Source organism: Janthinobacterium sp. NKUCC08_JDC, from assembly GCF_019345575.1.
GTDB lineage: Bacteria > Pseudomonadota > Gammaproteobacteria > Burkholderiales > Burkholderiaceae_D > Janthinobacterium > Janthinobacterium aestuarii.
Genome location: NZ_JAHKQW010000013.1, coordinates 57,672 through 114,136, shown reverse-complemented (window position 1 = coordinate 114,136; position 56,465 = coordinate 57,672). Strand labels below are relative to the sequence as shown.

The 56,465-nt window shown below is 63.8% G+C and carries 50 protein-coding genes and 10 tRNA genes (2 of these 60 cut by a window edge); 35 read left to right on the top strand and 25 right to left on the bottom strand.

What is annotated here, in order from left to right; all coding sequences use genetic code 11:
- From KO538_RS23785 to cheY, 4 genes are all read left to right on the top strand, one after another.
- Positions 1-182 carry the 3' portion of a CheR family methyltransferase gene (locus tag KO538_RS23785; RefSeq protein ID WP_034758347.1) on the top strand. It extends 691 nt beyond the left edge of the window, so only the last 182 of its 873 coding nucleotides appear in the window; the start codon falls outside the window, past its left edge; it ends in the stop codon at positions 180-182.
- 9 nt (positions 183-191) lie between these two features.
- Positions 192-800 (top strand): chemoreceptor glutamine deamidase CheD, encoded by a 609-nt coding sequence (gene cheD, locus KO538_RS23780; protein WP_034758343.1) that lies wholly within the window; start codon positions 192-194, stop codon positions 798-800.
- Positions 801-907: 107 nt separating this feature from the next.
- Positions 908-1,978, top strand: a complete 1,071-nt coding sequence (locus KO538_RS23775; protein ID WP_035826603.1) for a chemotaxis response regulator protein-glutamate methylesterase — start codon at positions 908-910, stop codon at positions 1,976-1,978.
- A 147-nt stretch (positions 1,979-2,125) separates the two neighbouring features.
- Positions 2,126-2,524: a chemotaxis response regulator CheY gene (gene cheY / locus KO538_RS23770; protein WP_026132837.1), complete on the top strand. Its 399-nt coding sequence runs from the start codon at positions 2,126-2,128 to the stop codon at positions 2,522-2,524.
- 75 nt (positions 2,525-2,599) lie between these two features.
- On the opposite strand, the gene KO538_RS23765 is transcribed toward cheY, so the two are convergent.
- Positions 2,600-3,352 (bottom strand): SDR family oxidoreductase, encoded by a 753-nt coding sequence (locus KO538_RS23765; protein ID WP_257620538.1) that lies wholly within the window; start codon positions 3,350-3,352, stop codon positions 2,600-2,602.
- Between the two features lie 15 nt (positions 3,353-3,367).
- Here KO538_RS23765 and KO538_RS23760 point away from each other — a divergent pair, with 15 nt between their 5' ends.
- Both KO538_RS23760 and KO538_RS23755 read left to right on the top strand, forming a co-directional pair.
- Positions 3,368-3,547: a hypothetical protein gene (locus tag KO538_RS23760; RefSeq protein WP_219329880.1), complete on the top strand. Its 180-nt coding sequence runs from the start codon at positions 3,368-3,370 to the stop codon at positions 3,545-3,547.
- A 98-nt stretch (positions 3,548-3,645) separates the two neighbouring features.
- Positions 3,646-4,098, top strand: coding sequence for a hypothetical protein (locus KO538_RS23755; RefSeq protein ID WP_139143545.1), 453 nt, complete (start codon positions 3,646-3,648; stop codon positions 4,096-4,098).
- A 39-nt stretch (positions 4,099-4,137) separates the two neighbouring features.
- Here KO538_RS23755 and panC read toward each other — a convergent pair whose 3' ends face one another.
- From panC to metG, 5 genes are all read right to left on the bottom strand, one after another.
- Positions 4,138-4,977, bottom strand: coding sequence for a pantoate--beta-alanine ligase (gene panC / locus KO538_RS23750; protein ID WP_219329834.1), 840 nt, complete (start codon positions 4,975-4,977; stop codon positions 4,138-4,140).
- A 54-nt stretch (positions 4,978-5,031) separates the two neighbouring features.
- Complete coding sequence (locus tag KO538_RS23745; RefSeq protein WP_219329833.1) at positions 5,032-5,964, bottom strand: ScpA family protein; 933 nt, start codon at positions 5,962-5,964, stop codon at positions 5,032-5,034.
- Positions 5,965-5,981: 17 nt separating this feature from the next.
- Positions 5,982-6,191 carry a DUF3460 family protein gene (locus tag KO538_RS23740; protein ID WP_035826611.1) on the bottom strand — a complete coding sequence of 70 codons (210 nt, stop codon included), beginning with the start codon at positions 6,189-6,191 and terminating at the stop codon, positions 5,982-5,984.
- Positions 6,192-6,298: 107 nt separating this feature from the next.
- The gene (locus tag KO538_RS23735) at positions 6,299-6,778 is read right to left on the bottom strand and encodes a GNAT family N-acetyltransferase (RefSeq protein ID WP_034758490.1); all 480 of its coding nucleotides are present in this window, start codon (positions 6,776-6,778) and stop codon (positions 6,299-6,301) included.
- Positions 6,779-6,797: 19 nt separating this feature from the next.
- Positions 6,798-8,954, bottom strand: a complete 2,157-nt coding sequence (metG, locus tag KO538_RS23730; protein ID WP_219329832.1) for a methionine--tRNA ligase — start codon at positions 8,952-8,954, stop codon at positions 6,798-6,800.
- 160 nt (positions 8,955-9,114) lie between these two features.
- Between metG and apbC the strand changes: the two genes are divergently transcribed.
- The 3 genes from apbC to KO538_RS23715 all read left to right on the top strand — a co-directional run bounded on the left by apbC (position 9,115) and on the right by KO538_RS23715 (position 12,514).
- The gene (apbC, locus tag KO538_RS23725; protein ID WP_034758315.1) at positions 9,115-10,203 is read left to right on the top strand and encodes an iron-sulfur cluster carrier protein ApbC; all 1,089 of its coding nucleotides are present in this window, start codon (positions 9,115-9,117) and stop codon (positions 10,201-10,203) included.
- 87 nt (positions 10,204-10,290) lie between these two features.
- The gene (locus KO538_RS23720; RefSeq protein ID WP_034758310.1) at positions 10,291-10,698 is read left to right on the top strand and encodes a DUF4399 domain-containing protein; all 408 of its coding nucleotides are present in this window, start codon (positions 10,291-10,293) and stop codon (positions 10,696-10,698) included.
- A gap of 139 nt (positions 10,699-10,837) precedes the next feature.
- A complete protein-coding gene (locus KO538_RS23715; protein WP_257620537.1) occupies positions 10,838-12,514 on the top strand; it encodes an alkaline phosphatase family protein in 1,677 nt (558 codons plus the stop codon).
- A 208-nt stretch (positions 12,515-12,722) separates the two neighbouring features.
- Here KO538_RS23715 and KO538_RS23710 read toward each other — a convergent pair whose 3' ends face one another.
- Both KO538_RS23710 and lysA read right to left on the bottom strand, forming a co-directional pair.
- Positions 12,723-14,297, bottom strand: a complete 1,575-nt coding sequence (locus tag KO538_RS23710; protein ID WP_219329831.1) for a phospholipase D family protein — start codon at positions 14,295-14,297, stop codon at positions 12,723-12,725.
- 63 nt (positions 14,298-14,360) lie between these two features.
- A complete protein-coding gene (gene lysA / locus KO538_RS23705) occupies positions 14,361-15,605 on the bottom strand; it encodes a diaminopimelate decarboxylase (RefSeq protein ID WP_034758299.1) in 1,245 nt (414 codons plus the stop codon).
- Between the two features lie 148 nt (positions 15,606-15,753).
- On the opposite strand from lysA, the gene KO538_RS23700 reads away from it, so the two are divergent.
- The 17 genes from KO538_RS23700 (at position 15,754) to aqpZ (ending at position 25,252) form a co-directional block, all read left to right on the top strand.
- Positions 15,754-16,665 (top strand): LysR family transcriptional regulator, encoded by a 912-nt coding sequence (locus KO538_RS23700; RefSeq protein WP_219329830.1) that lies wholly within the window; start codon positions 15,754-15,756, stop codon positions 16,663-16,665.
- Between the two features lie 70 nt (positions 16,666-16,735).
- Positions 16,736-18,142 (top strand): glutamate--tRNA ligase, encoded by a 1,407-nt coding sequence (gene gltX / locus KO538_RS23695; RefSeq protein ID WP_219329829.1) that lies wholly within the window; start codon positions 16,736-16,738, stop codon positions 18,140-18,142.
- Between the two features lie 124 nt (positions 18,143-18,266).
- A tRNA-Ala gene (locus tag KO538_RS23690) sits at positions 18,267-18,342 on the top strand.
- Positions 18,343-18,409: 67 nt separating this feature from the next.
- A tRNA-Glu gene (locus tag KO538_RS23685) sits at positions 18,410-18,485 on the top strand.
- A 134-nt stretch (positions 18,486-18,619) separates the two neighbouring features.
- Positions 18,620-18,695: transfer RNA gene (locus tag KO538_RS23680), tRNA-Ala, on the top strand.
- Between the two features lie 36 nt (positions 18,696-18,731).
- Positions 18,732-18,807 (top strand) — tRNA-Glu (locus KO538_RS23675).
- A 47-nt stretch (positions 18,808-18,854) separates the two neighbouring features.
- Positions 18,855-18,930 (top strand) — tRNA-Ala (locus KO538_RS23670).
- Between the two features lie 329 nt (positions 18,931-19,259).
- Positions 19,260-19,335 (top strand) — tRNA-Glu (locus KO538_RS23665).
- A 124-nt stretch (positions 19,336-19,459) separates the two neighbouring features.
- Positions 19,460-19,535, top strand: a tRNA-Glu gene (locus tag KO538_RS23660).
- Between the two features lie 66 nt (positions 19,536-19,601).
- Positions 19,602-19,677 (top strand) — tRNA-Glu (locus tag KO538_RS23655).
- 95 nt (positions 19,678-19,772) lie between these two features.
- Positions 19,773-20,942: an elongation factor P maturation arginine rhamnosyltransferase EarP gene (earP, locus tag KO538_RS23650; RefSeq protein WP_219329828.1), complete on the top strand. Its 1,170-nt coding sequence runs from the start codon at positions 19,773-19,775 to the stop codon at positions 20,940-20,942.
- 135 nt (positions 20,943-21,077) lie between these two features.
- Positions 21,078-21,653 (top strand): elongation factor P, encoded by a 576-nt coding sequence (locus KO538_RS23645; protein WP_034758247.1) that lies wholly within the window; start codon positions 21,078-21,080, stop codon positions 21,651-21,653.
- A gap of 199 nt (positions 21,654-21,852) precedes the next feature.
- Positions 21,853-22,959 (top strand): amidase family protein, encoded by a 1,107-nt coding sequence (locus tag KO538_RS23640; protein WP_219329827.1) that lies wholly within the window; start codon positions 21,853-21,855, stop codon positions 22,957-22,959.
- Between the two features lie 29 nt (positions 22,960-22,988).
- Positions 22,989-23,399, top strand: a complete 411-nt coding sequence (locus tag KO538_RS23635; protein ID WP_219329826.1) for a hypothetical protein — start codon at positions 22,989-22,991, stop codon at positions 23,397-23,399.
- Positions 23,400-23,464: 65 nt separating this feature from the next.
- Positions 23,465-23,923, top strand: coding sequence for an Ivy family c-type lysozyme inhibitor (locus KO538_RS23630; protein ID WP_219329825.1), 459 nt, complete (start codon positions 23,465-23,467; stop codon positions 23,921-23,923).
- The gene (locus tag KO538_RS23625; protein ID WP_219329824.1) at positions 23,923-24,351 is read left to right on the top strand and encodes a GNAT family N-acetyltransferase; all 429 of its coding nucleotides are present in this window, start codon (positions 23,923-23,925) and stop codon (positions 24,349-24,351) included. Before KO538_RS23630 ends, KO538_RS23625 begins: the two co-directional genes overlap by 1 nt.
- 211 nt (positions 24,352-24,562) lie before the next feature.
- Positions 24,563-25,252 carry an aquaporin Z gene (gene aqpZ, locus KO538_RS23620; protein WP_034758233.1) on the top strand — a complete coding sequence of 230 codons (690 nt, stop codon included), beginning with the start codon at positions 24,563-24,565 and terminating at the stop codon, positions 25,250-25,252.
- A 212-nt stretch (positions 25,253-25,464) separates the two neighbouring features.
- Here aqpZ and KO538_RS23615 read toward each other — a convergent pair whose 3' ends face one another.
- Positions 25,465-26,295: a helix-turn-helix domain-containing protein gene (locus KO538_RS23615; protein WP_070301578.1), complete on the bottom strand. Its 831-nt coding sequence runs from the start codon at positions 26,293-26,295 to the stop codon at positions 25,465-25,467.
- 138 nt (positions 26,296-26,433) lie between these two features.
- Here KO538_RS23615 and KO538_RS23610 point away from each other — a divergent pair, with 138 nt between their 5' ends.
- From KO538_RS23610 to KO538_RS23595, 4 genes are all read left to right on the top strand, one after another.
- Positions 26,434-27,675, top strand: coding sequence for an MFS transporter (locus KO538_RS23610; protein WP_072454775.1), 1,242 nt, complete (start codon positions 26,434-26,436; stop codon positions 27,673-27,675).
- A 238-nt stretch (positions 27,676-27,913) separates the two neighbouring features.
- Positions 27,914-29,296: a cysteine--tRNA ligase gene (gene cysS, locus KO538_RS23605; RefSeq protein WP_219329823.1), complete on the top strand. Its 1,383-nt coding sequence runs from the start codon at positions 27,914-27,916 to the stop codon at positions 29,294-29,296.
- Positions 29,297-29,338: 42 nt separating this feature from the next.
- On the top strand, positions 29,339-29,908 hold the full coding sequence (locus KO538_RS23600) for a hypothetical protein (protein WP_219329822.1): 570 nt from the start codon (positions 29,339-29,341) through the stop codon (positions 29,906-29,908).
- Positions 29,901-30,443: a hypothetical protein gene (locus tag KO538_RS23595; protein WP_051991948.1), complete on the top strand. Its 543-nt coding sequence runs from the start codon at positions 29,901-29,903 to the stop codon at positions 30,441-30,443. Before KO538_RS23600 ends, KO538_RS23595 begins: the two co-directional genes overlap by 8 nt.
- Here the strand turns inward: KO538_RS23595 and dbpA are convergent.
- The 6 genes from dbpA to KO538_RS23565 all read right to left on the bottom strand — a co-directional run bounded on the left by dbpA (position 30,430) and on the right by KO538_RS23565 (position 38,305).
- Complete coding sequence (gene dbpA, locus KO538_RS23590) at positions 30,430-31,854, bottom strand: ATP-dependent RNA helicase DbpA (protein WP_219329821.1); 1,425 nt, start codon at positions 31,852-31,854, stop codon at positions 30,430-30,432. The two genes, KO538_RS23595 and dbpA, sit on opposite strands and share 14 nt — an antisense overlap.
- A 110-nt stretch (positions 31,855-31,964) precedes the next feature.
- Positions 31,965-32,201: a hypothetical protein gene (locus KO538_RS23585; protein ID WP_219329820.1), complete on the bottom strand. Its 237-nt coding sequence runs from the start codon at positions 32,199-32,201 to the stop codon at positions 31,965-31,967.
- Positions 32,202-32,406: 205 nt separating this feature from the next.
- Complete coding sequence (locus tag KO538_RS23580; protein WP_219329819.1) at positions 32,407-34,071, bottom strand: acid phosphatase; 1,665 nt, start codon at positions 34,069-34,071, stop codon at positions 32,407-32,409.
- 105 nt (positions 34,072-34,176) lie between these two features.
- On the bottom strand, positions 34,177-36,672 hold the full coding sequence (locus tag KO538_RS23575) for a TonB-dependent receptor (protein ID WP_219329818.1): 2,496 nt from the start codon (positions 36,670-36,672) through the stop codon (positions 34,177-34,179).
- A 102-nt stretch (positions 36,673-36,774) separates the two neighbouring features.
- Positions 36,775-37,785, bottom strand: coding sequence for a FecR domain-containing protein (locus KO538_RS23570; protein ID WP_219329817.1), 1,011 nt, complete (start codon positions 37,783-37,785; stop codon positions 36,775-36,777).
- Position 37,786: 1 nt separating this feature from the next.
- Entirely contained in the window at positions 37,787-38,305 is a 519-nt protein-coding gene (locus tag KO538_RS23565; protein ID WP_219329816.1) for a sigma-70 family RNA polymerase sigma factor, read from the bottom strand.
- 228 nt (positions 38,306-38,533) lie between these two features.
- Between KO538_RS23565 and KO538_RS23560 the strand changes: the two genes are divergently transcribed.
- Positions 38,534-39,202 (top strand): hypothetical protein, encoded by a 669-nt coding sequence (locus KO538_RS23560; RefSeq protein WP_219329815.1) that lies wholly within the window; start codon positions 38,534-38,536, stop codon positions 39,200-39,202.
- Between the two features lie 68 nt (positions 39,203-39,270).
- Here the strand turns inward: KO538_RS23560 and KO538_RS23555 are convergent.
- The 5 genes from KO538_RS23555 to KO538_RS23535 form a co-directional block, all read right to left on the bottom strand.
- Positions 39,271-39,347: transfer RNA gene (locus tag KO538_RS23555), tRNA-Met, on the bottom strand.
- Positions 39,348-39,492: 145 nt separating this feature from the next.
- Positions 39,493-39,569 (bottom strand) — tRNA-Met (locus tag KO538_RS23550).
- Positions 39,570-39,625: 56 nt separating this feature from the next.
- Positions 39,626-40,837 carry a class I SAM-dependent methyltransferase gene (locus KO538_RS23545; RefSeq protein WP_257620536.1) on the bottom strand — a complete coding sequence of 404 codons (1,212 nt, stop codon included), beginning with the start codon at positions 40,835-40,837 and terminating at the stop codon, positions 39,626-39,628.
- A 25-nt stretch (positions 40,838-40,862) separates the two neighbouring features.
- Complete coding sequence (locus KO538_RS23540; protein WP_219329814.1) at positions 40,863-41,720, bottom strand: hypothetical protein; 858 nt, start codon at positions 41,718-41,720, stop codon at positions 40,863-40,865.
- A 61-nt stretch (positions 41,721-41,781) separates the two neighbouring features.
- Positions 41,782-41,991: a hypothetical protein gene (locus KO538_RS23535; protein ID WP_034755039.1), complete on the bottom strand. Its 210-nt coding sequence runs from the start codon at positions 41,989-41,991 to the stop codon at positions 41,782-41,784.
- Between the two features lie 177 nt (positions 41,992-42,168).
- Between KO538_RS23535 and KO538_RS23530 the strand changes: the two genes are divergently transcribed.
- The gene (locus KO538_RS23530) at positions 42,169-42,336 is read left to right on the top strand and encodes a hypothetical protein (protein WP_166449232.1); all 168 of its coding nucleotides are present in this window, start codon (positions 42,169-42,171) and stop codon (positions 42,334-42,336) included.
- A gap of 4 nt (positions 42,337-42,340) precedes the next feature.
- Here KO538_RS23530 and KO538_RS23525 read toward each other — a convergent pair whose 3' ends face one another.
- From KO538_RS23525 to KO538_RS23515, 3 genes are all read right to left on the bottom strand, one after another.
- Positions 42,341-46,099, bottom strand: coding sequence for an AAA family ATPase (locus KO538_RS23525; protein WP_219329813.1), 3,759 nt, complete (start codon positions 46,097-46,099; stop codon positions 42,341-42,343).
- Between the two features lie 16 nt (positions 46,100-46,115).
- A complete protein-coding gene (locus KO538_RS23520; RefSeq protein ID WP_219329812.1) occupies positions 46,116-47,342 on the bottom strand; it encodes an exonuclease SbcCD subunit D C-terminal domain-containing protein in 1,227 nt (408 codons plus the stop codon).
- A gap of 142 nt (positions 47,343-47,484) precedes the next feature.
- Positions 47,485-50,505, bottom strand: a complete 3,021-nt coding sequence (locus tag KO538_RS23515) for a PAS domain-containing protein (RefSeq protein WP_374106880.1) — start codon at positions 50,503-50,505, stop codon at positions 47,485-47,487.
- Positions 50,506-50,787: 282 nt separating this feature from the next.
- On the opposite strand from KO538_RS23515, the gene KO538_RS23510 reads away from it, so the two are divergent.
- Together KO538_RS23510 and KO538_RS23505 are read left to right on the top strand one after the other, a co-directional pair.
- The gene (locus tag KO538_RS23510) at positions 50,788-51,159 is read left to right on the top strand and encodes a YajD family HNH nuclease (protein WP_034755042.1); all 372 of its coding nucleotides are present in this window, start codon (positions 50,788-50,790) and stop codon (positions 51,157-51,159) included.
- A 20-nt stretch (positions 51,160-51,179) separates the two neighbouring features.
- Positions 51,180-51,848, top strand: a complete 669-nt coding sequence (locus tag KO538_RS23505; RefSeq protein ID WP_072454761.1) for a response regulator — start codon at positions 51,180-51,182, stop codon at positions 51,846-51,848.
- Between the two features lie 63 nt (positions 51,849-51,911).
- On the opposite strand, the gene KO538_RS23500 is transcribed toward KO538_RS23505, so the two are convergent.
- Positions 51,912-54,065 (bottom strand): TonB-dependent receptor domain-containing protein, encoded by a 2,154-nt coding sequence (locus KO538_RS23500; protein ID WP_219329811.1) that lies wholly within the window; start codon positions 54,063-54,065, stop codon positions 51,912-51,914.
- Positions 54,066-54,234: 169 nt separating this feature from the next.
- Here KO538_RS23500 and KO538_RS23495 point away from each other — a divergent pair, with 169 nt between their 5' ends.
- Entirely contained in the window at positions 54,235-55,581 is a 1,347-nt protein-coding gene (locus tag KO538_RS23495; protein ID WP_374106879.1) for an ATP-binding protein, read from the top strand.
- Positions 55,582-55,608: 27 nt separating this feature from the next.
- Here KO538_RS23495 and KO538_RS23490 read toward each other — a convergent pair whose 3' ends face one another.
- Positions 55,609-56,465, bottom strand: the 3' end of a protein-coding gene (locus KO538_RS23490; RefSeq protein ID WP_219329809.1) for a di-heme oxidoredictase family protein. 2,359 nt of this gene lie beyond the right edge of the window; the window shows 857 of its 3,216 coding nt (coding positions 2,360-3,216); the start codon falls outside the window, past its right edge; the stop codon is at positions 55,609-55,611.

The window sequence follows — 56,465 nt, the reverse complement described above, 5'->3', positions numbered from 1 at the left end:
CGACGCAGCGCAAGATCCTGTCGCGCTTTGTGCCACTGATGAAGCCTGATGCCCTGCTGTTTGCGGGCCATTCGGAGAATTTTCTGTACGTGTCGGATTCATTGAAGCTGCGCGGTAAAACAGTCTATGAGCTCGACCAGCCCCGGGGCGCCGCGCCCAAGGCAACGTCGCATCGTACATGAGAGTGAAATATGAGCCTGGAATCCAAAGAGCAATTCGCCACTAACGTCTATTACGACAGGACGTTCAACTGTGACGCCGCCAAGATCTTGCCTGGTGAGTATTACTTTACCAACAAGGACATGCTGATCGTCACCGTGCTCGGCTCCTGCGTCTCGGCCTGCATCCGCGACCGCGTCACGGGCCTGGGCGGCATGAACCATTTCATGCTGCCCGATGGCGGCAGCGATCCGAACAGCCCGATTTCCGCGTCGATGCGCTATGGCACCTACGCCATGGAAATCCTGATCAATGATTTGCTGAAGGCGGGCGCGCGGCGCGAGAACATGGAAGCGAAAGTGTTCGGCGGCGGCGCCGTGCTGCGCGGCTTCACGGCGATCAACGTCGGTGAACGCAATGCGGCCTTCGTCATCAACTACCTGAAAGCGGAAAAGATGCGCGTGGTGGCCGAAGACCTCAACGACATCCACCCTCGCAAGGTCTACTTCTTCCCCCGCAGCGGCAAGGTGCTGGTGAAAAAGCTGATGCAGACGCATAACGATACGCTGGTGCGCCGCGAACTCGATTACGCCAGCCGCCTCAAGGTCGCGCCGGTGGGCGGCGAAGTCGAACTGTTCTGACAACACCCGACCAAACCTGCTGCGCGTCGCGCTGTGCGGCTTGCGGCGGTTTGTCCGGTGTACTAATTTAATAAAGAATACGGGCCGCAAGGCCTGGAAGGATAACTATGAAGATCAAGGTATTGATCGTGGATGACTCGGCGCTGATCCGCAGCGTCATGACGGAAATCGTAAACAGCCAGCCCGACATGGAAGTGGTGGGCGCGGCGCCCGATCCGCTGGTGGCGCGCGAGATGATCAAGCAGACCAACCCCGACGTGCTGACCCTCGACGTCGAGATGCCGAAGATGGATGGCCTGGATTTCCTGGAAAAACTGATGCGCTTGCGCCCGATGCCGGTACTGATGGTGTCGTCCTTGACCGAGCGCGGTTCGGAAATCACCATGCGCGCGCTGGAACTGGGCGCCGTCGATTTCGTCACCAAGCCGAAGATTTCGATCCAGAGTGGCATGCGCGAGTACACGGACATGATCGCCGACAAGATCCGCGCCGCCTCGAAGGCGCGCATCCGCGCGCGCACCCTGCCGTCGGCCGGCGACAAGGTGGCCGCGCCGCTGCCTGCCCTGCGCAGTCCATTGACGTCGAGCGAAAAGCTGATCATCGTGGGCGCCTCGACGGGCGGTACGGAAGCGATCCGCGAATTCCTCATGCAGATGCCGTCCGATTGCCCCGGCATCCTGATCACGCAGCACATGCCGGAAGGCTTTACGCGCTCGTTCGCGCGCCGCCTCGATTCGCTGTGCAAGATTTCGGTGCAGGAAGCGGCAGGCGGCGAACGCGTGCTGCCCGGCCACGCCTACATCGCGCCCGGCCATTCGCACCTGACCCTGACGCGCAGCGGCGCCAACTACATGACCAAGATCGACCAGGGCGAACCGGTGAACCGCCACCGCCCGTCCGTCGATGTGCTGTTCCGTTCGGCCGCGCAATCGGCCGGTAAAAATGCCGTCGGCGTGATCCTCACCGGCATGGGCAAGGATGGCGCACAAGGCATGTTGGAGATGAAGGCCGCAGGAGCGTATAATTTTGCGCAGGATGAAGCCAGTTGCGTGGTGTTCGGCATGCCGCGCGAGGCGATCGCTGTCGGTGCTACGCATGAGGTCGGCGCTTTGACGGCGCTGCCTGGCATGGTGCTGGGACACCTGGCGGCGCATGGTATGCGTGCTTTGCGCGTGTAAGCCACGTTTTATATGATCTGAGGCAAGTTTGTTCGCCTAAAAGCAACGAAAATGCTATCCTACAACTTGCTGCCGTAGTGTCGACCATAATGTCGGCATTCATGTCGATATTATTAACAAACCGCTACAGAAACAACGGAGTTATTCATGGCTGATCCAAAGATGAAATTTTTAGTCGTTGACGATTTTTCGACGATGCGCCGCATTGTCCGGAATCTGTTGAAGGAACTGGGTTATGCCAACGTCGATGAGGCGGAAGACGGCGTGATGGGCCTGGCCAAGCTGCGCGCGGAATCGTTCGATTTCGTCGTGTCGGACTGGAACATGCCAAACATGGATGGCCTGACGATGCTGCAGCATATCCGCGCCGATCCCGCACTGGCCAAGCTGCCCGTGCTGATGGTCACCGCCGAAGCGAAAAAAGAAAACATCATCGCCGCCGCGCAAGCTGGCGCCAGCGGTTATGTCGTCAAGCCGTTCACGGCCGCGACCCTCGATGAAAAGCTGAACAAGATTTTCGAGAAGCTGGAAAAAGCCGGCGCCTGATCCAGGCTTGACCGTTATCAAGAAAACGCTGCCCGTGCAAACCGGCAGCGTTTTTTTCGTCAGTTCCCGCCTTGCTTACACCAGGCCGCCATTCGCACGTAACGTTTGTCCATTCACCCAGCGGCCATCCGGCCCGGCCAAAAAAGCCACGGCCGCGGCGATATCGTCCGGCGTACCCAGGCGTTCAAGGGGCGCCATCTTGCCCATGCGCGCTATCGTTTCTTCCGTCTTGCCGTTCAAGAACAGGGCCGTGGCCGTGGGGCCGGGGGCGATGGCATTGACGGTGATGTTCTTGCCGCGCAGTTCCTTGGCAAAGATATTCGTCATCGTCTCGATGGCCGCCTTGGTGGCGGCGTAGACGGCATAGCCGGGCAGGGCCAGGCCGATCACGCTGGTCGAGAAATTGACGACGCTGCCGCCGTGGCGCAAGCGCGTCGCCGCCTGGCGCATGGTGCTGAAGCTGCCCTTGACGTTGATGGCGAACAGGCTGTCGAAGGTGGCGTCGTCGGTCTCGGCCAGGGTGGGCAGCGCGGGCGGCATGATGCCGGCGTTGTTGACCAGCACATCGACGCCGCCGTAAGCCGCTTCGGCCGCATCGAACAGCGCTTGCACGTCGCTTGCCTCGGCCACGTTGGCCTTGACGGCGATGGCGGCGCCGCCTTCGGCCATGATGGCTGCCACCAGCTCGTCCGCCGCATCCTTGCCGCTGGCGTAGTTGACAACGACCTGGATGCCGTCGCGCGCCAGGCGGCGGGCGATGGCCGCGCCGATGCCGCGCGAGGCGCCCGTGACGATGGCTACCTTGGCAGAGTTGGATGTTGTGTTCATGGGCGTTCTCCTGTCATGGTGGGAGGCCTGCATGCTGTTGCCGCGAGCCAGTGCCATCATTTTGATCTTTATTCATGGATGGATAAAGATGGCAATTTTGATTTCAATGTGCAAATTGCATTAACAATGATGCTTGGCCTGCCTGGCAGGACAGGCAAGATCCCGCAGGTTTCAGGAGATTGCGCAAAGGAATGAAATATTTCCTAAAGTTAACTTTACACGTCAAATAATTTGGCCCATGATCGCTGCAGTATTCCACCTCTGTCCCCGACCCCGACACGAAGGAGCGCACGATGCGCCGAGCACCCGTATTATTTTTCGCCCTCAGCACGACCCTGTTGGCGGCCTGTGGCGTGAGCCTTGAACAAACCACCGCTGCGCCTGTCGCGTCTGTCGAGATGCAGGAGCCGGCCGCGCAGCCGCCTGCCGAAGCCGATGGCCGGCATGCCTATCTGCACCGCGTGGGCGGCCAGGATTATGTCAGCCTGAGCCAGAGTGGCCCCGAGGGCGGCTTGCCTATCCTCACGGGTACGCAGCGCCATGCGCGCGCCATTCGCCTGCTGGCGGCCGATCCTGCCCAGGTACGGGCCATCCTGCGCAGCCTGAGGCTGCCTGCGAACCAGCGCAAGCTGTGGGCGGGAGAGGAAATCGTGCTCGACGCGGCCAGCTATGACATGTTGCAAGCGGCCCGCGGCAGCAACAAGCCGCTGTTTGCCGAACTGAAATTGGTAGGGATGGAGAAGTAGAGAAAGAAACGGGGCCGAATGGCCCCGTTGTGACAATGCTTAAATTTCGAGGTTGTCGATCAATCTGGTTTGTCCCAGTTTGGCGGCGGCCAGCACCACCAGCGGCTCGCCGGCGGCCAGTTCGGCGGCGCTCGGTGCTTGCAGGTTGGCGCGCTTGCGCACGGCGATGTAGTCCGATTTCCAGCCGCGGCTGTTCAACAGCTGCATGCTGGCCTGTTCCAGTTCGCCCACGGCCAGATTGCCCTTGCGCACTTCCTCGGCCACGAAATTAAGTCCCTTGTACAGTTCCGGCGCTTCCGCGCGTTCGCTTTCCGATAAATACATATTGCGCGACGATAAGGCCAGGCCATCTTCCGCGCGGTAGGTTTCCGCAGCGATGATTTCCGTCGGCAGCGCGAACTGGCGCGCCATGTTGCGGATGATCATCAGCTGCTGGTAATCCTTCTTGCCGAACACGGCCACGCGCGGGCCCACGCACGAGAACAGCTTGGTGACGACCGTGCACACGCCTTCGAAGAAGCCGGGGCGGAACTCGCCTTCCAGGGTATTGCCCAGGTCATCGGGCGGGCGCACGCGGTATTCCTGCGGTTCCGGGTACAGTTCCTTTTCCGTCGGCGCGAACAGCACGTACACGCCTTCCTTTTCCAGCTTGGCGATGTCGGCCGCCATGGTGCGCGGATATTTCTCGAAGTCTTCGTTCGGGCCGAATTGCAGGCGGTTCACGAAGATCGAGGCGACGACGGGGTCGCCATGCTTGCGCGCCAGGCGCATCAGCGACAGATGGCCTTCGTGCAGGTTGCCCATGGTGGGGACGAACGCCGTGCGCAGCTGTCCGCTGAGCTGGTCGCGCAATTCTTCGATGTCGGAAATAATTTTCATGGATTGCTTTCGCTAAAACCCCGTTGTACGGTGGTCAGTGACAAAGGGAAGGGGTCAGGCGGGCGAATAGGCCAGCCGGACGTAGATGGGGGCAAACGGTTCTGCCTGCGTGATTTCGATCAGGGTTTCCTTGGCCAGTTCCAGCAGGGCCACGAAGTTGACCACCACCACGGGCACGCCGCCGGCAATGTCGAACAGTTCGCTGAACTCGACGAAGCGCGACGATTGCAAGTGGCGCAGGATGCTCGACATGTGCTCGCGCACGGACAGTTCCTGGCGGCTGATGCGGTGATGCTGGGTCAGCTTGGCGCGTTTCAGCACGTCGAGCCACGCCTGCTGCAAGTCCACCGGTTCCACGTCGGGCCAGGTGGGCGTCAGGCTTTGCTCGATGAAAATCTGCGTGCGCACGAAATCGCGCTCGAACTGCGGGATGGCGTTCAGGTCGTAGGCGGCCAGCTTGATCTGCTCGTATTCGAGCAGCCGGCGCACCAGTTCGGCACGGGGGTCGCCGCCATCTTCCTCGACGTCGCTCTTGCGCGAAGGCAAGAGCATGCGCGACTTGATCTCGATCAGCATGGCGGCCATCAACAGATACTCGGCGGCCAGTTCCAGGTTGCGCACGCGGATCTGGTCGACATATTTCAGATATTGCAGGGTCACCTGCGCCATCGGAATATCGAGAATGTTGAAGTTTTGCTTGCGGATCAGGTAGAGCAGCAAGTCGAGTGGGCCTTCGAAGGCTTCGAGGAAGATTTCCAGCGCGTCCGGCGGAATGTACAAATCCGTCGGCATGCGCATCATCGGCTCGCCATACAGGCGGGCGATGCCCAGCGGGTCGGCGGCGGGCGCCGCGTCCGTTACCGTTGTTGCAGATGCTGCAGGGTCGCCGCTGCCGTCGCCGTCAGCGACAGGTGGGGGCGACTCGATGACTGCGCTGGCGCCGGAGGCGTCGGCTTCCGGCGTGACTGCAGAATCTTCAGGCAACATCGTGCCGGTTCCAGATCTTAGTTCTTGTTCTGGTAAACGTAAGCCTGTTGCTTGACGGCCGACGCCAGCTGGCGTTCCTGCTCATCGATGCTGACGGCCGGCTTGTCCCACAGCAGGGCGCGGCCCGCTTGCTGGCCCGCTTCCATGCCAGGGTTCTTGGCCTTCAGTTCGGCGATGAACAAGGTGTGGTCGGATACGTAGTTGGTGTGTTTTGCAGGCAGTTTCATATTCTCTTCTGAGTGTCTTATGGGTAAGGTCAGCCGGCCGTATTTTACCGCGCCGTGCGGCTTGGCGGGTTGTTGTATCGGCAAGTCCGGGGCGAAATTGCTAAAAATCAATAACGCAGCAAACGCCGCATCACCATCGGTGCCGGTTCTGCGGGGTTGGCGTGCGAATATTCCAGTTCTTCGGCCAGGTCGAATTCGAAGGCCGCATAAAAATCGATCAGCTTGCGCTGGTCGCGCCGCACTGCCAGGCGCAATTCCTCGGCCTGGCACGACAGGCCGTGATGAATGATGGCTTCGAGCAAGTGCTGCGAGACGTGGCTGCCCCGGTAGGCGGGCAGCACGCCCATGCGTGAAATCTTCCAGATGGCGGGGTCGCTGTCGAGCGGCATCCAGCGCAGCGAACCGGCTGGAATGTCGTCGATCAGCAACAGAAAACCGCCGCCGTGGCGCAATTGCTCCGCCACTTGCTCGGCCGTCTCGTGGTGTCCACTGGACGAGGCTGCCACCTTGCCGGCCCATGCGGCGCGGGTCAGCTCGGCCATCAGCTGTGCATCGGCATTTGTTGCTTCGCGCACCACGATATTCATCATCGGTCCTTGTGGGCGCTTAGCGGATGCGCATGCCAGGTTCGGCGCCCGGCCACGGGTTCAGGATGTAGATGCCCGGATTCGCTTTCTCGTCGGCGGCGGACGCGGCCATGACCATGCCTTCGGAAATGCCGAACTTCATCTTGCGCGGCGCCAGGTTGGCCACCAGCACCGTCAGCTTGCCGACCAGTTCTTCCGGCTGGTAAGCCGAGCGGATGCCGGAGAACACATTGCGCAAGCGGCCTTCGCCCGCATCCAGGGTCAGGCGCAGCAGCTTGTCCGAGCCGTCGACCAGTTCGCAGTTGACGATTTTCGCGATGCGCAGGTCGACCTTGAGGAAGTCGTCGATCTTGATCTCGGGCGCCAGTTCTTCGATGGCGGCAGCGGCTGCCACTGGAGCTGCGGCGTCATTCGCGGCGTCGCCGGCCGGCGCGGCAATGGCGGCGGCCGCTTGCGGCGCGTCGAACAGCGCTTCGATCATCTTCGCATCCATGCGCGTCATCAAATGGCTGTAGGCGCCGATGGTGCGGCCCAGCATGCTGTTCGAGACGGCGTCGCCGAACACCTGCGTGTCGGCCCAAGTGAATTCTGCGTCGTTGAGGAACGATGCCACGTTCTTCGCCACGCCCGGCAGGACCGGCGACAGCAGGATCGTCAACTGGCGGAACAGGATCAGGGCCGTGGTGCACACGTCGTGCAGTTCCGCAGTCTTGTCCGCGTCCTTGGCCAAAATCCACGGCTTGTTTTCATCGACATACTGGTTGGTGATGTCGGCGATTTCCATGATCTCGCGCAAGGCCTTGCCGAATTCGCGGTTCTCGAAGTGCGCAGCGATGCTGGCCTGGCGCTCGACGATGACGCCGTTGACGTCCACCGTCAGCGCGCGGTTGATCCAGCTTTGCGCGCCTTCCGACAGCGTCGACGCCAGCTTGCCGTCGAAACGCTTGGCGATGAAGCCGGCGCAGCGGCTGGCGATGTTCACGTACTTGCCGATCAGGTCGCTGTTCACGCGGGCAACAAAATCTTCGCCGTTGAAGTCCAGGTCTTCCACTTTCGAGTTCAGCTTGAAGGCGATGTAGTAGCGCAGCCATTCCGGGTTCATGCCCAGGTCCAGGTAGCGCAGCGGCGAGATGCCCGTGCCGCGCGACTTCGACATTTTTTCGTTGTTGACCGTCAGGAAGCCGTGGACGTTGACTTTCAGTTTGTCGATCACCGGGTGATTGGCGAACTTCAGCATGGCGGGCCAGAACAGCAAATGGAAGGAAACGATGTCCTTGCCGATGAAGTGGATCTGTTCCGTCGACGGGTCATTCAGGAAGGCGTCGAAATCGATGCCTTTCTTGTCGCAATAGTTTTTCAGGCTCGCCAGGTAACCGACGGGCGCATCCATCCATACATAGAAGAATTTACCTGGTGCATCGGGAATCGGGATGCCGAAGTAGGGCGCGTCGCGCGAGATATCCCAGTCGGCCAGCTTTTCACCGGCTTCGCCCAGCCACTCGCTGACCTTGTTGACCATTTCCGGCTGCAAGCGGCCTGGCGTGTTGAGCCAATCCTTGAGGAATTCGAAGCAGCGCGGGTCGGACAGCTTGAAGAAATACTGTTCCGACGGCTTCATCACGGGCGTCGCGTTGGTAAACACCGAGAACGGGTTGACCAGGTCGGTCGGCTGATAGGCGGCGCCGCACACTTCGCAATTGTCGCCGTACTGGTTCTTGGCGCCGCATTTCGGGCATTCGCCCTTGATGTTGCGGTCGGCCAGGAACATGCCTTTGACCGGGTCGAAGAAGCGGTCGACGGTTTTCGTGACGATCAGGCCCGTATCGCGCAGCTTGCGGTAGATCGATTGCGACAGGTCGACGTTTTCCGGCGAGTCGGTCGAATACCAGTTGTCGAAGGCGATATGGAAGCCATCGAGATACTGGGCGCGGCCGGCCGCGATGTTGGCGACGAATTGCTGCGGCGTGATGCCTTCCTTTTCGGCGGCGATCATGATCGGCGTGCCATGCGTATCGTCGGCGCCCACAAAGTGCACTTCACGGCCGGCCGCGCCATCGCGTTGCATTCGCTGGAACCGGACCCAGATATCGGCCTGGATGTATTCCATGATATGGCCAATGTGAAAAGCGGCGTTTGCGTAAGGCAGGGCAGTGGTGACGAACAGCTTGCGAGTCATGATTGATGCACTTTTGGGATGGATAATAGGACATTTTAACAGCGGAAAGGCAATATGAGCAGATGCAGGGCCGGCAAGTGATGCTTTTGCCGCCATCGCACCATGCAAATTTGCGCTAGACTGCGCGTATTGCACATATGTAGTACACACGGAGATTTACATGAGCATCACAGTAGAAGACGTCAAGGCCGCGCTGGCCCAGGTTATTGATCCAAATACACATAAAGATTTCGTTTCCAGCAAAACCGTCAAGAATCTGAAGGTCGATGGCGATGATATTTCGCTCGACATCGAGCTCGGCTACCCCGCCAAAAGCCAGATCGACCTGATCCGCAAATCCGTGCTGGCCGCCCTGCGCGTGCTGCCGGGCGTGGGCAACGTCAGCGTGGGCGTGTCGTCGAAAATCATTTCGCACACGGTGCAGCGCGGCTTGAAGCCGATGAGCAACGTGAAAAACATCATTGCCGTCGCTTCCGGTAAGGGCGGTGTTGGCAAATCGACCACGGCCGTCAACCTGGCCCTGGCCCTGGCGGCTGAAGGCGCCACCGTCGGCATGCTGGACGCCGATATCTACGGCCCGTCGCAACCGATGATGCTGGGCATCAGCGGCCAGCCGAAGACCCTCGACGGCAAGAGCATGGAGCCCATGGAAAACCACGGCCTGCAAGTGTCGTCGATCGGCTTCATGATCGATCCGGACGAGCCGATGGTGTGGCGCGGCCCGATGGTCACGCAAGCCTTGCAGCAATTGCTGGACCAGACCAACTGGCGCGACCTCGATTACCTGATCGTCGACATGCCGCCAGGCACGGGCGACATTCAATTGACCCTGTCGCAGAAAGTGCCAGTCACGGGTGCCGTCATCGTCACGACGCCGCAGGACATCGCGCTGCTCGACGCGCGCAAGGGCTTGAAAATGTTCGAGAAGGTCGGCATTCCTATCCTCGGCGTGGTGGAAAACATGAGCACGCACATCTGCTCGAACTGCGGCCATGCGGAAGAAATCTTCGGCGCCGGCGGCGGTGCGAAGATGTGCGCCGACTTCGGCGTGGAATTCCTCGGCGCCTTGCCGCTGACCATGGCGATTCGCCAGCAGACGGATTCGGGCACGCCCACCGTCGTGGCCGAGCCGGAAGGCCCCGTCGCCGTGATCTACAAGCAGATCGCCCGCACCATCGCGATCAAGGTGGCGGAAAAGGCGAAGGATATGACGAGCAAGTTCCCGTCGATCGTCATCAAGAACGACTAATTGTTGTGCTTGGCGCTCCCATGCGCCAAGGTCAGCAGGAATATGGTTTCATGCAGTCCGTGTTGTTATTTAACAAGAGGAGACATCATGCAATTGAACACCGTATTCCTGCGTCAAGCAGCCGCCGTGATCGCCGGCAGCCTGCTGGCCGCCAGCGCGTTTGCGCAATCCGTTTCCTTCGTCGAGCCAGCCGATGGCGCGACAGTGGCGAGCCCGTTCAAGGTCAAGTTTGCCGTCAGTGGCATGGACGTCAAGCCGGCCGGCGACATGACGGCCAAGACGGGCCACCATCATCTGCTCATCAATACGGGGCCGATGAAGGCGGGCGAAATGATCCCAATGGATGACAAGCATTTGCATTTCGGCAAAGGACAAACGGAAACGGACGTCACCTTGCCGCCGGGCCAGTACACCCTGACGATGCAGTTCGCCAACGGCGCACACCAGTCGTATGGTCCGGAGCTGGCCAAAAGCATCAAGGTGACGGTCAAGTAAGCCAGGCAAATTCATCTGTTTCGGCATCGGGCCGGGTTCCAGCAATGGGCCCCGGCCTTTTTCTTGTTATTGCTTCTGTCATCATTGCGTCATATAGTCGGCGTATGCTGCCCAGTGGCCTAACTTTTGATGAGCGGATATGACGAAACCTTTCTCCCTTTCCCGGCAACTGGCACAGGCGCTGCTGCTGGCCGCTGGCGTGGCGGCGTGCCACGCGCATGCGGCCAAGGCGGTGCCCAATGCTGCGACGCAGCCGAAGCTGGTCGTGGTGCTGGTAGTGGACGGCTTGCCGCAAGAGCAGGTGACGCGCTACCGCGACCAGTTCGGCCAGGGCGGTTTCCGCCGCCTGCTGGAACAGGGGGCGTGGTTCAGCGATGCGCACCAGGCGCACGGCATCACGGTCACCGCCATCGGCCACTCGGCCGTGCTGTCGGGCGCCTACCCGTATCAGCATGGCGTGATCGGCAATAACTGGATCGATCCCGTCACGAAGAAATCCGTGTACTGCACCGAGGATGGCAATTTCCATTACATCGGCGAAGAAACGCAACCCGACGACGGCACGGCGCCGACCAAGCTGCGCGTGAGCACCCTGGGCGACGAACTGCGTTATTCGACGGGTGACAAGGCCAAGGTCGTCACCGTGTCGGGCAAGGACCGGGGCGCCATCCTGCTGGCCGGGAAAACGGGCACGGCCTATATGTACATGGAAAAGACGGGCAACTTCGCCAGCAGCACCTACTATATGCAGCAGCACCCGCAATGGGTGCAGCGCTACCAGGCGGCCAAACCGCAGGACCGCTATTACGGCAAGAGCTGGACGCCGCTGCTGGCCGATTCGGCCTATGCGCGCGACGCCCGCGACGACCTCGTGCCTGCCAAGCCGGGCGCGCGCAACACCTTCCCGTTTGCCTACTATAGCGACAGCGGCAAGCTCAATGGCGAGTACTACAGCCGCCTGAAATCCGGCCCCTTCCTCGACGAGCTGACCCTGGAATTCGCCCGCGCCGCCATCGATGGCGAAAACCTGGGCCGCAATCCGGCCGGCGTGCCCGATATCCTCGGCGTGAGCCTGTCCGCGCACGACTACGTGAACCATGCCTACGGCCCGGAAAGCAAGATGTCGCACGACCATCTGCAGCGCCTGGACCGCATGCTGGCCGGCTTCTTTGCCGACCTGGATAAAAAAGTCGGCATGGATAACGTGCTCGTGGTGCTGACGGCCGACCATGGCTTTGCCAATGTGCCGGAATTTTCCGAAACGCGCGGCTTTTCCGCCAAGCGCATCGACGGCGCCAAACTGGTCGATGCGCTGAATCAGCACCTGGCGACAAACCTGGGCATCGACAAGCTGGTGACGGCGTCGTCGCTGCCGAATATCTACCTCGATTACGCGCTGGCGGAAAAGCACGGCGTCCATCGCGCCGCCCTGGAAGATGCGGCGGCCCGCTTTCTGATGCAGCAGGACGGCCTGGCTCAAGTCTACACGCGCACGCAGATGGAAACGGGAGCCGTCGCCACGCGCATGGATACCTTGATGCGCCGCGCCTGGAACCGCCAGCTGTCGGGCGACCTGATGCTGGTGACAAAACCGGCCTGGTACTTCGGCAAGGGCAGTGGCGGCACCTCGCACGGCACGCCATACACGTACGACACCAACGTGCCGCTGATGGTCTTCGGCCCCCGCTGGATCAAGCCGGGCGCCTATGGCCAGTACGCGGAAGTGGTCGACATCGCACCGACCTTGGCCCACCTGCTGCGCATACGCCAGCCGTCGGCGTCGGAAGGGCGGATTTTGACGGAAGCGGTGCGCTAAGGCTCTTGGGCAGTGGTGTTGTCGGCTTACGCGCTGCGCGCTAAGCCGACCTACGGGGTTTGCATGTCGGCGCCGCCGCCAATTTGACCGGCGTTGTTTGCGTTTCGGTGCCGCCACCAACACGACCGGCGTTGGCCTTGCGAAGAGCGTAGGTCGGATTAGCGGGGCAAAGCCCCGCGTAATCCGACGACATCGCTGGCAAAACCGCTTACAACAACCAATCGATCGGCAGCACCGACAGGATCGCTACCCCCATGCGCTTCCACACGCTGGTGCCCGGTTCCGTGTCGTAGCGCGTGGTGGCGCCGCTGGCGTCGCGGGCGACCCAGTATAGTGCGCCGTCGTCGCCCAGCAGCACCTGGTAGGCGCGCTGCGGGATCGTGGTGCGCATGGCTAGCCCCAGCTGGCTGGCCAGCGCGGGGCTGTCGATGACGAGGCCCATTTCCGTGTTCAACTCGATCGAGCGCGGGTCGAAGTTGAACGAGCCGACAAAGATGCGCTGGTCGTCGACGGCAAAGGTCTTCGCATGCAGGCTCGATGCGGAACTGCCGAAGCGGCCCGTCTGTTCGCGCGCATCGCCCGCTTCCCACGAGCGGCGCGATTCATACAGCAGCACGCCCGCTTCCAGCAGCGGTTTCCTCCACTTCGCATAACCGGCATGCACGGCCGCCACGTCGGTCGCTTCCAGCGCATTCGTCAGGATGCGCACGTCCACGCCCTTTTTCGCCAGGTCGGCAAAGGCTTGCGTGCCCGATTTTCCGGGCACGAAATACGGCGATACCAGATCCACTTCCTTTTTTGGCACGCCCAGCAGGTTTTGCAGGTTTTCCGCCACGCCCGTGCCTGGCCTGGCCTTGTCCAGCACCTTGGCCGGGTCGTCGCTGACCATGCGCGTCCTGGCCCATTCGAAGGGCAGGGTGCGTTCCATCATCTGCTTGACGAAGGGCGAGGTGCGCAGCGCCTGCACGTATTCCTCGGCCGCCTTGGTGTCGTCGATGCGGTCCGCCTCGGCGGCGATGGTGGCCGCGTCGCCTTCGACTGGGCTCGTCAGCAGCAGCCTGGCCGGGTAGGCCGAGGCGCTATTCCAGTAGCGGTCAAAATCGTGCGAGACGTCATCGACGACGGGGCCGATGGCCAGTACGTCCAGGTCGGCAAACAGCACGTCGCCGGCCGCGCCAAAATATTCATCGCCCACATTGCGCCCGCCGACGATGGTGGCCTGGTTATCGGCCGTGAACGATTTGTTGTGCATGCGCCGGTTGAGGCGGGAAAAATCCGTGGCAAAGGCCAGCGCGCGTGGAGCGCGGGGCAGGAAGGGATTGAACAGGCGGATTTCGATATTCGTTTGCTTGCCCAGCATGGTCAGGGTCTGGTCCAGGCCCGCCGTGTTGTTATCGTCGAGCAGCAGGCGCACGCGCACGCCCCGTTCGGCCGCCTGGCGCAGGGCGTCGAACAGCAGGGTGCCCGTGACGTCCTTGTGCCAGATGTAGTACTGCACGTCCAGGCTGCGCTGGGCCGCGGCGGCCAGCAGGGCGCGCGCGGCAAAGGCGTCGCGCCCGTCGACCAGCGGATAGATGCCGGACACGCCCGGATGCTGCGCCACCATGGGCGCAATGGCCGTGGCCAGCTGGGTGTGCGCCGTATCGGTGATGACTTGGGAAGGGACGCGGCCTTCCAGCGAGGGCAGTGAAGCGCAGCCGGCGAGGGCGGCGGACAGCAGCAGGGGCAGCAGAGGCAGCAGCCGCGGGCTGGCGCTGCGTGAGGGTAGTGCAGGAACGGGCATGGCGGGCTTTCATCGAGTTGCCCCGATGTTAGCAGATGCGCATGCCCGCACGCGGGCGCGGTTTTACAGTTGTTCCAGCGCGATCAGTTCGGCCACCGTTTGGCGGCGGCGAATCAAGCGGGATTGCTCCCCATCGACCAGGTATTCGGCCGCATGGGGGCGGCTGTTGTAGTTCGACGACATGGACGCGCCATACGCGCCCGCGCCTTCGAAGACGACGTAGTCGCCCACCTGCGCAGCCGGTAGCAAGCGGGTTTCCACGACGCCGCCATCGCGCTGGGTAAACACGTCGCCCGATTCGCACAGGGGGCCGCCGACGACGGTGGCGCATGCGGGGCTGGCGTCCAGCGCGCGGCCGTCATGCGCGATCACCGACATTTCATGGTAGCTGCCGTACATGGCGGGGCGCATCAGTTCATTGAAGCCCGTGTCGAGCAGGGTGAAGTGGTTGCCGCCCATTTGCTTGGTGGCGCGCACTTCGGCCACCAGCAAGCCCGCGTCGGCCACGAGGAAGCGGCCTGGTTCGATTTCCAGGTGCACGGGATGGCCCAGGTGCGCCTCGATCTGCTTGCGCGCCGCATCCCACAGCTGGAAGTAGTGGTCCGTATCGACGGGTTGCTCGCCTTCGCGGTAAGGCACGGACAGGCCGCCGCCCGTGGAAATGGCTTCGATGTCATGGCCCATGTTCTTGACCAGGTCGACCATGGTGCCGCAGACGGTTTCCAGGTGGCTGTAGTCGACGCCCGAGCCGATGTGCATGTGCAGGCCCACCAGGTGCAGGCCATGCGCGCGGATGACGGCCAGCGCCTCCGGCAGCTCTTCATGCCAGATACCGTGCTTGCTGTTTTCGCCGCCCGTGTTGGTCTTGTTGCTGTGGCCATGGCCATAACCGGGATTGATGCGCAGCCAGACGCGGTGGCCGGGCGACACGGGGCCCAACTGGCGCAGCATGTCGACGGAGCCGCAATTGACTTCGATTTTTGCCGCCGCCACGCGCGCCAGGGTGGCGCGGTCGAACAGGTCGCAGGTGAACACCACGCCGGCGGCGCCATGCGTTTGCGCCGGCGTAAAGCCTGCCTGCAGCGCGCGTTCGATTTCGCCCAGCGAGACGGCATCCACGTGCACGCCCGCTTCACGCATCAGGGTGAGAAGATGGATGTTCGAATTGGCCTTTTGCGCGAAGCGCACGGTGTCGAACTGCGCCAGTTGGGCGATGCGCGCGCGGATGGTGGCCGCGTCATACACCCACAATGGCGTGCCGTGTTCCTGGGCGAGTTGGGCGAGGGTGGCGTCTGGCACTGGTTTCATGGTGGCTGTCTTTGTCATGTTGTGGGGTGGTGTCGGATTACGCGGGCTTTGCCCGCCAATCCGACCTACGATGCTGGCCATGATGCGGGTTTTTTGGCTAAACATAAAATATCCATTTAAGCTGACCTTATTCATTTATGATATGGACATGACTATCTCCCTGCGCCATATCGAAGTCTTTCGCGCCATCATGACGACGGGCAGCGTGACGGCCGCCGCCGCCATGCTGCACACGTCGCAGCCCACCGTCAGCCGCGAGCTGGCGCGCCTCGAGCATTTGACGGGCTTGACCCTGTTCGAGCGCGAGCGGGGGCGGCTGCGTCCGACGGCTCAGGCGCTGCAGCTGTTCGAGGAAGTGCAGCGCGCGTACTTTGGCCTCGAACGCATCGTCAGCACGGCGGCGGCCTTGCGCCAGTTCGACCAGGGACAGTTGTCGATCGCCTGCCTGCCCGTGTTTTCCCAGTCCTTGCTGCCGCAGGCGTGCAAGCGTTTTGTCGCCGACTTTCCCAAGGTGAGCATCAGCATCACGCCGCAGGAGTCGCCGCTGCTGGAAGAGTGGCTGTCGGCGCAGCGCCATGATATCGGCCTGACGGAAGTGGACAATGCGCCGCCGGGCACCGCGCTCGCCACCCTGATGTCCGTCGATGAAGTGTGCGTGCTGCCCGATGGCCATGCGCTCGCCGGCAAGATGACCTTGGCGCCGGCGGACTTCGCGGGCCAGCCTTTCATCAGCCTGGCCGCCGTCGACCCGTATCGCCAGCAGATCGACGCCATCTTCGCGCAGGCCGGCGTGGAGCGGCGCCTGGCGCTCGACACGCACAGCGCCGCTTCCGTCTGCGCCATGGTGCGCGAAGGCGTGGGGCTGGCCATCGTCAATCCGCTCACGGCCCTCGATTATGCGGGGCAGGGCTTGCAGATTCGCCGCTTTGCCGTGTCCTTGCCGTTCACCGTGAATCTGGTCAAGCCTTTGCACCGGCCCTTGTCGCAACTGGTCGCCCTGTTCGAGCAGGCGCTGCATGCGCAGGCGGACGAAGTAAAAAGGCGCTTGCTGCAGCTGTGACGGCGCTTGTGGAGCGGCGGCGGTCAACAGAGTAAAATGGCGTTTTACTTATTCAAGCCTGATTACTTCGATGACCACAACCGCTACTCCCGTCCGTACCCGTTTCGCTCCCAGCCCGACCGGCTATCTGCACCTGGGCGGCGCCCGCACCGCTTTATACAGCTGGGCGTACGCCCGCCACTTCGGCGGCACCTTCGTGCTGCGCATCGAAGACACGGACGTGGAGCGTTCCACGCCGGAAGCCGTGCAAGCCATCATCGAAGGCATGAAGTGGCTGGGCCTGGACCACGACGAAGGCCCGTTCTACCAGATGCAGCGCATGGACCGCTACCGTGAAGTGGTGGCGCAGATGCTGGCCGAAGGCACTGCATACCACTGCTACTCGTCGCCGGAAGAAGTCGAAGCGATGCGCGAACGCATGCGCGCCGCTGGCGAAAAGCCGCGCTACGACGGCACCTGGCGCCCGGAGCCGGGCAAGACCCTGCCGGCCGTTCCTGCCGACCGCAAGCCCGTCGTGCGCTTCAAGAATCCGCTCGATGGCGACGTGAGCTGGGACGACGTGGTCAAGGGCACGATCACGATCTCGAACCGCGAGTTGGACGACCTGGTGATCGCCCGTCCGGACGGCACGCCGACGTACAACTTCTGCGTGGCCGTCGATGACTGGGACATGCAGATCACCCACGTGATCCGCGGCGACGACCATGTCAACAACACCCCGCGCCAGATCAATATCCTGCGCGCCATCGGCGCACCGCTGCCGCTGTACGGCCACCTGCCGATGATCCTTGGTGCGGATGGCGAAAAGCTGTCGAAGCGCCACGGCGCCGTCAGCGTGATGGATTACCCGGCGCAAGGCTTCCTGCCGGAAGCGATGCTGAACTACCTGGCGCGCCTGGGCTGGAGCCATGGCGACGATGAAGTGTTCTCGACCGAGCAGTTCTGCGAGTGGTTCAACCTGAACCACCTGTCGAAATCGGCGGCCCAGTTCAACAATGAAAAACTGGCCTGGCTGAACAACCACTATATCAAGCAGGCCGACAACAGCCGCCTGGCTGACCTGGCCCGTCCGCAAATGGTCGCCGCCGGCGCCGTCTTCGAAGGCGCGCCGGACCTGGCGCAAGTGCTGGGCATGATGAAAGAGCGGGCCAACACGGTCAATGAACTGGCTGCCGCTTCGATGCTGTTCTTCCGCGAGCCGCAGCCGGAAGCGGAACTGGTGGCGCAGCACATCACGGATGCCATCAAGCCCGTGCTGGTGCAATTCGCCGAGCGCATCGCCACGGTGGAGTGGAGCAAGGAAGCCGTCGCCGCCATGATCAAGGAAGTGCTGGCTGCCAATACCATCAAGATGCCGCTGCTGGCCATGCCTTTGCGCTTGATTTTGACGGGCCAGTTGCAGACCCCGGCCATCGACCAGGTCGTGGTGATCTTCGGCCGCGACACCGTGCTGGCGCGTCTGGCAAAGTGGCTGTAATCGCCGCTCTTAAATACGCGTAAAAATACGGTGCGGAAACCGCCCCTATGAAAAGTTGCTCATAGACGAAAAAGGGTATTTGCAGAGTGAAACTTCTTTGCTATACTCTTGTTTCTGCACCAACGGGGGTATAGCTCAGCTGGGAGAGCGCTTGCATGGCATGCAAGAGGTCAGCGGTTCGATCCCGCTTACCTCCACCAGCAGCAAAATCGCAGTCAGGTTTTGTTAGTCGTTGAAGTGGTGCAGATGTTGTTTGGAAGTTCCGCGGTCCCCATCGTCTAGAGGCCTAGGACATCACCCTTTCACGGTGAGTACAGGGGTTCGAATCCCCTTGGGGACGCCAGGTTGTTGTGGTATAGTAGTGGCAGTTGTTTGTACTGATTGTTGTAAGTTCAGGCCCGCAAAAACGGAACCTGGATGGAAAGCAAGTAGTGGAACAAAGTCGCCAAGTGCGGCTTTTATTATTTCTGCGCCCGGGGGGGTATAGCTCAGCTGGGAGAGCGCTTGCATGGCATGCAAGAGGTCAGCGGTTCGATCCCGCTTACCTCCACCAACAGCGCAGACGTAAAGAAGTAAATGTAGTGCCGAGGTCCCCATCGTCTAGAGGCCTAGGACATCACCCTTTCACGGTGAGTACAGGGGTTCGAATCCCCTTGGGGACGCCAGTTCAGTCTGGTGTTGTAGTAAAGAAGTAGCAGTGTTTCTGCGCCCGGGGGGTATAGCTCAGCTGGGAGAGCGCTTGCATGGCATGCAAGAGGTCAGCGGTTCGATCCCGCTTACCTCCACCAACAGCGCAGAAACAGGTAGTGAATAAATCAAAGTCGCCTAGAGCGGCTTTTTTTATTTTGGCGAAGTATTTCCGCCATACCCTCGGGGGAATATGGCGTAGGTCGGATTAGCGCAGCGTAATCCGACAACACCGTCGACCCAAATCAACATCCATATATATCGCACGAGCATCTTCTGCCCCATAGCGGGATCCCTGCAAATAAGATGGAAAATAAAACCCCCGGCAGTTGATTTCGTGAATCACCCCATGCTATACTTCGCGCACGCTTTTTTGAGGGGCTAAGCAAAGCCTTCAACGAAGAGTCCGCTGAGAGTAAAGCCAGCACAGGTCCCCATCGTCTAGAGGCCTAGGACATCACCCTTTCACGGTGAGTACAGGGGTTCGAATCCCCTTGGGGACGCCAGGATTTCGTTGTAAAGTAAGAGTGCAGTGCTGAACGGGCCTGACAAGTCAGGCTTTTTTTGTTTCTGCAATATTGCTGCAGTACCGGGTCAGGATGCAAAGTAGCGCATTCAGGACAGATTTCTGTCCCCATCGTCTAGAGGCCTAGGACATCACCCTTTCACGGTGAGTACAGGGGTTCGAATCCCCTTGGGGACGCCAGATTCGCAAGCAGTAAGACAAGTAACAGGTCGGGATGCAAAGCAGCGCATTCAGGACAGATTTTCTGTCCCCATCGTCTAGAGGCCTAGGACATCACCCTTTCACGGTGAGTACAGGGGTTCGAATCCCCTTGGGGACGCCAGACCGGCTGAATCAGCCAACAACAAAGCCGCCTGGTAACAGTGCGGCTTTTTTGTTATGGGCTGCCATGTCACGTTTTTCTTTTCTCCTTTGAATATGCCATTAGCTACCGATCGCGTGCCATCCCTGGCCATCTTCTGCAAAGTCGTCGACAACTACGGCGATATCGGCATTTGCTGGCGCCTCGCGCGGCAGTTGGGCGGCGAGCACGGCGTGGCCGTCACCCTGTGGGTCGACGATCTTGTCAGCTTTCAGCGCATTTGCCCCGCGATCGACGTGGCAGTTGAGGCGCAGCAGGTGTCCGGCGTCACGATACGCCACTGGCGCGGCCAGGATGGCGTGTTTGCGCCCGCCGATATCGCCGATATCGTCATCGAGTTCTTTGCCTGCGACATTCCGCCCGGCTATATCGCCGCCATGGCGCAGTGCGCGCCTCAGCCCGTGTGGCTGAACCTGGAAGGCTTGACGGCGGAAGAGTGGGTCGAGGGCTGCCATGCGCTGACGTCGCCGCGCCACGGCATGATCAAGCATTTCTTCTTCCCGGGCTTCACGGATAAAACGGGCGGCTTGCTGCGCGAAGCGGCGCTCGACGAGCGGCGGCTGGCGTTCCAGTCCGATGCCGCCGCCATGGCGGCATTCCTCGGGCAATTCGGCGTGACGGCGGCGGACATGCGCGCCTTGAAGATATCACTGTTCTGCTATCCATCGGCGCCCGTCGCCGAGCTGTTTGCTGCCTGGCAGGCGGGCAGCGAGCCCATCACGTGCCTGGTGCCGGAAGGCGTCGCGTTCGATGCCGTTCAAGCGTTTATCGGCGACGATGCGGCGGTGCTCGGTGTGGCGCGCACGCGCGGCGCGCTTACCGTGCGCGTGCTGCCTTTCGTGCCGCAGGACGATTACGACCGCCTGTTGTGGGCCTGCGACGTGAACCTGGTGCGCGGCGAGGACTCGTTCGTGCGCGCGCAATGGGCCGGCCAGCCGTTTCTCTGGCATATCTATCTGCAGGATGAAAACTTGCATCACGTGAAATTGCGCGCCTTCCTGCAGCGCTATACGGCGGATGCGGACGGCCCCATCGACAGCCTGGTGCAGGCGGCGCTGGCCTGGAATGGCGCCAGCGCGGACGCCTTGCCGTGGGCGCAGCTGTGGCCCGCATTGCAGGCCGATCTGCCGCGCATCCGGGCGCGCGCGCAGGCCTGGCGGCGGCAGATGCAGGCTAATGGCGATCTGGCAAGTAACCTGCTGGCGTTCGCTGGCGCGACGAGATAGGCGCTTGCCCAAAATTAAGGTAAAATGCCCGGTTATTTCTAACGTATTTTTAACCGATCAAACGCAAGCTTGCGGCGCTGATGGCGCACAGGCGGCAGATGGTCTTCATGCAACCCACTTTTTACGTACATTCCTATGAAACCCGCAAAAGAAATTCGTGTTGGCAATATCATCATGGTCGACAGCAAGCCAATGATCGTGTTGCGTTCTGATGTCAACGGTTCGAGCCGCACGGGCTTCACCTACAAATGGAAGATGAAAAATCTTCTGACGAACACCCCGATGGAAAACGTGTTCCGCGGCGACGACAAGTTCGACGTTGTTGTGCTGGATAAAAAACCAGTGACGTATTCGTACTTCGCCGACCCGCTGTTCGTGTTCATGGACACCGAGTACAACCAGTACGAAATCGAAGAAGAAAACCTGGGCGAAGCGCTGAACTACCTGAAAGATGGCATGGAATGCGAAGCCATTTTCTACGACGGCAAAGCTATCTCCGTTGAACTGCCTACGACCATCGCCCGTCAAGTGGTGTACTCGGAGCCAGCGGTCAAGGGCAACACCTCGGGCAACGTCCTGAAAGAAGCCAAGATCGAAAACGCCATCGACGCGCACCGCCACACCGTGCAAGTGCCGCTGTTCGTGGCACAGGACGACGTCATCGAAATCGACACCCGCACCAACGAATACAAGCGTGTCGTACGCAACTGATTTGCTCCAGTACTGGACCATCAAGAAACGCTGCCTTCGGGCGGCGTTTTTTTTGCTTGGAAAATAATTCCTTATCACAACTATTAGCTTGCAAGGACTGCTATGCTATGGCTAGCACATTATTGCGTTAGAAACATTGAGGTTTCCTGGAGATACGATGCAGCGCAGTCAGATGTTACGCAGTGGCGCGTCCCGGAGCGTGCCGCGCCCCGTACTGGCCCGTGCCACGGCGCCGGCCAGTCCCATGGCCCATCTGCTCGACGCCGGCGTCTTGCCGCAACAGCAGATGATGCAGGCAGGCAAACTCAGTTCCCATGCGCTGACGTCGCAGTACCTGGCCCGCATCCGCTCCCTGTGCAGCATCGGCGCGCGCGCCTATCCCGGCATTGAAATCAATCCCGACGCCTTGAAAATCGCCCTGGAAATGGACCGCGAGCGGCAAGTGCACAAGGTGCGCGGCCCCTTGCACGGCATCCCCGTCGTCTTGCGCGACAACATCGCCACGGGCGACCGCATGAAGACGCGCACGCAGGCGCCCCTGGCCACGCATGCCAGCTGCGATTCCTTCGTGGCGGCGCGCTTGCGCGCGGCCGGCGCCGTCATCATCGGCAAAAGCAATTTGCGCCAGTGGGCCGCCGTCAGCGTGCCGCACGCCAGTGCCAGCTGGGCCGGGCTCACCATCCTGGCCGTCGACAGCGCGGTGGACGGCTCCATCGTCGCGCCTGCTTCAAACTGCGGCCTGGTTGCCATCAAGCCCACAGGCAGGGCCGCAGGCGGGCAGGGCGGCGAGCCGGCCACTGCCGGACCGATGGCGCCCAGCGTGCGCGAGGCGGCTTGGCTGCTTGCCGCCTTGAGCGGCGAGCGCCTGGCCGATGGCGTGGTGTTCGATGCCGCCGGCTTGCGCGGGCGCCGCATCGGCGTGGCGCGCAGCCTGTTCGGCCTGTGCGCCGGCACCGATGCCCTGATCGAGCAGGCGCTGAACGTGTTGCGCGAGCAGGGCGCGGAACTGATCGAATTGCCTCCCGCGCCCGGGCCGGGCGGCATCGAAACGCTGCTGCGCTCGCATGGCCTCGATGCGCTGGTGGGGCCGACCTGCCACGGCGTAGCGCAGCCGCAGTCCGACTTGCCGCACATCACGGTGCCTGCCGGCGTGCTCGGGGGCTTGCCGGTCGGCTTGTCCTTCATCGGTCCTGCCCACGGCGAGAAGCCGCTCATTGCGATGGCGTATGCCTACGAGCAGGCGACTTTGCACCGGCGTACGCCCGCATTGCCATCGAGCATCACCCTGGCGCTGCGCCGACCATGATGATTCCTTTCGTTTTCTTTCGATAAACTATGCTTGCAACCTTGCTGCTGAGTGCGGCCGTGGCCGCCACCCCGACTCCTTTCGATGCCGAGCAACTGTCCGGCAGCTGGTCCGACAGCGTGAATACAAATAGTGTGTGCGAAGAAGCGCGCCACTTCACGCGCATGCAGCTGTCTGACGACCATCAGCGGCTGGCGATCTTCAACGACCGCACGTGGAAAAGCAAGCTGGGCGAAACCAACCGCTTTGCCGCGACGGTCGTTGCGGAAACGGAGCATAGCCTGACGTTACGCTATGACAATGAAACCCGCCTCAATGCCGCTGGCAAGCTGGTGGAATGGCAATTGATCATCGTCGCGCCCGGCGTGTACCGCTGGCGCGAGACGGGCTGGCCCGAAGGCAAGGTCAACGGGGTGGTCGGCATCCGCTGTTCTCCCTGAGGCGCGCGCACAAGCATGCCATTCTGCTATGCTTTCGGCATTATTCGATATTGTTAGGAAATTGCATGTCCGCACGTTTGCTCTTGCCCCTGTTCCTGGGCGCTGCCGTGGCGCTGGCCGCCATGCCGGCGCAGGCCCGTACGCCGAGGCTGTCGCTGATCGAGCAGGCGCAAAGTTGCGACGGCGGCGCTACCTGTCCGTATTTCCCGGATGTCTACAAGGCGGATTACGCCTTTCGCAAGGCTTTTAATGTCGGCTTGAAAAAGGCGGGCCTGAAGCGGCAGCGCTGGGTGCCCGATGGCGTGGCCAGCCCGCTCAAGCCGATCGAGATCGACGGCAAGGCGCGCCTGCTGAGCAGCGTCTGCGAACCGCACAATTGCGGCCACCGCTATTCGATTTTGTACGACCCGGCCGCGCGCAGCATGACGGGCGTGTACATGGGTAGCGATGGCAAGGGCGGCGTGCGCACCGTCTACTTCGGCGAGCCCAGCATCGCAGAAGCCGAACTGCTGTACAAGAACTGATGCACGCGTCACTGCACATTTCCAGCGAGCGCGACGAACTGGACGTGCCCATGATTCACCGCTACCTGAGCGAGCAGTCGTACTGGAAGCGCGGCGTGGCAATCGACACGGTGCGCAAGGGGATCGCCAATGCGCTGTGTTTCGGCGGCTATGTGGATGGACAGCAAGTGGCGTTCGCCAGGGTCGTCACCGACTACACGGATTTTGCGTACCTGCGCGACGTGTTTGTGTTGCCGCAATACCAGGGGCGCGGATATGGCAAGCAGATGGTGGCCGCCGTACTCGGCGATGATCGCTTGTGCGATGTCGCCTGGATGCTGGGCACCGACGATGCGCACGGCCTGTATGCTGGCTTTGGTTTTACGCCGCTGGAGGCGCCGCAAAAGTACATGCGCCGCCCGGCACCAGTAAAATTATCAAAAGAATAGTTGATTCCATAAAAACTATTGATATTGTCGTATCATATTAATATTGCCTTGATAATGACAATATGTCATTATGCGCGCTCTGCTGCGATTGCGCAGCCGTACTTTGCTGGTGTTTTGCCTTGCCATCGCCATACGGTGAGGGCGAGCTGAATGAGCGGTCTGACTGGTCGTCCCCTGGGTACGTTTTTTCGACAATGTAAAGGAATACATCATGAAACAATATGGCGCCGAATTTCTCGGCACGTTTTGGCTGGTACTGGGCGGTTGCGGCAGCGCCGTTCTGGCCGCGGCCTTCCCTGGTCTTGGCATCGGCTTTGTCGGCGTGGCGCTGGCGTTTGGCCTGACGGTGCTGACCATGGCTTACGCCATCGGCCACATCTCGGGCTGCCACCTGAATCCTGCCGTCTCGATCGGCCTGTGGGCCGGCGGCCGCTTTCCCGCCAGCCAACTGTTGCCATACATCATCGCGCAAGTGCTGGGCGCCATCGTGGCCGGCGGCGTGCTGTACGTGATCGCCAGCGGCCAGGCCGGTTTCGATGTGAGCAAGGGCTTTGCCTCGAACGGTTTCGGCGCCCACTCGCCGGGCGGCTATTCGATGCTGTCGGCGCTGGTCATTGAAATCGTGCTGACGATGTTCTTCCTGATCGTCATCCTGGGCGCCACCGACAAGCGCGCACCGGCCGGTTTCGCCCCGCTGCCGATCGGCCTGGCGCTGACCCTGATCCACCTGATCAGCATCCCTGTCACGAATACCTCCGTCAATCCGGCCCGCAGCACGGGCGTGGCTCTGTACGTGGGCGACTGGGCGACGAGCCAGCTGTGGCTGTTCTGGCTGGCACCGATCATCGGCGCCTTGCTGGGTGCGCTGGCCTACCGCCTGATTGCTGGCGAAAAAGAGTAGGCCGGCTTGGCCCGCAGGGCGTAAGCCGACAATGCCGGCAACGCAGCTTGTCGGCTTACGCGCGGCCTTGCCACGCTAAGCCGACCTACGTGGCTGGCCTACCGCCTGATTGCTGGCGAAAAAGAGCCGTAGGTCGGCTTAGCCCGCAGGGCGTAAGCCGACACTGCCGGCAAACGCCTTGCCGAAAGCAGCCCACGGGCTGCTTTTTTCGTTTACTCGGCCGCGCGCCACTCGCTCAGGTAGTGCTGCGGCGTGCGACCCAGGATGCGGCGGAACATGGCGCTGAAGGCGCTGGGGCTGGCGTAGCCCAGCGCATAGGCGATGGCGGCCACGCCTTCGCCCCGGTCCAGGCGGCAGAAGGCCTCGGCCAGGTGGACTTGCTGCAGCCATTGGCGGTAGTGCAGACCCGTTTCCTTGGGGAATAAACGGATCAGGGTGCGCGCGCTGGCGCCCGCATCCTGCGCCCAGTCCTCGATGCTGCGCCGGCTGCCGGGCGCGTCCATGATGGCCGAGCAGACGGCCACCAGGCGGCGGTCGCGCGGCCAGGGGATAGCGAGGGGCACGGTATCGGCCGCCGCCAGTTCCGACAGGATCAGGTGCGCCAGCCAGTCGCCGCGCCCCTCTAGCGCATATTCGACCGGTTCGGCCAGCAAGGCCAGGATCAGTTCGCGCAGCAGCCGGCTCACTTCCAGCACCTTGCAATCGGCACCATATCGGGCCGCCACCTGTGCGTCGATGTACACGGTACGCATGCTCAGTTCGCTCAAGATGTGGACTTCATGCACGATGCCCACGGGGATCAGCAGGGCGCGCCGCGGCGGCAACATCCATACGCCGTGCTCGGTGGACACGCGCATCACGCCTTCCGTCGCATACAGCAGTTGCGCCCGCACATGGCTGTGCGGCGCCGTGTAGTCGCCCGCCGCATATTGCCGGGACATGGCCGTCACGGGGCGCGGCACGTGCTGGTAATCGTGCGAGCTGGTGCTGCGGCTGAACGGCACGCCATCGGGGTGGGTCTGGACGAGGGGTTGGGTGTACATGCTGGTCGTTGGATGCGCTCTTAATTGTCACCTAGTTGTCACTTGGGCGACGATTATTGGAAGTTATCAGTTCAGTGACCATACTATACTGGCTTCTTTGCCGGGCCGCCCGCCGAGCCCGATTATTGCGGATGACACATGCACACAACCACAACTGCTCCAGCATTGGCCAAGTCCGTGCCGGCGGCTCCTTCGCTTCATAGTTCCCAACAACAATCCGGTCTGGCCATGCACATCCTGGGCGCCGTCGCCTTCGTGCATTTGCTCAATGACTTGATCCAGGCATTATTGCCGTCGATTTATCCGATGCTGAAAGCCGAGTTTTCACTCAGTTTTACCCAGGTCGGCCTCATAACCCTGACGTTCCAGTGCACGGCTTCCTTGCTGCAACCCTGGATCGGCTTGTACACGGACCGCCGTCCGCTGCCATTCCTGCTGCCCGTCGGCATGTGCTTTACCCTGGCCGGCGTGCTGATGCTGTCCGTCGTCTCGACCTTTCCCACCTTGCTGATCGCCTCGGGCCTGATCGGCGTCGGTTCCTCGACCTTCCACCCGGAAGCGTCGCGCGTGGCGCGCATGGCCTCGGGCGGGCGCTACGGCTTTGCCCAGTCGCTGTTCCAGGTGGGCGGCAATGTCGGTTCCGCGCTGGGACCGCTGCTGGCGGCCGCCGTCATCGTCAACCGTGGCCACGGCAATATCGCCTGGTTCAGCCTGCTGGCAGTGCTGGCCATCGGCGTGCTGTACAAGGTCAGCCACTGGTATAGCGGCCACCTGGCCAGCTTCAAGCCGAAGGCGGGCGGCCACGGCCCTAATTTGTCGCGCAACAAGGTGATGGGGGCGCTGGGCGTGCTGGCCCTGCTGGTGTTTTCCAAGTACATCTACATGGCCAGCCTGTCGAGCTACTACACGTTCTACCTGATCGACAAATTCCACCTGTCGCTTGGCGATGCCCAGCTGTATTTGTTCCTGTTCCTCGCCGCCGTGGCGGCCGGCACCTTCATGGGCGGCCCCATCGGCGACCGTATCGGCCGCAAGCGCGTGATCTGGATTTCCATCCTGGGCGCCGCGCCATTTACCCTGCTGCTGCCCTACGTCGACCTGTTCTGGACGGCCGTGCTGACGGTGATCATCGGCTTCGTGATTTCATCCGCGTTTTCCGCCATCGTCGTCTTCGCGCAGGAACTGGTGCCGGGCAAGGTGGGCATGATCGCGGGGATTTTCTTTGGCCTGATGTTTGGCGTGTCGGGCATCGCCGCCGCCGCGATGGGCCACCTGGCCGACGTGGCGGGCATCGCCTATGTGTACAAAATCTGCTCCTACCTGCCGCTGCTGGGCATATTGACGGTGCTGCTGCCGCATATCGAACAGGCGAAAAAATAAGCCAGCGCCGCGGGAGGGCTTGACGGCCCGCCCGCGCGCATGCGATATTGCCTCCATGATCTCTTCCATCCTCCCTCCAGTCCTTGCATACCGCGCCGCCGCTGCGCTGTGTCCGTGTACCTGGCTTCGCGAGGATGCGGCCCGGCGCCGTTAAACTTTTTACTCCTCATTCCGATGGCCACAGCGTTGAAAAACCTGTGGCCATTTTCTTTTTCCGCAACGCTTATGAAAGTCCCGCATGACACTTCATTTGTACGACACGTATAGCCGCAGCCTGCGGCCCTTCAAAACCATCGCCCCGGGCGAGGCAGGCCTGTATGCCTGCGGCCCCACTGTCTACGATTACGCGCACATCGGCAACCTGCGCACCTATCTGTTCGTCGACGGCTTGCGCCGCGCGCTCGAATTCAATGGCTTGCAGGTGCGCCACGTGATGAACATCACGGACGTCGGTCATCTGACGTCGGATGCGGACAGCGGCGACGACAAGATCGAGGCGCGCAGCGCCCGCAGCGGCAAGTCGGCCTGGGATATCGCCGCTGAATTTACCCGCGCGTTCGAGGGCGATCTGCAGCAGCTCAATATCCTGCCGCCCACCGTCTGGTGCCGCGCCACGGACCACATCGCGGAGCAGATCGCCTTCATCCTCGACCTGGAAGCGAAAGGCTATACCTACCGCACGGACGACGGGATCTATTTCGACACGACGCGCCAGGACAGCTATGGCAAACTGGCGCGCCTGAACCGCGACGGCCTGCAGGCGGGCAAGCGCGTGGACCTGGGAGAGAAACGCGACATCTGCGATTTCGCGCTGTGGAAGTTCAGCGGCGTGCCGGGACAGCGGCAGATGGAGTGGGACAGCCCGTGGGGCCTGGGTTTCCCGGGCTGGCATATCGAATGCTCGGCCATGGCGGAAAAGCACCTGGGCGCGTACTTCGACATCCATTGCGGCGGCGAAGACCACGTGGCCGTCCACCACAGTAACGAGATCGCGCAAACGGAAGCGCGCCACGGCACGCGCCTGGCCAACTTCTGGCTGCACGGCGCTTTCCTGAAAACACAGGATGCGAAGATGTCGAAATCGTCGGGCGGCTTTTTACGCCTGCAAAGCCTGGTGGAGCAGGGCATCGATCCGCTGGCCTACCGCTACCTGTGCCTGGGCGCCCACTACCGCAGCAGCCTCAATTTCACGGATGAAGCGCTGCGTGCCGCCGCCAGCGGTTTGGCGCGCCTGCGCGTCAGCGTGCATGGCCTTGGCCAGGTGGATAGTGAGGCCGCCCCTGATCCTGCATGGCTGGCGCGCTTTGCGGCGCAGGTCAACGATGACCTGAACTATCCACGCGCCCTGGCCGTGGCCTGGGAACTGCTGAAAAGCAGCCTGCCGGACGCGGTGAAAAAGGCCACCATGGCCCGCTTCGATGCGGCCCTGGGGCTCGATCTGCTGGCCTGGCAGCCGGCGCAGGTAGATGTGCCGCAGCCCGTGCAGGCGTGGATGGCGGAACGGGCCATCGCCCGCGCGCAGCGCCAGTGGGCCGAGGCGGACCGCTTGCGCGCACTGGCGCGCGCGGCCGGCTATGACATCGACGATACGCCGCAGGGGCAACAGGCGCGGCCTTTGTGAAGATGTCCGGCATAATGGCCGCCTGATGACACTGGAGATGCCGTGAAGCGCCGTTTGCTGCTATTGAGTTGTTGCCTTGCTTTTTCTGCCGCCCGGGCGGCCAGCGAATGCCCGGGCTTTCCCGCGCTGGCCACTTCCAGCGAGACGCTGCTGGCGCAAGTGCGCGCGCTGCCGCCCGTCGGCATCGACCGCGAACGGCAGGCGTGCGCGCCGGCGACCGTCATCGATTTTGCCTACAGCGGCGGGGTGCTGTGCAGTTTTGGCAGTGAAGTGGAGGCGGCGACATCCGCCGTCACGCGCCTGGCCGATGGCGGTGAACTGGTCGAATACCTGTATCTGTTCCCGTATGCGCCGGCCACCCATGCGCGCTTGCTGGCGCTGCTGTCGGCGCGTTTTACACCTGTCGACAGGGCGGCCTGGCCCGCCTTCCTGCAGGGGGCCAGGCCGAGCAAGGAAACCACGGCTCTGTTCACGCATGGCGGCTTTTATATCTCGCTGGGCAAGCCCACCGAAGGCGATCCTGCTGAATGGTATTCGAATGTGATCTTTGAAAAGGTGGACCAGCCTGCGCTGGGCGTGCGCAAGGTCTGCAAGGAAGCTCGCGATGGCTGAAGCGGACGCTTTTCCGGCCGCACTGGCAGGCACTGTGGCGCAGCTGTTGCCTGCGCTGGGCAGTAACCACGCACACCCGCCATTTGCCGTGCGCCAGGATGGCGAGACTTTGCTGATCCCGACGCGCACGTATTACGATAGCGAGCGGCTGCTGGCTTGTACGCGGCTGCCCGGCGACGCGGGCGTGATCGCCCTGTGCCTGGGCGCGCGCCACCACGACGGCCATGTGCGCGAAGCGTGTGCAAGGCAGCTGTTGCTGCAGGAGCGTGCGTGGACGGTGCCGTTCGTCGTGCACCTGTGCGGTGAATACGTGCTGGAGATTGTCGAGATAATTGGCGCGGCACTGCCGGCCTGGAATACGCAGGCGCTGGCGCGCTACCTGCGGGAGAACCCCGCCTATGTGGACACGCTGGAGCGGCGCACGATCAGTTACTGGAGCTGCTACTACCGCCGGCGCCATCCCGCGTGGGATAGCTACCCGGGACGCAGGACCATGGCGGCCCTGCGTGCATTGCAGCAGCTTACGCCTCGATAAAGCGCATCTTGAAGCTGCGGCCCTTGATATTGCCGAAGTCGCGGCCCAGGGAGTTACCGGCGTTGAGGCGCTTGAAGGCCGCTTCGGCCACCTTGCGGTCCAGCGCCACGTAGGTCATGAACTCGAACACGTTGATCTTGCCCACCTGCTCCTTGGTGAGGCCCGCGTCGCCCGTCAGCGCGCCCAGCAAGTCGCCCGGGCGCAGCTTGTCCTTCTTGCCGCCCATGATGCACAGGGTGACCATGGGCGCCGGCAGTGCCTCCATGCCGTCATCTTCCGCCAGTTCCTTCAGGTCGTGCCATTCGGCAGCGCTGTTCTGGTATTGCTCGATCAGCTTGACCCATTTTTTCTCGTTCGGCGCGCACAGCGACAGGGCCAGGCCCTTCTTGCTGCCGCGGCCCGTGCGGCCGATGCGGTGGATGTGCACTTCCGTGTCCTTCGACACGTCGACGTTGATCACGGCGCCCAAGTCGGAAATATCGAGGCCGCGCGCGGCCACGTCGGTGGCCACCAGCACGGAGCAGCTGCGGTTGGCGAACAGCACGAGGATTTCATCGCGCTCGCGCTGTTCCAGCTCGCCGTACAGGGCCAGCGCGGAAAAGCCTTGCTGGCGCAGTTCGTCGGCCAGTTCGCGGCAATGCACCTTGGTGTTGCAGAAGGCCAGCGTGGATTCCGGCTTGAAGTGTTTGAGCAGTTTGCCGACGGCGCCATTGCGCTCGTCAAAGCCGATTTCATAGAAGCGCTGCTCGATCTTGTCGTTGTCGTGCTGCGCCTCGACCGTCACTTCCAGCGGATTGACGAGGAACGACGCCGTGGCGCGGCGGATGTCTTCCGGGTACGTGGCCGAGAACAGCAGGGTCTGGCGGCGTACGGGGCAGGCGCTGACGATGCCGGCGATTTCTTCGTAAAAGCCCATGTCCGTCATGCGGTCCGCTTCATCGAGCACCAAGGTTTGCACGTGATTCAGGTTGATGGTGCCGCGGCCCAGGTGGTCGCGCAAACGGCCCGGCGTGCCGACGACGATGTGCGCGCCGTGTTCCAGCGAAGCGATTTGCGGGCGCATCGGCGCGCCGCCCGTCAGGGTCAGGATCTTGATGTTGCCAGCCGCGCGGGCCAGGCGGCGCAGTTCATTGGCCACCTGGTCGGCCAGTTCGCGGGTGGGGCACAGCACGAGGCCCTGCACGGCAAACCAGGCCGGATTGAGCTTGTGCAGGATGCCGATGCCGAAGGCGGCCGTCTTGCCGCTGCCCGTTTTCGCCTGGGCGATCAGGTCGCGGCCATCGAGTACGGCCGGCAGGCTTTGCGCCTGGATGGTCGTCATCTCGTGGTAGCCGAGCGAATCCAGGTTGGCCAGGAAGGCGGGCGTCAGCGGCAGGCTGGAAAAAGAAGTGGTGGCGGATGTGGTGTTCATAAGGGCGGAGCCGGTAAAAAGCGGGTGGATGGGCACAGTCTACAGGCGTTATACGCCCTTGTGCGGATGGTTGTGGAAGCTGGCGGCAAACGGCCGCCGGCGTTGGGGTACTAGTTGTCGGGCGCCCAGATGGGCAAGCCGGTCAGATCGAGGCCGGCGTCGCGCGTCCATACGGGCAAGCCCGTGGCGTCGGTCGGCTCCAGCAATTCGAGCTGCACCTGCTTCAAAGCCATCTTGCGCGCGCGCGTGCGGCGTTGCGGTTCCGGCGCCGGCTCAGGCGCCTCGTGCGCTGGCGGCGGGCCGAAACCGGGCAAGTCGATGGTGGCGTTGTCTTTTTTATCTCTCATTTGCTAACCTCTTTCCCTGGCTTGCGAAAGCCAGGGGGCGGGCAAGGTGCTGCTCGCCTATGTCTATACGCTTTAACTTCATCCACAAAACAAAAGCCCGGCTACTGGAGTCGGGCTCATTGTTGGAACAACCGTCAGGAATACCTGTCCTGCGGATTTAAGTGCGGCACGCAGTGTATCACAGGCGTGCCGCATTGTGGGTGGCTTAGCGGAAGCTCAGAGCGCCCGTCAGGTCGCCCGGCGGCAGCGCGCCGCGCGACGCAAAGGCGTCGTTGCGCACTTTCAGGCCTTCGAGCAGCGGCAGGTCGTGCAGGCGCGTGATCAGGCGCAGGATCGACGTCGTGTCATAAAAACTGTGGTCGACGGCGCCTTTCTTCGCGTACGGCGAGACGACGATGGCGGGAATGCGCGTGCCCGGACCCCAGCGGTCGCCTTTCGGCGGCGCCACGTGGTCCCACCAGCCGCCGTTTTCGTCAAACGTGATCACGACGATCATGTCCTTCCACTGCGGCGATTCCTTCAAATGCTGGATGACGTTGGCCACGTGCTGGTCGCCCGATTCGATATCGGAATAGCCGGCGTGCAGGTTCAGATTGCCCTGCGGCTTATAGAAGGTCACGGCCGGCAGCTTGCCCGCCACGGCGGCGGCGAGGAATTTGTTCGAGATCGGGCTGTCGCCCGTGCCGCCGTCGCGCAGGTGCTCGGCGCGCGCGGCCGTGCCTGGCGCGAACTGCTTGAAGTAGTTCAGCGGCTGGTGGTGGAACTGGAAGTTCGGCTTGCTGCCGCCGCCTTTTTGGTCGAGCGCCGCTTGCCAGCCGCCGCCATACCACGCCCAGCTGACGCCCTTGCGCGACAGCAGGTCACCGATGGTGTCATAGGTTTGCGGCGGCAGGGTGTTCGCGTCGGCCGGGTCGGCATGCAGCGGGTCGCCGTCGAAGGCGGGGCGGATGTAGCTCGGTTGATATGGCGGGGCCATGGTGTTGACGGCATAGCCGTCCGGCGTGAGGGCGCCGTCATTGACGTATTTCGGCTTGCCGTCCAGCGCGGAGGCGGGGCAGTCGGGCGAGATCGCCAGGCGCACGCCTTGCGGGCCGTCGGACAGCACGGCGATCTTTTTCTTCGCCGCCGTTTCGGCCGCGTTGAAGTATTCATTGGCGCGGCCGGTCACCAGGAACTGGTGGTTCATGTAGGAGCCGCCGAAGGCTGCCATGAAGAAGTTGTCGCACAGCGTGTACTGCTCGGCGATTTGCCACAGGTTCAGGTTTTTCGACGTTTCGCCGTAGTGGCCCATCACCAGGCCGCCGCTGTCGGCCCACGCGGCAAAGCCGTCGTTCTTGCCGCCGTTGATCTGCATCTGGTTGTTATAGAAGCGGTGCACGAGGTCGCGCGTGATGATGCTCTCGGGCAGGGGCTTGCCGGCCGCGTCGCTCAATTTGTAGGGCGCGTTGGGCAGGCCGGAAATCTGGTCTTCCTTGATCAGGTAATCGGTGCCGCCGATATTTTGCTGGTTCGGCACGAGGCCGCCCCAGATCTTCGGCAGCGTGGCCAGCGGCTTGCCGTCGCGGTCCAGCTGCTGCGCCTGTTCCGCCGTGACGGCGGACAGGGGCGCGCTGGTGCCGGGGAAATTGGCGAACAGGTTGTTGAAGCTGCGGTTTTCCAGGTAGATCACGACCACGTTCTTGACGTGCGCCTTGAGTTTCGCGTCGAGCGAACCCTTGGCGATGGTCTTTTTGGCGGGCGCGGCGTCGGCCAGCGCCGGCAGGCTGGCGGCCAGGCCGACTGCGGAAGCAGCCTGGAAAATGCGCCGGCGCGAGGGATTGGCGGGTTGGTCGGCCGGATCGGCTGGCAGGGCGGGGGCGAGGTCCTTCACACATTCTCCTTGGGTGTCTCTATGGGCACGGGCGTTGGCGGCAATGGCCGGCAACGCCCGTGAAGCGGGAAAATTGTATCACCGGCCCTGCGCCGGTGTGAAATGCTAGAACTGGTAACGCACGCTCAGCGCCACCTTGCGCGCCGGACCATACATGCCCGAGTACCACCAGTCCGACACGGAAGCCGTGTATTTTTTGTCGAACAGATTGGCCACGTTGACGGTGGCAGACAGCTTGTCGTTGACGTCGTAGCGCGCCATCAGGCTGGCCACCGAGTACGCCTTCTGTTCCCAGTGCATGGTGCTGTTGATCTGCCACGCGTCGATGTCCGAATACACGCGGCTTTGCCAGTTCACGCCGCCGCCGATGGTCAGGCGATTGAGGTCGCCGGGCAGGCGGTAGGTCGTCCACAGTTTCACCAGGTGGCGCGGGAAGGTGGTCAGGATGGCCTTGCCGGCATTGTTTTCCGTCTGGCTGTACGACCACGATGCCGAAATATTCCAGTCCGGCGTGATGGCGCCCGTCGCTTCCACGTCCACGCCCTGGGTCTTGGCGCCCTTGATGGCGCGGTTGGCAGGATTGTTCGTGCCAGGCACGGTGTAGCCGGGGTCCGATTCGGACAGATTGCTCTGGCGGATCTGGTACAGCGCGGCAGAGGTGTTCAGGCGGCCATCGAGCCAGCCGCTCTTGATGCCCGCTTCAAAGGTCTTGCCTTCGCGCGGCGCCAGCAGCTTGCCGTAGCGGTCTTGCGATGCTTGCGGCTGGTAGATGGTGGAGTAGCTGGCGTAGGCGCTGTGCGTGCCGTCGATATCGAATACGAGGCCGCCATACGGCGTGAAGACACGGCTCTCCGAGGCGGGGGACGCGCTGTAAAAATTCACGGACGGCGCGTCCGAGATGTAGTTCTCGCTGTAGCGCAGCACCTTGGCGCCAGCGATCAGTTTCAGGCGTTCGGAGAGGTTGAAGCGGCTGGCCGCGTAGGCGCTGGCCTGGCGGCGCGTGCTGTCGTAGATGACGGTGGTACCGCCAAACACGGGCGTTGCCGTGCGATTCCAGCGGTACAGGTTGACGGGCGTGTTTTCGACGCCTCTGTCGAAACGGCCATCGGTCGTGCTTTGAAATTCGCTGTAGTCCATGCCCAGCACCAGCTCGTGCTGGCGGCCGAACGCGCTGAACGGCCCGCGCACATTGACGTCCACGCTGTTGACCTGAAGCTGGTAGTCGCGGTAGTCGGCGTTCAAGCTCAGGCCATCGCCCGTGGCCTGGTCGGGAAAGCCGCCACTCACGCTCAGGTAGACGGCGCGTTCTTCCTGCGACGATTGCACGCGGTTGGCCGAGATTTTCAGCTTCCAGTCGTTCGTCAGCGCGTGTTCCAGAGTGACGAAGAGGTCGGTCGAATTGGTGTCGAAGCGGTTCGACTTGGCGGCCGGGCTGAAAGAGCGCGGCAGGTCCGTCATGGCGCCATTGCTGTAGAACAGGGGGAAGCCCAGGTAGGACAAGGATCCGTTCGAGCGCTTGCGCTGGTGCGTGACGCCGGCCGTCAGCTTCGTGTCGCGTGACAGATCCGCTTCGACCACGCCGTAGACCACTTTCTTGTTGCGGCTGTAGCCGTCGATGATGCTGTCGCCTTCTTCGTACACCGTCACCAGGCGGCCGCGCACGGTGCCAGTCTCGTTCAGCGGACCCGAGACGTCGGCCATGGCGCGCCGCTCATCGTAGGAAGCCAGCTCGCCCTCGACGGAGGCCTGGAACTGCGCCGTCGGCTTCTTGCGCACCATGTTGATGGCGCCCGAGGCGTCGCCCGCGCCCGTCATCAGGCCCGAGGCGCCGCGCAGCACTTCGATGCGGTCGTACAGCGCCATGTCGGCCAGGCTTTGCGACGGTATCGCATTGAGGCCCAGGTTTTCCGAATGCGTGCTGACGCCATCGAGCTGGTAATTGGTGATCGAATAGCCGCGTGAAGTAAAGCCCGTGCGTTCGCTGCCCAGCGAGAACAGCGTGATGCCCGGCGTCTGTGCCATCACTTGCGCGATCGTGTTCAAACCCTGGTCCTGCATGCGCTGCTGCGTGATGACGCTGACCGACTGCGGCGTTTCCCTGACCGACAGACCCAGCGGCGTGGCCGTGGCGATCGGCAGGGTGGAGACATACGCGCCCGAGCCTTCCGTCGCATCCTGCTGCGCCTTGACCGATACTTCCGGCATCATCGCCATCGCTTCGCCACCCGCCGCCGCATCGGCCGGGCGCAGCACATAGCTGCCGTTGGCGCTGCGCTCGGCCTTCAGGCCCGTGCCGCGTAGCACGCCGTTCAGGGCGGCCAGCACGTCGTGGCGGCCGCTCAAGCCGGCCGAGGTCTTGCCGCGCGTCTGCTCCGGCGTGAAGCTGAGGATGACACGCGACTGGCTGGCGACCTGGCGCAGCGCCGTGGCCAGGTCGCCGGCCGGCACTTGGAAGTCGAGGCTGGCCGCAGCGGCGGCCGCGCTTTCCTGCGCCAGGGCTGGCGTCTGGACGTTCAGCAGCAGGGCCGAACCGATGAAGACGAGCTCGATGGCATACGCCATGGGTTTGATACGCGGCTTGGAATGAATGGCAGGAGACATGGTTACCTTGTGGTGTAGTCGTCAAAAAAGAACGTTGCCTACACAGGTCACGCGAGAATCGGAAGCGGGTACTTTTTTTTGCGCCGGCGTCAAGATATATTTTCAGCGCGGCTGGCGCGCCTCGACCTGCACCCAGTAGCGCGTGCGCAGGCGCACGTCCACGGGCAGGGAGTCGGGCAGCGACAGCAGCACGGCATCCAGGTCGGCCAGCGGGAAGACGCCGGAGATGCGCAGGCCGGCGACGGCGTCGTCGCAGCCCAGCAAGCCGTGGCGGTAACGGCTCAGTTCATGCAGGAAGTCGCGCAGCGGCATGGCGTCGGCCAGCAACAAGCCCTGGCGCCAGGCCCAGATGTCGGGCGAGACGGCGTGCGCGGGCAAGGTAGTCTGCGCCGTCATGCCGCCGCCCTGGCCCGCGCGGAGCACGGGGCTGGCGTTGCCATGGCGCGGCATCAGCCGCACGGCGCCTTCCTCGACGGCGACCAGGGTGCTGCCGTTCGCCTGGCGCACCGAGTAGCGCGTGCCCAGCGCCTGCGCGTGGCCTTGCGCCGTTTCGACGAGGAAGGGGCGGTAGGGCATGCCCGTTTCGCGGGCCGTGGCGATGAACACTTCGCCCTGCACCAGTTGCAGCAGGCGCTGCGTGCCCGTGTAGCGGATGTTGACGGCGCTGCCGCTGTTCAGGTGCAAACGGCTGCCGTCGGGCAGGGTCAGTTCGCGGCGTTCGCCCACGCCGGTCGACAGGTCGGCCAGCGCGGCGCGGGCCATGTCGGGCGCATATTCGGAGCGCGCGCCGAACCAGCCCGTGAGGCCGATGGCCGATACCCACGCCAGCAACTGCAGGCTGCGGCGGCGCGAGATGGTCGAGGCAGGGCGGGAGCGCTGTGTCAACGCCGTGCGGCTGGCCTGCGCATCGAGTTCGCGCAAGCCGCCGCTGACGCTTTCGATGTGTTTCCACGCCCGTTCATGGTCGGGGTGCGCCTGGCGCCACTGCTGCCAGGCCGTTTTTTCCGCCGGCGTCGTTTCGCCGCTCATCAGGGTGGCCAGCCATTCGGCTGCCTGCATGGCGATGGCCAGGTCGATGGGCTGGCCCTGTGCGTAGACGGTGGCGCCGCGCATGTCAGGAGGCGGCAAAATCGGGCACGGCAAAAAAGCACAGCAGGTTGGCCTTGCTCAGGTATTTTTTGACGGAATGCGTGGTGGTGCCCAGTTCGGCGGCGATCTCGGCGTAGGTCATGCCGTCCAGGTGGGCCAGCAGGAAAGCGGCCCTGGCCTTGGCGGACAGCTGGTCCAGCGCGCGGTCGACCAGCTGCAGCGATTCGAGCACCATGGACATCGCTTCCGGCGACGGCGTGCTCGCTTGCGGCTGGTGCAGCAGGGCGTCGAGGTAAGCCCGTTCGAGTTCTTCGCGCCGGCAGTGGTTGGCCAGCAGGCGCTTGGCGATGGTGGCCAGGAAAGGGCGCGGCTGCGCGATCCCGGCACTGCTGCGCGCAACGAAGATCTTGATGAAGGTATCCTGCGCCAGGTCGCCGGCCAGCCCCGCATCGTGCAGGCGGCGCTTCAGCCAGTGCAGCAGCCAGGAATGGTGCTCGGCATACAGGGCCTGAAAGTCGGACGGAGGGGAAGGGGCGGACAGCATGCGAAGAGGGCGGGATAGCTTAATCTAAATGAGAATTGTTCTCATAATAACGCAGCGGCGCGCGCCAGGCAATCAGGAAAACGCGGCGTTGCTGAAATGCGACTGCGCGCCCGGGCCACGCGCTGTGCCGGATTTGCGCCTGCACACGGTAGATGTAAAAGTTTCCTTAGCGCAAGCTTTCATGTGAGAAAATGCGGCTTGTCGATGTGGTGCGGAGCGGAGCGAAAAATGATGTGGATGGTTGGCGGTGCCCTGATTCTATTGGTCGCCAGATTTTTATGGCTGGCCTATTTTCATCGGGTCAACGCGATGTCGCGCCAGGCGGAATTGATGAACTGGCTCGATATCGGCCGGGTGTCGAACCCCGATGGCGGCAAGGATATTCTGTTGGCCAGAAACGAGCGCGGCGCCCGGATCGACTGGCGCACGGGCGAAGTCTGGCTGATGAACCCCAAGGTGGCCGAGCCGTTTGCCGATTTCCTCGCCGTCGAGCGCTGGCTGACGATGCGCGACATACCGGCGGCGGGCAAGCCGGCCGCAGCCACGCCTGCGCCAGTGGAACCGGAACCGGAAGCGGCGCCTGAGCCCGGCCCCGTGCGCGACACCTTGCCGGCCTTCCAGCAAAAAGTCGATGCCTGCCTGGCCAAGGCCGAAGGCGGCCAGGAATTGCTGGAAACCAAGCAGGCGTTCGAGGCGGGCAGCGAGCCCTATCTCGAAGCGTCGACGGAGCTGAGCAAGACGGCGCTCGAGCTCGAAGTGTCGCCAGCCATGGTGGCGACGTTTCATATCAGCGCCTTTGCCGCCCTGGCCGAAACGGCGGGCGCCGACAAGCTGGAAAGAGTGGCGGCCAGCCTGCACGCGGCGGCCAGGCAGATCAGGGCCAGCGTCGCCGTGTAAAAAGCGGGCCTGGCGCGGAATGAAAAAAACCGCTGACTCCCTTGCAGGAATCAGCGGTTTTTATGTATTGGTTGCGGGGACAGGATTTGAACCTGTGACCTTCGGGTTATGAGCCCGACGAGCTGCCAGACTGCTCCACCCCGCAGGCGAATTATAACCGAGTTTGTTGCATTGCGAAAGAGCGGATTGACACGAAGGGCATTTGCTTTGCATGAGGGCGGTAGGCATGCTGCGCCGCAATGGAAAAAGCCGCTGATCCCTTTGCAAGAATCAGCGGCTTTTTATATATCTGGTTGCGGGGACAGGATTTGAACCTGTGACCTTCGGGTTATGAGCCCGACGAGCTGCCAGACTGCTCCACCCCGCAGGCGAATTATAGCGGGGTTTGCTGCAATGCGCAATGGCCGGGTTTCAGACCTTCGATTACGCCGCCGCCAGGCGCCACAGCGAGGTGACTTCCTTAGAACGGGCCGCATGCAGGCTGTCGGTGGCGTCCTGCGCGCGCGGGTGCGTGGGTTTCACGTCCAGGCGGTCGATGACTTTCAAGCCCGCCTGTTCTATCCATTCGAGCAATTGCGCGCGCGGGCGCAAGCCCAGGTGCTCGGCCAGGTCCGACAGGATCAGCCAGCCTTCGCCGTTTGGCTCCAGGTGGTCGGCCAGGCCGGCGAGGAAGCCGCGCAGCATGCGGCTGTCCGGATCGTAGACGGCGTATTCGATCGGCGAGCTGGGGCGGGCCGGCAGCCAGGGCGGATTGCACACGACGAGCGGCGCGCGGCCGGCAGGGAACAGGTCGGCCTGCACCACCTCGACCTTGTCGATCACATCGAGGCGGGCCAGGTTTTCGCGCGCGCAGGACAGGGCGCGCGGGTCCTGGTCGGTGGCGACGATGCGGGCGACGCCGCGCTGCGCCAGCACGGCGGCCAGCACGCCGGTGCCGGTGCCGATGTCGAAGGCCAGGCTGGCGCGCGCGGGCAGCGGCGCTTCCGCCACCAGGCCCACGTATTCGCCGCGGATCGGCGCGAACACGCCGTAGTGCGGATGGATGCGCTGGCCCAGGGCCGGCAGTTCCACGCCCGTGCGGCGCCATTCGTGCGCGCCGATCAGGCCCAGCAGTTCGCGCAAGGAGGCGATAAACGGCTCTTCGCCGCGGCCATACGCTTCATTGCACGCCAGTTTCACGTCCGGCGCGCGGCGCAGCGGGATCGTGTAGTCGGCATCAAAAGGCAGCAGCAGCATGGCCAGGGTGCGGGCGCGTTGCGACTGGGCCTGGCGGTGCAGATGGAACGCTTCCGTGGCGGTCGGTTCCGGCTTGGCCAGCTTGGCGGCCTTGGCCTTCTTGCTTGGCTTGTCGTTCTTGTGGTCGGCGCGGCGCGCCAGTGCCTGCAGCAGTTGGCGCGCGTTCTGGAAGTCGCCGCGCCACAGCATGGCCGTGCCTTCGCAGGCCAGGCGGTAAGCCTGGTCGGCCGTCGTGCGGTCATCGGCGATGACGACGCGCTTGGGCGGCGGCATGCCGCTTTCCGAGCGCCAGCGGGCCGCGTGTTCGGCGCCGTTTTCGCTCCAGTGGATCTGCGGATGAACGGTAGGTGAAGAGGTGTCGGACATGGGATTCAATCGATAGAAGGGGGCGCGCGGCATGGTCGCCTGCGCAGGCCGTCTTCCATTATACGTTGCTGGCCGTGCCGTCTGTGCTGCCGGCGCTGTCCGTCCCATAGGCGAGCGCCAGCGCGCGGGCGCGCGCCTGCTCTTCCGGCGTGGCTTCCACGGCATTCTTGCCGGTGTCGGCCACCGCGTCCGGCTGCACCAGTTTGAGCAAACGCAAGCTCAGGCTGCCCGCCAGGTCGCCATCGTTGCCGCTGACGCTGGCGCCATCGGGCAGGCCCTGATAGAGATTGCTTTGCAATTGCTGGCCCAGCAGCTTGAACAGGTCGTGCAGGTTGCCGGCGAAATGTGTGTCGGGCAACTGTTTGACGGGCAGGGCACCGTCATCGGATGCCGGGGCTTCCGGCGTTTCGCTTTGGGTGTGTTCAAGCACGCCCGCGCTGATATTCGATTGATATTGGACTTCCACTTCAAAGTCGAAGGTCTGGCCGTCGGCCGTCGTGATCTTGCCCTTGCCGATGAAATGCGCGTTTTCATCGAGGCTGAAGGCGGCCGCGCGGCTGCTGCCATTGGGGCCCGAGACGCTGGCGCCGCCGCTGCTGAAACTGGCTCCCGCCTGCAGATCGACGGAATCGAAGGCAACGGTGGCGCCGTCGCCGAACAGCTGGCGCGTCATGTTGCTCAGAAAATCCTGCGCCACGTCGACGGTGGCGTTGCCCAGCGCATCGGTCCGTTGCGAGAGCCCCTTGGCCGACAGGTCCAGGCCATTCTTCGACAGGGCCACGACGTCTTGCGCCGTGCGCTGCATCAGGGGTGAGCCGGCCAGGCCCGTGGCGCCGTTGCCCGTGCGGGACGGCTGCTGGCCAGCCAGCGTATTCGAGGCGGGTTGACGGCTGGCGAGGGCGGGAAGCTGGGACATGGCGGTTTCTCAATGAGCGAAGTACCGTTATTAACGGCGTTCTACGCCCATTCTTTAACCATTAGTGGTGGTGTGACCAGCTACCGTCCGCCGATTCCAGGTAGGACTTGACGGCATCGGCCTGGCCCGTGGCGTGGCGCTTGAGTTCGCCGCATGCGCAAATGCCCTGGTATGGCTGGATATGCGAGCAGGCGGAGACTTTTTGCAGGTAGACCTGCATGGATTTGTGACATTTGACGCACTTGAAGGTGAGGCTGCGGGCGGCTTTCATGGGCTTCCTTGAACTGTTGCGGGGCATACGGGAACATATGCGAAGGGCGGGATTTTACCCCACTCCGCCTGCTGTTACATACTGTTGCAACTGCGCCACGCGGAAGTCAACTGAATCAGGTCTATCACGTTGAGAGAGTACGGAGGCCATCTGGTATCCATTGAACGAGGTAGCACCATGGACAAGCATGACAAGGAGAAGCCTGCACAGCCCGCCAAGGAGCTGGTCAGGAAGTGGCTGAAAGCGGAGCTGGAACAGCGCCGGCCGCCGCCCGACCCCGAGCAGATCCGCCGCGAGCTGGGCTGGGATATGCTCAGGCTGTGCCGGGAGCCGGCCAGCCGTTAGCGACCTAACGTACGGTCACCACGCTCTTGCCGCCGGACCCCGGCTGCACGAGGATGCGGGTGGCGATGCGTTCCGTCATTTCCTGTACGTGCGAGATGACGCCCACCTTGCGGCCCATCGCTTGCAAGCCGTCGAGCGCATCCATGGCCACGCGCAGGGTTTCCGTGTCCAGGCTGCCGAAGCCTTCGTCGATGAACAGCGATTCCACGCGCACGCGGTTCGAGGACAGCGAGGCCAGGCCCAGCGCCAGGGCCAGCGAGACGAGGAACGATTCGCCGCCCGACAGCGAATGCACGGAGCGCAGCTCGCCGCCCATGTCCTGGTCGCGCACCATCAGGCCCAGCGACGGATTGTTCGGGTTGTCGATGCGTTCCAGCTGGTAGCGGCGCGCCAGGTGGTTCAGGTGCGCGTTGGCATAGCCGAGCAGCACCTCCAAGGTGAATTGCTGCGCGTAGTTACGGAATTTCTTGCCGTCGGCCGAGCCGATCAGTTCATTCAGGCTGGCCCAGCGCCGCTCGATGACGGCTTGCGCCTCGATTTGCGCCAGCATCGCTTGCGCGCTGTGGCGCCGGGCGTCGTCCTGCGCGATGGCCAGGCGCAAGCGCGTCGCTTCCTCGTTGGCCGCCTGGCGTTCCTGCAGCAGGGCGTCGAGCGCCGCCTGCAGCGCGGCCACGTCCATTTCCAGCGCTTCGGGCGGCTGCTGCACGTGCGCGGCCAGCTGCTGCCGCCGTTCGGCCAGCACGGAAACGGCTGCCGTGTGGCGGTCGGCGATCACTTGCAGGGCGTCGCGTTCGGCGCGCATGGCGTCCGGCGCGATGGCCAAGTGCGCGCGCAAGCCGGCCATGTCGGCGGGTGCGTGGGCCGGATGGGCATCCTGGAACTGGCGCAGCCAGTCGTGCAGGGCGGCGGCGGCGCCGTGTTCCTGTTCGCGCATGGCGGCCAGGCGCTGTGACAGCTGCGCGCACGCTTCGTCGAGGCGCGTGCGTTGCTGGCTGGCCGACTGCGCCGCCGTTTGCTGCCGCGCCAGCTGTTCTTTGGACTGCGCGATGGCCGCTGCCAGGCTGCGCTCGACCTCGGCCACGCTCTGGCCCTGCCATAGCGCGTTGCGCTGCGCTTGCAGCGCCGTGCGTTGTTTGTCGGCGGCGGCAAAGGCGGCATGGGCTTCCTGCGCCGTGTGCCGCGCCTTGCCGGCGGCCAGCAGCGCCGCTTCCAGTTGCGCGGCCAGGGTCGCCAGTGCGTGGCCGCGCTTGTCCTGGTCCGCCTGCTGTTTCAGCCATTGCCGGCTTTCCGATTCACGCGCCGCGCGGAAGTCGGCCGGGCCGGCGCGCCAGCCCTCTTTCCAGTCCTCGGCGCCGTCGGCGTCGGCAAAGGCGCCATCGAGCTGCGCCAGCAAGGCATCGAGCATGGCGCGCGCCGTCTCGCCCTTGTCTACGCTGGCCGCTTGCTGCGCCTGCAGCTGCGCCAGCCGCGCTTGCGCATCGGCGACGGTGCTGGTGCAGCGTGCGTGCTCGCTGGACGCCAGTTCGTGCGCCGCCTGCGTCTGCTCGCGCCGCGCGCCGGCCTGGCGCAGAGCCGTTTCCTGCTGCGCCAGCGCCTGCAAGCCTGCCGCATTGGCCGCCAGCTGCTGCGTGAACCAGTCCGTGCGCTCGTCTTCCTGCGGCAGCTGCAAGGTATCCGCATGCGGCTGCCACTGTGCGTTCAGGCTATCGATGGCGGGCGGCAGTGCAGATAGTTCTTCCGCCGTTTGCGCCTGTTCGCGCATATGGGCGGCCAGTGCCGCCTTGTGCGTGGCCAGCCTTTCCAGATTGCCGCGCGCCTGCGTGCGGCAGGCCAGCACGTCATCCTGCAAACTGGCCAGCATCGCCTGCAAGGCATCATCGGCGTGGCTGTACGGGTGTTCCAGCGCGCCGCAGACGGGGCAGGGCTGCTCGTTCTGCAAATTGGCCCGCAACTGCTCGACACTGGCCGCGCATGCCGCTTCGGCGCCCTTCAACGATTTTTCCGCCTGCGCCAGGCGAGCCTCCAGCAGCGCCGTTTGCGCCGCTTCCGCCGCCAGTGCCGTGCTTTCCGTTTGCGCGGCCTGCGCCAGCTGGGCCGCCCTCGCTTGCCAGTGCGCCAGCGCCTGCCGCTGGCGTGCCAGTTCGCTCCAGGTTTTTTCCGCGGTGCTCAAGATGCGCGCGTGTGCCTCCAACTGGCCGCGCTGTTCCTGCAGCCCCAGGCCATCGATGGCTTGCACGGCCGCCAGCGCCTCGCGCCGTTCGGCATCGCGCAGCGCCAGCGCGGCAGCGGCGCTGGCCAGCGCTGCTTGTGCCGCCTGTGTGGCGTCAAGGGCCTGGCGCACCTGCCGCGCCGATGCGGCCATGCTGGCGTCGGCCGCATCGGCTTGCGCGGCCGCTTGCCCGGCCTGGGTAAACAATTGATCCCACAACTGCCACGATTGCGCCAGCGCCTGCCACTGCTGGTGCGATGCCAGCCACTGGCTGCCCGCTTCCTGTTCCGCCTGCGCGGTCTGCTGGCGCTGCTGCAGCGTGTGCAGCGCGGCGCGCGCCGCCTCGTTGGCCTGGTCGGCACCTTGCGCCGCTTGCTTTGCCTGCTCATGCGCGGGCAGCTGGGCCAGGATGCCGGCATCGAGCGCCTTGGCCTGGTCGAGCAGGAGCGCCGCATCGCGCTGCGCCGTTTCCTTCGCCAGCAAGGCCGCTGCCGCCAGCTGCACGGCTTGCGCTAGTTGCGCTTCGCTGGCCACGGCCTGCGTCGCCTGCGCGCGCGACGCTTCCAGCGCGGCGCCGGTGCTGGCGATGTCGTTCGCCAGACGCGCCACGTCGTCGATCAGGGGCCGCGCCGGCTGCAGCAATTCCCACTGCGCCAGCGCCGCGCGGCGCTCTTCGGCGGCGGCCCGTTCGGCATCCGCGCCATCGAGCGCCTCTTTCGCCGCCGCCACCTGGGCTTGCAGCTTGTGCGTCTCCTGGTGCCAGCGCTGCTGCAGTTCCAGGACGGCCTTGCGCAAGTCGATGGTGTGCAGGGTGGTGTCGGCCGCGCTGCACAGCGCCTCGGTCTCCGCCCGTTCTTCCGGCGACAAGGGCCGCTGGTCGGCCAGTTTTTCGCCCAGGCGTTCGAGGACCTGCTTTTCCTTTTTCGCCCGCTCGAAGGCGCGCATGGAGATATCGGTATAGATGCTGCTGCCCGTCAGGGTTTCCAGCAACTCTCCCCGTTCATTGTCTTCCGTCTTGAGGAAGGTGGAAAACTCGTTTTGCGCCAGCAGCACGGCGCGCGTAAACTGGTCGAACGACAGGCCGATGCGCTTTTCGATCTCTTCCTTGACTTCCGTCTTGGTGCCGCCGATGGGCTGCAGCGCGGGCAGCTGGTGCAAGCTCATGGCGGTTGCCTGCAGCGCGCCTTCCGCCTTGGTGCGCGAGCGGCGCACGCTCCAGCGCGCGCGGTAGCTTGCGCCATCGTTGCCGACGAAGTCCACTTGCGCGTAACCGTCGGGCGTGCCGCGCCGCAGCAGGGTGCGCGTATCCTGTGCATTGACGGTTTCCTTGCCCACGTCGGGCAGGGCGCTGCCCCGTCCCAGCACTTTCAGCAAACGCGGCGTGGCGTCGTACAGGGCCAGGCACAAGGCGTCGAGCAAGGTGCTCTTGCCCGCGCCCGTGGGGCCGCTGATGGCGAACAGGCCGGAAGACGCCAGCGGCTCCTGCTGGAAGTCGACTTCAAATTCGCCGGCCAGCGAGGCCAGGTTCTTGCCGCTGATTTTCAGTATTTTCATGGTTCTTCAGTTGCGCTCACGCGCCGGGCAGCAGCAGTTCCGCCAGGGCCGACAGTTGTTCGGGTGGCGCTTCCTTGCCATATTTTTGCAGGTACAGGCGGCGGAAGATGTCGTCGGGCTGCAGCTGTGCCAACTGGTCGAGCGTCAGGTTCTCGGGCGCGCTGCTGCGCGCGGCGCTCGACGTTTCGATTTTCGCCAGGCGCACGGGCTTGCCGTCGAGCGCCGTTTCGATGCGCGTGCGCAGGCCCGGCTCTGGCGCATCGAGGCGCACGCGCACTTCCAGGAAGGGTTGCGCTTCCGGTGGCGCGGCGGGCACGTCAAGGGCGGCCAGCTGCGCCAGCACCTCGTCTATCGGCGCCGGCGTGGCGGGCACGCGCAAGAGCGGCACGGCGCGCGGTACTTCGATGGCGCGCACGGATTGCAGCGCTTCGCCGTCGATATCGAGGCACAGCACCTGGTGGCAGTAGTGTACTTCGGCGAACGACAGGGGAATCGGGCTGCCGCAGTAGCGGATGTGCTCCTGACCGCCCACGGCCTGCGCCTTGTGCAAATGGCCCAGCGCCGCATAGGCGATGGCGGTATCGAAAATCCCCGAAGGCAGCATTTCCGTGCCGCCGATGACGATGCGGCGCTCGGACTCGTTCGACATTTCGCCGCCCACCATGTGGCAGTGGCCCATGGCGACGATGGCTTGCCCGGGCTGGCGGCGCGCCAGCGCCAGGTCCGCCAGCTGGCGGTACAGCAGGGCGATACCGCCCAGGTAGGCGTCCTGCGTGTTGCCGGCCGGCAGTTTCGGCACGTCGCCGGGACGCAAAAAGGGCACGGCCAGGCACCAGGCCTGCACTTGGCCATCGCCGCCGGTGAGCGGCAGCAGCAGGCGCTCGAGGTCGATATTGCCTGCCTCGTCGCGCAGCAGATGGCCGATCACGTGGGTGCCATGCGCGGCCAGCAGGGGACCGGGCGCTTCGAGACGGCCGGCCGAATCGTGGTTGCCGGCGACGACGACGAGCTGCAGCGCGGGCAGGCGCGCGCGCGCCTGCTGCAGGAAGACATATAACTGCTTTTGCGAGGCGGCCGACGGGTTGGCGTTGTCGAATACGTCGCCCGCCACCAGCAGCACGTCGGCCTGTTCTGCCACGAGCGTGTCGAGCAGCCAGTCGAGGAAGCGCTGGTGTTCGTAGCCCCTTTCAAAATTGTGCAGGGTCTGGCCCAGATGCCAGTCGGAAGTGTGCAGCAGGCGCATGGTGTGGCAACGGTAGGGAGGACAGGCGCCAATATAGCAGGAATGATAGGGGTCAGACCCGTTGGGGGCATGTTTCCTGGTAGGGAACTTGCCGATCGCGAAGCGACTGACCCCAGCCTTCAGTTGGGCTTGCCCTCAGCCATCAAGCCGTCAATGCGCCAGCTCTGTATGTATTGCGTCCATCCTGCTTGGCCTTGTACAGCAGCACGTCGGCGCGCTGCAGCAGCACGGCGGGGGAAATGTCTTCGTCGCGGTAGAAGGCCAGGCCGATGCTGGCGGAAATGCGCACGGTGATGCCATCGAGTTCGAACGGCTGCTGCATGGCGGCGACGATTTTTTCCGCCAGCACGGCCGCGTCTTCTGGCCGGGTGATCTGTTCCATGATGATGGTGAATTCATCGCCGCCCAGGCGGGCGATGATGTCGGTGGCGCGCATGGTGTGCGTCAGGCGCTGGGCGAAGGCGCGCAGCAGGGCGTCGCCGGTGCCGTGGCCGTGCGTGTCGTTGACGGGCTTGAAGCGGTCGATATCCATGTACATGACGGCCATCAGGTGCTGCTGCTGGCGGCTCGCGTGCATGGCGTCGCTGAGTTTTTGCTGGAAGCCGGCGCGGTTCGACAAGCCCGTCAGCGCATCGACCTGGGCCAGCTTCAGCAGGCGCTGTTTTTCGCGCTTTTGCACGGTGATATCCTGGCGCATCACGTGAAAGCCCACCACCTGCAGCTTGTCTTCGCCGATCTGCGGGATGTAGATCACTTCCAGGCAGCGCTCGATGCCTTCCTTCTCGTCTTCTTCCTCGAAGCTCAAGGTTTCACCGGCCAGCACTCTTTCGATATACGGCGCCACCGTGCGGTAGCGCGCCTCGCCCACCGTGTCGCGCACGCGCTTGCCCAGCGCCTGGCGGCCCGTCAGGCCGAATTCGCGTTCATAGGCGATGTTCAGGAAGCGGTAGACCTGGTCGGCGTCGATGTAGGCGATCATGGCTGGCAAGGTGTCTGCGATGGTGCGCAGGCGCGCTTCGCTTTCCAGCAGCGCCACTTCCGATTCGCGCAAGGTGGTGATGTCGTCCAGGGTTCCCACGTAGCCTTCGATCTTGCCGTCGATGAGGATGGGGGCAATTTTGACGGAGACCCAGACCAGCCGGCCGTCGCGCTGCAGGCAGCGCAAGGTGGACTGGAATGGCGCATGGCTGCGCGTCAGCTGTTCCAGCGCCACGTGCATCAGCGGATAGTCGTCCGGGTGCAGGGCGCTGGTCCAGCCGGCGCCCAGGGCGGCCGCGCGCGGCAAGCCCGTGATCGATTCAAAGGTGCGGTTGACATAGGTGCAGCGGCGCTGGCGGTCCAGGCGCACGAGGCCCAGCGGCGAGGCGTCGTTGACGGCGGCCAGTTCGGCCTGTTTCTGGCGCAGTTCCAGCTCTTGCTGGCGGCGCTGCGAGATATCCTCGGCGATGCACAGGATATGTTCGATCTGCTGGCGCTCGTCGAACACGGGCACGGAGACGGCGCGCAGGTAGCGCAGGCTGCCGTCCGCCAGGCGCAGCGGCTTTTCCGTATGGTCGATGACGCCGTGCTCGGCGAGGATGGCGCGGTCGTCCTCGGCGTCGTGCAGGCCGAAGTCGGGCGGGAAGGCCTGGCAATCGGTCTTGCCGATGACGTCGGCGGCCAGGTGGCCGGTGATGTCCTCGGCCGCCTTGTTCCACACTTCCATCTGGCCGAAGTTTTCCGGCCGTGCGCTTTTCACGTAGACCAGCACGGGCAGATGGTCGATCAGCGACTGCAGGAAGCTGCGGTTGTCCTGCAGCGCCAGTTCGTCGTGCTTGCGCGCGCTGATGTCGCGCGAGGTGACGGCCACGCCGTCGGTGATCGGCACCACCTGGTGGCGCAGCCAGCGCGTGGCGCCCGAGGCCAGTGTCAGCTCGAATTCATCTTCCAGCGGCTGGCGTGTTTCCATCACCAGCACGAAGCGCTGGAAGAAACGCTCGCCGCGCAGCAGCGGCATGTGCGCCAGCACGCGCTGGCCCAGCAGTTCGGAGCGCGGCTTGCCCAGCATGTCGGCGGCCCGCTCATTGACGTCGGCGAAAATGAAGTCTTCCACCGGCTTGCCCTGGGCGGGGCGCCAGGCTTTCAGCAGCAGCACGGAGTCGAGGCTGCCGTGGTGCGCCGCGCGCAGCAGCGCCTGCGTTTCCGTGGCCTGGCGGATGCTGCGGCGCAGGCGCGCGCTCTGGCGCATCAGCAGGGCCGTGAAGCCGGCAATGAGCACGCTGGCGGCGAGCAGCGCGCCCACATACAACAGGCGGCGGTGTTCAAAGCGGGCCAGGGCAACGGCGCGGCTCACGCCCACCACGGCCAGCAGCGGGTAGCGCGGCAGCTCGCGGTAGCTGTAGATGCGCGGCGTCGCGTCGACGGGCGGCTCGATCAGCAGTTCCTCGGGGGCGTGCCGCGGCGGTCCCGGCATGCGGAAGTCGATGCGGTCGCTGAGGATCAATTGCTCGCCGATGCGGCCCACCGTCAGGCCGCTGTCGCGCGCCACCAGCATCAGCGCGCCATGCTCGTCGAGGTTCAGGCGGTCGTAGTCGTCGACAAAATACGTTGGGTCGACGTGGATGACGATGGCGCCGGCAAAGCGGCCCCGCGCATCGTTCAGGCGGCGCGCCAGGCGGATGGTCCAGCGCTTGCCGTCCGCGTCGAGCATCGGTGTGTCGACCAAAACCGTGTCGGATGCATTGGCGGCCAGCGCCCTGAAAAATGGCTGCGCGGCCAGGTTTTCCGGCAGATAGGCGTGGGCGCTGTCGACCACATTGCCCTGCGCGTCGATGAGGGCGATCGGCAGTTCCAGCTTCGATGGCAGCACGCTGTCGAGCAGGCCCTGGCGGCGCGTGAATTCATTGAGGCGCAGGCCGCCGTCCGTTTCCTCGTATTTGAGCTTGAACAATTGCGTGGCATGGTCGGTCTGGCGCAGCGTGAAACTGGTATGGTCGGCCAGGGTACGCGCCAGCGACTGGCTCGCGGCCACGGCGTCGCGCACGGCGCTGGCCCGCTCTTGGCCCACCTGATAGTAGACGGCCGCCCACAGCGCCAGCAGCAGGATGAGCGCGAACAGGGGCACCAGACTGATGCGGTACAGGCGGCGGGCAAGGCGTTGCAGGGGTCTCGTTATCGCTATCACGGGCGCTTGCAGGCTAGATTCATGGAAAAAGGGAGGGGCGGCGTGGCGCGCATGATAGCCGAAATCGGCTGCCTTGCGCATAAGCCCGTCGCCGCCACGCCCATCGTCTGTTCGCGGTCTGTCGCTGGGCTTATTTTGCGTTAAATCAAGTATCTGTGGTGCCGCGCACGCTAAAAAAGGTGCGCCGGTGGCGACACGGGCTGGCGGCGTGGCAGAAAAAGTACAATTGCGCCCCCATCCTCATTAAAATGGATGCTTCTACCTCCCATATCGAAAGTTGTCATGCAGAGTAAAAAGCCCGATGCGGCACGGCTGGACAAGATCGTGGCCGAAGCGCGCCGCGCCGCCGACCAGCGCGAGAGCGGCTACCGCGAGCGCTCGCTGAAGATGTACCCGTGGGTCTGCGGCCGCTGCATGCGCGAATTTACGCGTGCCAACGTGCAGCAGCTGACCGTGCACCACCGCGACCACAACCACGACAACAATCCGCCCGATGGCAGCAACTGGGAACTGCTGTGCCTGTATTGCCACGACAATGAGCACTCGCGCTACCTGGAAGCGGACCGTGGCGCCGGCCTGCTGTCGGCCGAGGTGGCGCCGGCCACGCACAATCCGTTTGCCGCGCTGGCGGGCCTGATCAAGAAAAAGGACTGAGCGGGCCGCGCCGCTTCGCCATGCGCATCTTGCTGACCGAAGACGACCCGCAGCTGGGCCGCGCCACGCAGATCGGCCTGGAGCAGGGCGGCTACGCCGTCGACTGGGTCACGAGCGCCGAACACGCGCACACGGCCGTGCGCCTGCACGACTATGGCTGCATCCTGCTCGACCTGGGCTTGCCCGGGCAGGACGGCATGCAGGCGCTGGGCGTGCTGCGCGACAATGGCTACAGCGGCGCCGTGCTGGTCGTCACGGCGCGCGACACGGTGGGCGAGCGCATCGCCGGCCTCGACGCGGGCGCCGACGACTTCATCGTCAAACCGTTCGACCTCGACGAACTGGCCGCGCGCATCCGCAGCGCCTGCCGCCGCGCCGCGGGCCGCCTGCGCGAGCACCTCGTGCACGGCGACCTCGTGCTCGATATCGCGGACCGGCAAGTGACGCAGGGAGGCTTGCCCGTGACCCTGACGGTGAAGGAATTTCGCATCCTGCAACTGCTGCTGGAACATGGCGGCCGGGTGCTGAGCCGGGAGCAGCTGGAGAAAAACCTGTACAGCTGGGGCGGCGAAGTGGAAAGCAACGCCGTGCAAGTGCACATCCACCACTTGCGCAAGAAGCTGGGGCGGGACTTGATACGCACCGTGCATGCGATCGGTTATTGCATCGACAAGCCGAAAGCGGCCTGACAAAGAAAACGGGCCGCCCTGAGGCAGCCCGTTGTGCTCTATGGCTGGTCAGCCATCAACTCATCAGAAATCGACGGTGGCCGACAGCCACAGGCGGCGTCCGTCCAGGCTGTTGACATAGCGGTTGGCGTAGGTCAAGGTCGGCGCCGACGAACCACGGTACGGCTGGTAATCGATGAAGTCCTTGTTGAGCAGGTTGTACACGGCCGCGTTCAATGTCACGCGCTTGTTCAGCTGGTAGCTGGTGCCCAGGTGCAGCATGGTGTAGCCCTTGTAGTCGCCCAGCGCGGCCTTGGCGGCGCGCGTGGAAGCCGAGGTGCCCGGATCGCGGAAGCGCTCGCTGCGGTACTCGGCGCGCAGCCAGCCGTTCCATTCGCGCGAGATATCCCACGACAGGCGCGCATTGACGGCGTGCTTGGGCGTGTCGCTCAGCGGCTTGCCCGCGTTGCTGCCACTCTTCTGTTCGCTTTCCGTGTAGGTGTAGTTGGCGCTGGCCGACAAGGTCTTGCCCAGCGGGAAGCGCGTGTTCAGTTCGACGCCGCGTGTGACGGCCTCATCCACGTTGACGGACTGGCCAAACGCGTCGACGTTGGACCAGTTGCCGAAGCTGACGCAGCCTGGACGGTTCGGCGACGGACGGTAGTCGCAGTTGACGAGACCGGTGCCCGTCGTGATCTTGTCCTTGAACTCATTGTTGAACAGGGAGCCGCTGGCCGTCCAGCCGGCCAGGTTGTCGAAGTAGGCGCCGATTTCCGTGGTCGTGCTCGTTTCCGGCTTCAAGTCCGGACTGCCGACGAGGGGGATCGTGCCCTGGCCGCCGAAACCGTTGATGCCGGGCGACAGTTGCTCCACGCGCGGCGTCTTGTAGCCCTTGCTGACGCCGCCCTTGACGGTCCAGCTCGGCGTCGCGTTCCACACGGCATACGCGCGGGGGCTGGTCTGGCCGCCGAAGATGCTGTGATCGTCATAACGGGCGCCGAAGGTCAGCGCGACGTTCTCCAGCACTTGCCATTCGTCTTCCACGAACAGGGCTTTTTGCGTGAATTCGAATTTTTTCGGCGCCACGCCGTCCGTCATTTCCGCCTTCCACCACTGCGCGCCGATGGTCGCCATGTGCTTGCCTAATGGCATGACCAGCTTGGTGTCGAAGACCTGGCTTTCCACTTCCAGCGTGCGCGCGCTGCCGGCGACGGCGCCGGGCGTGCCTGGCGGGATCGTGCGGCCCAGGGTTTCCGTCTTGTTCACCATATAGCTGCTGTCCACAGTGCCGAAGCCGAAGCGGCCCGTGTGTGACAGGGTCCACTGGTCGCGCTTGTATTTTTGTTCCGGGCCGTAGCCGCCCTGTACGGTCTTGGTGCCGAGCTGGCCGTTCGAATTGTCGTAGGTCTGGCGGCCCGCGTCCGCGTCGAGGATGACGGTGTGGTAGCGGTTCGGCGTGAAGGCCAGGCGCGCGCCAAAGTTTTCGATGTCCGCACGCACGGGGTTCGCGCCCATGCTGGCTGCCGTACTTCCGCCGGCCGCATTCGGGGAGCGGATATCGGCCGCGTCGCGGCGCTGCTTGCTGCCGCGCAGGGACAGGCCCAGCAGGTCGGTGGCGATGGGGCCGCTCAGGTAGAAGCGGCCGTTTTTCACGTCGCCGAAGTCCGATTCCTGCTGCACGGTGTAGTCGGCCGAGACGGAGCCCATCCACTGCTTGCCCACTTTGCGCGTGATGATGTTGATCACGCCGCCCATGGCGTCCGAGCCGTACAGGGTCGACATGGGGCCGCGGATGATCTCGATGCGCTCGATGGCGGCCAGCGGCGGCATGAAGCTCGTTTGCGTGCCGCCGAAGCCGTTCGGTGTGACATTGCCGGCCGCGTTCTGGCGGCGCCCGTCAATCAGCACCAAGGTGTAGTCGCTGGGCATGCCGCGGATGCTGATGTTCATGCCGCCCGTCTTGTCGCCCGCCGCGCCCACGTCGATGCCTTCCACGCTTTCCAGCGCCTGCGTCAGGTTGCCGAAACGCTCCTTCGACAGTTCCTGGCGCGTCAGCACCGTGATCGAGGCGGGCGCCTGCTTGATGTCCTGCTCGAAACCGGAAGCGGAGACCACCACTTCCGGCATGCTGGCAGGCGCGCCCGTCTGGGCGTGCGCCGGCAGGCAGGACAGGGCAGCCACGGCCAGGGCCAGGGTGGTGGGACGCGGCAGGGGCGCGCGGCGGGTGCTGTTGGACATGCAAACTCCTGATGGTGGATGAGTTATTGGTGTGTGTTGCTGTGCAAGCTAATGGGAATCATTGAGGCAATAAGAATCATTTACAATTGCGGACATGGCATCCCAAAAAATATTTCGCTCCGGATCTTGCGCAGAAGTTCTTAAGAGATTCTTAACGGCTGGCGGCGGCGTGAAAACCTGGTCCTTGCGGCGCACCCTGCTGGCCGTGCTGCTGGGCCTGACCCTGGCCCTGTGGGTGGGCAGCGCCGCCATCGTGTACGTGGAAGCGCGCCGCGAAAGCCAGGAATTGTTCGACCAGTCGCTGATCGAGACGGGCCATCTGCTGCTGTCGCTGGTGGAAAAGGATGCGCGCAAACACGGCTTGACGGGGCCGATCGACGTGCCGCTGCGCGGCCATCCGAATCCCCATCAGTATTTGCTGTTCAAGGTGCGCGACGCGCAGCAGCGCGTGCTGTACCGCAATGACGCGGCGTCCGATATCGCCCTGTCGCGCAGCGCGCCGGACGGCCTGTCCTGGACCAGCATAGCCGGCCAGCGCTGGCGGTTGTTTTCGCTGTGGGACCCGCAGCGCACTTTGCAACTGCTGGTGGCCGAGCCGACCAGCCACCGCGACGACATCAGCCGCGGCTTCTTTTACCGCATCGCGCTGTTCGGCCTGCTGCTGGTGGCGCTGGCCACGATCGCCATCTGGTGGAGCATCCACCGCGTGTTTCGCGTGCTGCAGGCGTCGGCCGATGAAGTGTCGGCGCGCACGCCCGATGAACTGGCCGACGTCAGGCTGGCGGGCGCGCCCGCCGAACTGCATCCGCTGCTGCTGGAAATAAACCGCCTGTTCGGCAGGGTGCGGCAAAGCCGCGACAACGAGCAGCGCTTCACGGCCGATGCGGCGCACGAGCTGCGCACGCCGCTGGCCGCCATCAAGACCAATCTGCAAGTGCTGCAGCGGGCCCGCAGCGCGGACGAACGCGAGGAATTCATCGCCGCCCTGGGCGCCAGCGTGGAGCGCGCCACGCGCCTCGTCAACCAGCTGCTGGCGCTGGCGCAGCTCGATCCGCAGTCGCAAGCGGAGACAGCGCTGGCGCCGGGCGACCTGGCGCACTTGCTGGCGCAGCAGGGCGCGCAATGGCAGGCGCTGGCCGCGCAGTACGGGCTGTCGCTAAGCGTGAACATGGCGCCGGCGCCGTGCGCGCTGCATGCGGACAGCCTGCAGCTGCTGCTGCGTAACTTGGTCGAGAATGCGCTGCGCTACACGCCTGCACCGGGTTTTGTGGCCGTCAGCTGCGGCGTGGAGGAGGGGCGCAGCTATCTGCGCGTGGCCGACACGGGGCCCGGCATCGCGCCAGAACTGCACGAGCGCGTGTTCGAACGCTTCGTGCGCCTGGGCGGCGGACAGCTGCCCGGCAGCGGCCTGGGGCTGTCCATCGTGCGCCGCATCGCCGAACGGCATGGCGCGGACATCGTCCTTGGCGAAGGGCTGCAGGGCAGGGGGCTGGCGGTGACTGTCGTGTTTCCATGACGGCCCCGCCAGCGGTGCTGCACATGCTTACAGCGACTTCAGGAAAGCCAGCAGCGTCTCGCGGTCCGTCTTCGACAGATTCTCGAAACGCTGGCGCGCCTTGGTCCCTTCGCCGCCGTGCCACAGGATCGCTTCCGTCAGGCTGCGCGCGCGGCCGTCATGCAGGTAGCCAGCCTTGCCGCCATTGCCCATGACTTTTTCCGTGTAGCCGATGCCCCACAGGGGCGCCGTGCGCCACATGCTGCCTTGCGCCTGTCCTTCCGTGAAGGTGTCGGCCAGTTCGGGGCCCATGTCGTGCAGCAGCAGGTCGGTGTACGGGCGGATGGTCTGGTTGCGCAGTTCCGCGAACAGATGTCCCGCGCCCGTCTTCATTTCCACCGTGTGGCAGGCGGCGCAGCGCATGCCCTGGAACAGCTTCGAACCGGCGGCCACCTGCTGCGGGTCGACCTTGAGTTCCTCGATCGGCGCCACGCCTTTCGGGAAACCGCTGGCGATGCTGCGCTGTGCCGGCACGGCCACCAGGGCCAGATATTGCGTGATCGACTGCAGGTCCGCTTCCGAGATGCCCGGCTGGGCGCCGCCCGCCGCGCAGGCCACCGGTCCCGCCATGCAGGCGCGGTTGCGGTACACGGGCGAGGTGACGGCCATGTCCAGCAGCAGCGCGTCGGCGGCCTGGTGGCGCAAGGTGGCTTTCGCGGCTTTCCAGCCGAAGCGGCCCAGGCGCACGGCGCCCGTCTCCGGTTCATACACATAGTTGGGCAGGCCCATGACGCCGTCGGCATCCGGCGTGCTGCGCGCGCGCGCCAGGATGTCGGCTTCCGGCACGGCTTCCAGCAAGCCCGTGCCGATCATCGGTGGCGCCGCGCGCAGCGAGACGATTTGCG

Coding starts and splice junctions, on each gene's coding strand:
- KO538_RS23700 (WP_219329830.1), top strand. CDS start 15,754: ATGACTATCTCCCTGCGCCATATCGAAGTCTTTCGCGCCATCATGACG.
- KO538_RS23530 (WP_166449232.1), top strand. CDS start 42,169: ATGGACAAGCATGACAAGGAGAAGCCTGCACAGCCCGCCAAGGAGCTG.
- aqpZ (WP_034758233.1), top strand. CDS start 24,563: ATGAAACAATATGGCGCCGAATTTCTCGGCACGTTTTGGCTGGTACTG.
- KO538_RS23575 (WP_219329818.1), bottom strand. CDS start 36,672: ATGTCTCCTGCCATTCATTCCAAGCCGCGTATCAAACCCATGGCGTAT.
- KO538_RS23775 (WP_035826603.1), top strand. CDS start 908: ATGAAGATCAAGGTATTGATCGTGGATGACTCGGCGCTGATCCGCAGC.
- KO538_RS23760 (WP_219329880.1), top strand. CDS start 3,368: ATGGTGGGAGGCCTGCATGCTGTTGCCGCGAGCCAGTGCCATCATTTT.
- KO538_RS23715 (WP_257620537.1), top strand. CDS start 10,838: ATGACGAAACCTTTCTCCCTTTCCCGGCAACTGGCACAGGCGCTGCTG.
- KO538_RS23710 (WP_219329831.1), bottom strand. CDS start 14,297: ATGCCCGTTCCTGCACTACCCTCACGCAGCGCCAGCCCGCGGCTGCTG.
- gltX (WP_219329829.1), top strand. CDS start 16,736: ATGACCACAACCGCTACTCCCGTCCGTACCCGTTTCGCTCCCAGCCCG.
- cheY (WP_026132837.1), top strand. CDS start 2,126: ATGGCTGATCCAAAGATGAAATTTTTAGTCGTTGACGATTTTTCGACG.
- KO538_RS23510 (WP_034755042.1), top strand. CDS start 50,788: ATGCAGAGTAAAAAGCCCGATGCGGCACGGCTGGACAAGATCGTGGCC.
- KO538_RS23610 (WP_072454775.1), top strand. CDS start 26,434: ATGCACACAACCACAACTGCTCCAGCATTGGCCAAGTCCGTGCCGGCG.
- apbC (WP_034758315.1), top strand. CDS start 9,115: ATGAGCATCACAGTAGAAGACGTCAAGGCCGCGCTGGCCCAGGTTATT.
- KO538_RS23570 (WP_219329817.1), bottom strand. CDS start 37,785: ATGCGCGGCGCCACCGTCTACGCACAGGGCCAGCCCATCGACCTGGCC.
- KO538_RS23630 (WP_219329825.1), top strand. CDS start 23,465: ATGTCCGCACGTTTGCTCTTGCCCCTGTTCCTGGGCGCTGCCGTGGCG.
- metG (WP_219329832.1), bottom strand. CDS start 8,954: ATGACTCGCAAGCTGTTCGTCACCACTGCCCTGCCTTACGCAAACGCC.
- KO538_RS23635 (WP_219329826.1), top strand. CDS start 22,989: ATGCTTGCAACCTTGCTGCTGAGTGCGGCCGTGGCCGCCACCCCGACT.
- KO538_RS23625 (WP_219329824.1), top strand. CDS start 23,923: ATGCACGCGTCACTGCACATTTCCAGCGAGCGCGACGAACTGGACGTG.
- KO538_RS23645 (WP_034758247.1), top strand. CDS start 21,078: ATGAAACCCGCAAAAGAAATTCGTGTTGGCAATATCATCATGGTCGAC.
- KO538_RS23560 (WP_219329815.1), top strand. CDS start 38,534: ATGATGTGGATGGTTGGCGGTGCCCTGATTCTATTGGTCGCCAGATTT.
- KO538_RS23595 (WP_051991948.1), top strand. CDS start 29,901: ATGGCTGAAGCGGACGCTTTTCCGGCCGCACTGGCAGGCACTGTGGCG.
- KO538_RS23765 (WP_257620538.1), bottom strand. CDS start 3,352: ATGAACACAACATCCAACTCTGCCAAGGTAGCCATCGTCACGGGCGCC.
- KO538_RS23585 (WP_219329820.1), bottom strand. CDS start 32,201: ATGAGAGATAAAAAAGACAACGCCACCATCGACTTGCCCGGTTTCGGC.
- KO538_RS23500 (WP_219329811.1), bottom strand. CDS start 54,065: ATGTCCAACAGCACCCGCCGCGCGCCCCTGCCGCGTCCCACCACCCTG.
- KO538_RS23565 (WP_219329816.1), bottom strand. CDS start 38,305: ATGCTGTCCGCCCCTTCCCCTCCGTCCGACTTTCAGGCCCTGTATGCC.
- cysS (WP_219329823.1), top strand. CDS start 27,914: ATGACACTTCATTTGTACGACACGTATAGCCGCAGCCTGCGGCCCTTC.
- KO538_RS23520 (WP_219329812.1), bottom strand. CDS start 47,342: ATGCGCCTGCTGCACACTTCCGACTGGCATCTGGGCCAGACCCTGCAC.
- panC (WP_219329834.1), bottom strand. CDS start 4,977: ATGAAAATTATTTCCGACATCGAAGAATTGCGCGACCAGCTCAGCGGA.
- KO538_RS23535 (WP_034755039.1), bottom strand. CDS start 41,991: ATGAAAGCCGCCCGCAGCCTCACCTTCAAGTGCGTCAAATGTCACAAA.
- cheD (WP_034758343.1), top strand. CDS start 192: ATGAGCCTGGAATCCAAAGAGCAATTCGCCACTAACGTCTATTACGAC.
- KO538_RS23525 (WP_219329813.1), bottom strand. CDS start 46,099: ATGAAAATACTGAAAATCAGCGGCAAGAACCTGGCCTCGCTGGCCGGC.
- dbpA (WP_219329821.1), bottom strand. CDS start 31,854: ATGAACACCACATCCGCCACCACTTCTTTTTCCAGCCTGCCGCTGACG.
- KO538_RS23505 (WP_072454761.1), top strand. CDS start 51,180: ATGCGCATCTTGCTGACCGAAGACGACCCGCAGCTGGGCCGCGCCACG.
- earP (WP_219329828.1), top strand. CDS start 19,773: ATGCCATTAGCTACCGATCGCGTGCCATCCCTGGCCATCTTCTGCAAA.
- KO538_RS23745 (WP_219329833.1), bottom strand. CDS start 5,964: ATGTTGCCTGAAGATTCTGCAGTCACGCCGGAAGCCGACGCCTCCGGC.
- KO538_RS23615 (WP_070301578.1), bottom strand. CDS start 26,295: ATGTACACCCAACCCCTCGTCCAGACCCACCCCGATGGCGTGCCGTTC.
- lysA (WP_034758299.1), bottom strand. CDS start 15,605: ATGAAACCAGTGCCAGACGCCACCCTCGCCCAACTCGCCCAGGAACAC.
- KO538_RS23735 (WP_034758490.1), bottom strand. CDS start 6,778: ATGAATATCGTGGTGCGCGAAGCAACAAATGCCGATGCACAGCTGATG.
- KO538_RS23545 (WP_257620536.1), bottom strand. CDS start 40,837: ATGCCGCGCGCCCCCTTCTATCGATTGAATCCCATGTCCGACACCTCT.
- KO538_RS23720 (WP_034758310.1), top strand. CDS start 10,291: ATGCAATTGAACACCGTATTCCTGCGTCAAGCAGCCGCCGTGATCGCC.
- KO538_RS23755 (WP_139143545.1), top strand. CDS start 3,646: ATGCGCCGAGCACCCGTATTATTTTTCGCCCTCAGCACGACCCTGTTG.
- KO538_RS23740 (WP_035826611.1), bottom strand. CDS start 6,191: ATGAAACTGCCTGCAAAACACACCAACTACGTATCCGACCACACCTTG.
- KO538_RS23540 (WP_219329814.1), bottom strand. CDS start 41,720: ATGTCCCAGCTTCCCGCCCTCGCCAGCCGTCAACCCGCCTCGAATACG.